Origin of the sequence: Fictibacillus fluitans (assembly GCF_030418125.1) — a bacterium.
In the GTDB taxonomy this organism is placed as follows: Bacteria; Bacillota; Bacilli; order Bacillales; family Fictibacillaceae; genus Fictibacillus_C; species Fictibacillus_C fluitans.
In genome coordinates this window covers 169,124-226,794 of record NZ_JAUHTR010000006.1, presented here as the reverse complement: position 1 = coordinate 226,794, position 57,671 = coordinate 169,124, and the positions used below count along the sequence as shown (strand labels likewise).

The following is a 57,671-nucleotide window of genomic DNA, read 5'->3' as shown; positions in this document are numbered from 1 at the left end:
CAAAGGGCTAATTTCTAAAAGAACACTATTACCTTGATAGTTGAAGAAAATAGAAGTTATTTGAAGATTGGAAGTTATTTATGCGCTTACATAACATGAGGCACTTTTATGGAATCCATGGTATAATCTTACGCGTTAACATCGGCCCCGACTTTCATGAGAGTTGAAAGTCACTATAAAAAAATTACAAACGAGGTGTTTTGCAGTTGAATATAGAGACAATTAAAAAGGAGTGGTTTGGCAATATCAGAGGGGACATCCTTTCAGGTATTGTTGTTGCGCTTGCGCTTATTCCAGAAGCGATTGCGTTTTCCATTATTGCAGGGGTAGATCCGATGGTCGGATTGTATGCCTCATTTTGTATTGCCGTTGTGATTTCCTTTGTTGGGGGACGTCCAGCCATGATTTCTGCCGCAACCGGTGCGATGGCACTCGTAATGGGATCGCTGGTGGCAGATCACGGATTAAAGTACTTGCTGTCGGCGACGATCCTTACAGGGATTTTTCAGATCATTATTGGAGCGCTTAAACTTGGGAGATACATGAAGTTTGTTCCGAGGCCGGTCATGATAGGGTTTGTAAATGCGCTGGCGGTTCTTATTTTCTCCGCGCAGCTGCCGCATTTTGTTGGTGAAGGCTGGCCCATGTATGCCATGGTGGCAGGGGCACTGGCAATCATTTATTTGTTCCCTCGAATCACTAAAGTGGTTCCTTCGCCTTTGGTTGCGATTATCGTCATTACGATTATTGCGGTTACGACCGGTTCAACGGTACGGACGGTAGGGGACATGGGACATTTAAGCCAATCGCTCCCAACGTTCCTTATTCCTGATGTTCCATTTAACCTGGAAACGTTAAAGATCATCTTTCCTTATTCCATCGCACTGGCGCTTGTTGGTCTGCTTGAATCGCTGATGACTGCGCAGATCATTGATGATTATACAGACACGGAAAGTGATAAAAACAAGGAGGCACGGGGACAGGGGATAGCTAACATTGTAGCCGGATTCTTTGGCGGAATGGCGGGCTGTGCGATGATCGGCCAATCCGGCATCAACGTCAGGTCAGGCGGAAGAGGAAGGCTCTCCACTTTTGTGGCTGGTGCGTTTCTCATGGTTCTGATTGCTGTGTTAAATGATATCCTGGTTTCCATCCCGATGGCAGCCCTTGTGGGTGTGATGATTATGGTGTCGATCAGCACGTTTGACTGGTCATCTTTAACCAAGCTTCATAAAATGCCGAAAACAGATGCTGCGGTTATGATTGTAACGGTGGTTACTGTGGTGATCACTCACGACCTATCCAAAGGTGTTGTGGCTGGTGTTATTTTAAGTGCATTGTTCTTTGCTTCGAAAATTTCCAAAGTGGAGGTTCGCTCCCAACTGGATGAGGCTTTGAATAAAAGATTGATCTCGGTAAAAGGCCAGTTGTTTTTTGCTTCTGTCACGGATTTTGTTTCGCAATTTGATTTTGCCGAAAAAGCAGATGAAGTCATTATTGATCTCACACAAGCCCACTTGTGGGATGACTCAGCTATTGGAGCCATAGATAAAGTGGTGTTAAAATATCGCCAGCATGGTGTTAAAGCCAAACTGGTTGGAGTAAATCATAGCAGTATGGAATTGATGAATAGACTTGCGGTTCATGACAAGGATAGCTCAAAAGCGCCTGCTCATTAATAAGACAATTTCTTCACGAATTACAGTCTTGTTCTCATTAACAGGAATTATCATGATTATTGTAAATAAATTAATAGCATAAAAAAACACCAAGCAGAGGCATAAGCCTTGCTTGGTGTTTTTAAAATTCGCCGCCGAATGTCTGATAAATGAGGAGGCCATTCAAAATAATAATGACCGCCGCCACCAAAATCAGCAGGATATTGGTCCAGCGCTTGTTGGCGTAGCTTCCCATGATCTTCTTATTTCGGGTAAACATAATCAATGGAATAATCGTAAACGGAAGCTGCATGCTCAGAATAACCTGGCTCACGACCAGCGCTTTCCACGTATTGATCCCCATTCCAATAATAATCAAAGCAGGAATCATGGTTACGACCCTTCGCACCCATATCGGAATCTTGATGTTAAGAAAGCCTTCCAGTATATACTGACCGGCCATGGTCCCTGTTACAGAGGATGAAAGGCCGGCAGAAAGCAGGGCGATGGCAAAAGCGAGACTCGCAAAACCGCCAAGGAGCGGTGTCAGGGTGGAATAGGCATCTTCAATGGATGTAACCTTCACCCCATTTTTGTAAAAGACAGCTGCCGCTACTACAATCATGGCCGAGTTAATGAACCATGCCACATTCAACGCAAGCAATGAATCCACTATTGCATACTTATATACCCGGTGATTATGCTTCGGCTGATTTTTTTTCAAGCGGTTCTTCACAACAGAAGAATGAAGAAAAATATTATGCGGCATAACGGTGGCACCGAGCATTCCGATGGCAACCAGAATGCTTGCCGAGTTGAGATGGGGGACGACCAGATGATAGCCGACCTGCCCAAGGTCCGGTTTGGCATAAAAAAGTTCAACAATATAAACAGCAGCCACTATGATGACGAAGCCAAGAATAATTTGTTCAATAAAGCGGAAGCCGTATTTATGGAGCATAAGGATGCCAAATGTAACTGCAGCTCCGATCAATGCAGCCGGGAACAAAGGAATGCCCAGCAAGAGATAGATCCCCAGGGCTGCTCCGAGAAATTCGGCGAGATCCGTTGCCATGGCAGCCAGCTCAGCTGTTATCCATAAAAAAACAGCGACCGGTTTTTTAAAATGCTGCCGGCAGTTTTCCGATAATGATTTTCCTGTGGCTACCCCGAGTTTTGCAGCGGTTGTTTGCAGCAAAATGGCCATGAGATTACTGAGCAATAGAACCCATAAAAGCGTGTAGCCAAATGCAGCACCGCCTTCGATATTTGTAGCCCAGTTGCCGGGATCGATATAGCCCACACTTACAAGAAATGCGGGGCCGAGAAAAGGAATGGCTCTGCGGAGTTTACCTTTTCTGGGCATTGCGGCTTCCAATGCTTTACTATTCAATGTTGCTCACCTTCTTTTGCAAAATACGTCACAGGGTGTCCCTTAGGTTAAAATGTTTCCTATATTCAACATTTTGAGAATTGACTATAATATATGCGACCATACAGGAAAATGCAACAATTTCGAATTAAAATGGAACAAGCTTTTTCTTTCCCTATTTCATAGTATTTTCGAAGAAGGCTGGAGGTATCACGAAGAGAGCAAAGAATAATGTAGATAAAGCTTAATACAGAATAATACCAATAATGGGATTGATCACTGTATTAAGGGGAATAGATGTAAAGAACAATACATAAGGGAGGCTCGGGCGCATGCAGGAAGTTTTGCTATTTGCCATAATGATCATTACCCTCGTATATTTCATGTATCTTTGCATCGCAGAATAGCTTCTTGCTCTCTTCCAGATTGAGGGAAGAGAGTTTTTATGTAAAATAAACTAAAGGGTCGATTTTTCAAAAAAATTTCACTATAATGGAAATAGATCGAATATTTCTTACATAAGGGGGATTTTAGATGCTATTGCAAGGATTGCGCGAAAGCTGGGATCTGGAATCAATATTTAAGGGCGGAAGCCGCTCGGAAGAATTGCTTGCTGCGATTGGACGCATTGAAACACAACTCGCGGACCTTAACCAGAAAGTCGAAGATTTCCAATTCTCCGAGGAATCACTTCAGGAGATTGTTGAAGGCGTTCAGGAGAATGCTGCGCTGATCAATGAATGTGTATCCTTTATCGGCTGTTTGACGGCACAGGATGTTAATGACAAGCAGGCCTTGAATCTTCGCGGTAAATTGGAATCGCTAAACGCTGTTTATTCTACAGTATTGGTCCTATTGGATAACAAGATGGCCGATATTCCAGATAAAGAGTGGAATTCTGTGATTCAAAAACCTTATTTTGCTGCTGTTGCGTTTCCTTTGTCTGAAAGGCGAAACTCGCTTCACAAAAGCTATCCTATGTACAGGAAGCGTTAATGAATGATTTGGCAGTGGACGGATATCACAGCTGGTCCACCCTGTATGACACGGTTGTAGGGAAAATTGGCATCGAAGTGGAACAGGACGGAAAGAAAGAGGTTCTTTCTGTTGGACAGGCAGAAAACCGCATGACAAGTCCGGACAGAGAAGAAAGAGAAAGTGTTTTTGCCAAATACACGGAAGCTTGGGATGAGCAGGCGGATTTTTGCGCAGAAGCCTTAAACCATATTGCGGGATTCCGGAACAGCGTGTATAAACATCGTAAGTGGGACAATGTCCTGAAAGAGCCTCTCGACATTAACCGAATGTCAGATGACACACTGCAGGCGATGTGGCAGGCGATCGAGGAAAACAAGGAGCTGTTCGTAACGTATCTGAACCGAAAAGCTTCACTGCTGGGCGTAGAGAAACTGAGTTGGGCCGATGTGGATGCTCCGCTTTCCAATGTGGACACCAAAATGAGCTATGATGAAGGTGCCAGCTTTATTGTTGAACAATTCCAATCCTTCAGCCCGAAGATGGCGGAGTTTTCAAAGCACGCATTTGAAAAGCAATGGATTGAAGCAGAGGACCGTGCGGGGAAACGGCCGGGCGGATTCTGCACAGGATTCCGGGTGAAGAATGAAACACGGATTTTCATGACTTACTCAGGCACTCCAAGTAATGTTTCAACATTGGCACATGAACTTGGCCATGCTTTCCATTCTTACGTGATGGATGATATGCCATTTTTGGCAACTGACTATGCGATGAATGTGGCTGAAACAGCTTCTACCTTTGCGGAGATGGTAGTATCTGACGCTGCCGTGAGAAACGCAAAAAGCAAGGAAGAAAAAATCGCCCTCCTCGAAGACAAAGCGCAGCGCTCAGTGGCGTTCTTTATGAACATTCATGCACGCTTTTTATTTGAAACAAGGTTTTATGAAGAGCGAAAACAAGGCCTTGTACCTGTTGAACGATTGAAGGAAATCATGGTCGAAGCACAAAAAGAAGCGTTTTGTGATTCGCTGGGAAGCTATCATCCGTATTTCTGGGCTTCAAAGCTTCATTTCTATATTACTGATGTTCCGTTTTATAACTTCCCGTATACGTTTGGCTATTTATTCAGTGCCAGCATTTATGCCATTGCCAAACAGGAAGGAACCAGATTTGAAGAGAAATACATTGCCCTTCTTAGAGACACAGCCAGCATGACGGTTGAAGAGCTTGCAATGAAGCATTTAAATGAAGATGTAACGAAGCCAGAGTTCTGGAAAAAAGGTATCGATGTGGCAATGGAAGACGTAAAGGAATTTTTGGAACTGACTCATGACTAATCAAATAAAAAACAAAAAACAGCTGCTGCTATAGCTGTTTTTTTGTTTTGTCCTATTTGGTTTATCTTTTTTGGATCGAAATGCTGCTGATCATCAAAAAAGAAAAAGCGATCAAAATAAAGATAAAGTAATATCCCGGAATAAAAGGAGTGAGAAGGTAGCACATGGCAATCAAACAGCCTGCCACCGTAATCGGAACTCCCACAAATGATCCTGTGAATTCAGTGATATTGAAACGGGCCAGACGTATGGCGCCGCAAACGATAAATAAGATCGTAAAAATAATGCCGGGAACACCATATTCAAAAAGTGAGGCCTGGTACAGCAAAAATACGGGCGCAATGCCAAATGAAATTAAGTCGCAAAGAGAATCTAGCTGTTTGCCAAACTCTGATTCTATGTTTAATTTCCGGGCAACCATACCATCAAACCGGTCAAAAAGACCTGCTAAAAAAATTAAAATAAAGCCGGTTTTCAAATCATCTTTAAAAATAAACATTAAAGCGAGAGCACCGAGCGAGAGGTTGACCAGTGTTAAAATATTGGCCGTCTGGCCTTTTACTTTTTTTACTGTGGAATCAACCCGTTCTCTTGCCGTCATGAACATAACATCACATCACTCTCCGTACCTTATGTCCGTAAGACAGGAAAGATACTTGTGTAATCAACTAGCCATTATTAATGAAATATATTAGATTCTTATCATTATATGTTAAATTTGTAAATATGGAAAGGGGATATTTTCCAGAACTCCCTTTCCAACTTTCATTAATAGTAATCCCTCTCGCTGTTCAACTCGTCCTGTATCGTTTTTTCAGATAAAGGAACGCCGCTTCGGTAGGCCGCTCTTGAAATCATGTGACCGCCCACAGGAGCTGTCAAAAGAACAAATACAATTCCAAGCAGAAGCTTTCCGCTGACCAAGTCCTGAGCATACAAAAAGAAAAGAAAGGAGCCAATCAAAATGCCGGAAACACCCAGTGTGGCACTCTTGGTTGCGGCATGAAGCCTGGAATACACATCTGGGAACCGGAGAACGCCCAGTGTCCCGGAAAACACAACAAAGGTGCCGAGGATAAGAAAAATACTAATTACGATCTCTGTCAATAAGAACACCCCTATCCAAAAATTTTGCAATGGCCACGGTAGCAATAAAGGTCAAGATTCCGATCAGTAAAATGACATCATGCAGGTCAATGGTATTCAGCCGAATGGAAACGAGGGCAGTGATAGCAATCAGGTTGACTCCAATCGTGTCAATGGCAACCGCTCTGTCTGCACTGGATGGGCCACGAACCACCCGATAAACGAGTAACAGAACAGAGAGGCAGTTCACAATAAGACAGACAGTAACGACATTTTCGAACCAACTGCTCATCTTGTCACCTCCATAATCGCTTTTTCAAAGGTTTCTTTGATTGAATGGATCGTTTCGTTTGTGTCCGGCAGATCAATAGCGTGAATGTAAATGAAGCGTTGATCCCTCGATACATCTACTGACAGCGTGCCCGGTGTGAGAGTAATCAGGTTCGCCAGCAAATTGATCTCCCAATTGGTTTTCAAATCGGTGGGCAGGGCAATGATCCCGGGGCGAAAATTCATTTTCGGTTTATAAATCCATTTTAGAACATCAAAATTTGCGAGGATCAGTTCTTTACTAAATAAAAAGATCAGTTTAATGATGGCCCAAATCTTATGAAAGTAAAATTCATCGGGGATGTAGCGGTTGAGCAAATAAATCAAGCCAATCCCCACGACAAAACCGCTGACATAGCTCGCAAACGAATAGTTTTCCGACAGGAACATCCAGATGATCCCGATAAAAATATTGATTAACAATTGAAAGGCCATTGAGCACTCACCTCGCTTTTAAAACTTCATTAATATATTGGGACGGATCGGCAAGACCGTCGGCAATCGATTGGATGTGCGGATAAACCCATTCTGCTCCGATTCCGAGAAAAACGGAAATGCCAAGAAGTGCAAGCGGAGGAATCACCATTCCCGGCTTCAGCCTCATTTCCTTACCTTCTTTTTGTTCTCCCCAAAACGCCATAATAAATATGCGCATGATGGACAACAGGATCAAGAGGCTGCAGCCAAGACCGATGGCAGCTACCATATAGTGTTGTTCTTCAAAAGCACTTTTAAGCAGCAGCAGTTTTCCAATAAATCCGCTGAAGGGAGGAATTCCGGCAAGAACAAGTGCTGCAATGAAAAACATCCACCCGACGAGCGGGTATTTTTTAATATATCCGCCCATTTGCCGCAAATCGCTTGTACCCGCAACATATACGAGAATCCCGGCCAGGAAGAAAAGGGCTGCTTTTATAATCATATCATGGACCAGGTAGTAGATAGTCCCGGCCAGTGATTCTGCAGAAAACGTCCCGATTCCCAAAATCATAAACCCAATGGCAGGGATAATGTTGTATGCAATAATCAATTTCACATTGTGGGTGGACAAGGCTCCTATGACACCGAAAACGAGGGTGAACCCTGCCAGGATGACAAAAAAGGTATGAGTTGTTTCCAGTTTGTAGACAAAAATCAAGGAAAAGACCCGTAAGATGGAGTAGATTCCCACCTTCGTCAACAGCGCGCCAAACAATGCAGAGATGACAGGAGGCGGCGCAGTGTAGGATTTTGGAAGCCAAAAGTAAAGCGGGAACAAAGCTCCTTTTGTGGCAAAAACCACAAACAGCAGAATCGCAATAGTCGTCAGGACGCCCTTTTGTTCTACAGCACCTACACGCTCGGCCAGCTGCGCCATATTCACCGTTCCTGTAACAGAATATAAAAAGGCTACGGTAGTCACAAATAACATGGAAGAGAAGAGGTTAAGCAGCACATATTTAATGGATTCTCTCAACTGGACCTTTGTGGCACCAAGAACAATCAGTCCATAGGAAGCCATCAGCAGTACTTCAAAAAAGACGAACAGGTTAAATAGGTCACCTGTCAAAAAAGCACCGCTTACTCCGGCGATCAGAATCAGAAACAGTGTGTAAAAATAGTGTTTTTCACGTGCTTCATCCAAAGTGGCTCCTGCATACCAGCAAGCTGCCAGCGCGATGATGTTGGTCGTTAAAATCAGCAGGGAAGACAATTTGTCGGCGATCAGAATGATGCCATAGGGAGCTTTCCATCCTCCGGTTTCAAGGATTAATGAACCTCTTGAAAACACCTCATAGATCATGAAGACCGCAACAGCTGTACTAAGCGCAAGAGCAATCATTGACATTAAGCGGACGACTGCTAATTTATTATGAAAAAAAATAAATAATGCACCAAAAAACAAAGGAATCAAAATAGGAAGGATGACCAGGTTACTCATCTTCTGTACCTCGCATCTGATCCATCATATCTGTTTTGTTTTTCTGGTAAGCACGATAGGCCAAAACGAGTAAAAAGCTGGTCACTCCAAAGCTGATAACAATGGAGGTCAATATCAGTGCCTGGGGCAATGGATCCGTATATTGCTCGATTCCTTCACTTAATACGGGAGGTGCTCCGCGGTTTAACTTTCCCATTGTTAATATTAAGAGATGAGCTCCATGGGAAACCAAAGCTGTCCCAAGGATGATGCGGAGCAATTGGCGCTGCAGCAGGAGATAGATGCCGGCCGCAAAAAGGGAGCCTCCCAGAATACACATTAAAATTTCCATTATTGCTCCATTCCTCCTTTTTTCCGCAATCGTATTTTAATCATTCCATAGATTCCTAATGCGGCGAGGCCGAGAACCGTAATCTCAAACATCGTATCAAGCCCCCTGAAATCTACAAGGATGACGTTCACAATGTTCTTTCCTCCGCCAAGCGAGTAGGAGGTTTTGACAAAGTAGTCAGAGATGGGCTGAAACCATTTGGAACTGTGAGATGAGATCGCGACTAATGTAACGAGTGCACCTGCTGCCAATGAAATCAGGACATCCGCCACCTTGGAACGCAGTGGTTTGGAGTTTGGTTTCATCACTGGCAGATGCGAGAAACAGAGCAGAAAGAGAACGACTGTAACTGTTTCAATAATGAGCTGCGTTAAGGCCAGATCAGGAGCACGGAATAATACAAACAAAAGCGCCAGTCCGTAACCAACCACGCCGATAACAATAACGGCAGCGATCCGGCGTTTCATAAAAATAGTGGCAATAGCAGCAATCAGCATGGCAATGCCTGTGATGACTTCCGGCCATTGAATGGGTGAAAGATCATCTGTACTAAAGGCAAATCCCCCGGTGGCAGCCATCATTCCTGCGGTCACACAAATGAGAAACAATACAATGATTGATAAATACAGGCTTAACGAACCTGTCATGTAGGATGCTGTCGTCTTTTTTGCTCCTTTAAGCAAGCCGTTAAGAAGTGCCTGATAGGCTTTATCGGCTGAAAGTTTTCCTGGGAGATACCGGTATATACGTTCCCAGTACCGCTTGAAAAGAAATAACAAGGCGCCTGTAGCAACAACAATCAAGGACATGATAAGCGGCAATTTAATGCCATGCCAAAACGCCAGATGCATATGAATTGACGTTCCGGCTACCGCACCTGCAGCGGGTGCCAAAAGATGTTCATTGATCAGGTTGGGAAGAAGTCCGATCACAACAATGAAACAAACAAGCAGAAACGGAGCGATCAGCATTCCATAAGGAGCCTCGTGCGGTTTTTTCTCAAGTTTGTCCAATTGGACTTTCCCCCTGAACGTTCCGAAGAACAAGTACATCGAATAGACAAATGTAAAAATGCTTCCCAAAACTGCGAGATAAGGAAAGAGGGGAGCTGCCTGTGCTGCAAGGCCGGATGGAGCAGCTGTTTGAAGCGAGGCATCAAAAAACATTTCTTTACTTAAAAACCCATTAAAGATAGGGAGCGGGAACCCTGCCATGGAAAAGGTACCAAAGAAGGCAAGGGTTGCAGTTATCGGCATAAAGGTCATCAGGCCGCCGAGCTTACGGATATCTCTCGTCCCTGTTTCATGGTCCACAATTCCCGCAACCATGAACAAGCTTCCCTTAAATGTGGCGTGATTAAAAATATGAAAAACCGCGGCAAAAATGGCAGCCTCCGAACCAAAGCCAAGCATAGCCATAATCATTCCAAGCTGGCTGATGGTCGAAAAAGCCAATATCCCTTTGAGATCCGTTTGCCGGACGGCCATGAATGAACCCCAGCACAGTGTGATCAGTCCAAAACCGGAAACACACAGGAAAAATACGTCACTGCCGCTGAACAATAATGATAATCTGGCAACAAGGTAGATTCCCGCTTTTACCATGGTGGCAGAGTGGAGATACGCACTAACTGGCGTGGGCGCTTCCATGGCATCGGGAAGCCATGTGTGAAAAGGAAATTGCGCAGATTTGGAAAAGGCTCCTATTAATACGAGCAGCAGGATGGCTGTAAAAAGAGGGCTTGCCATCACTTCTTCTTTTTGGCTGATAATTTCTCTGATGCTGGTTGTGTCCGATGCAACCCACAACAGCAGAAAGCCTCCCAGCATGGAGAGCCCGCCAAATACCGTAATCATCATGGATTTTAGTGCACCATATACGGATCGTGCGCGGTGCGACCAGAAACCGATCAGCAAAAAAGAAGATATGCTGGTAAATTCCCAGAATGTATACAGAACAAATAGATTATCCGACAACACAAGCCCTAGCATGGATCCCATGAAAAGGAGCAAGTAAATATAAAAATGGATCAAATTTTCTTTTTTGCTCAAATAAAAGACAGAATATAAAACAACCAAAAAGCCTATGCCTGTAATGAGCAATGTAAACAAAAGGCTGAGGCCATCCAGATAAAAGGAGAGCTGTATGCCCATCGATGGGATCCAGTTTGTCAATGATACCGCAGGCAGCCCTTCTGATATTCCGCTGCTGTGTGTCAAAAACAAAATAAACAAAACCAAAGGAACAAGTGCTACCAGCCATCCGTTATGGAACGTCTTTGAGAGCGGTCGGGAAAAAAGAGAAAGCAACAGGGCCGCGATAAATGGCAAAGCAATGTAATACAAAAACAAATCCGTTCCTCCTTCAAAAGTCATGATTATGTATGAGATTATTTAACCAGTGTCATTTCATTGTAAGCAGAAAAAACAGGCACAATCAACTTAAAACCGTTGAAAATACTGAATGTTTTTGTTTCTTCCTATTTAATATAAAAAACCTGAAAAGGCACATATTCCAAGGGTTGAAAATAAGTTTAGTTTTTCCTGCAAGGAAAGGTTCTATAATCAGCAAAATAAAAAAAGCCTCATCTAGTGATGGGCTTTCAGCAAAGAAACGTTCAATCTTTTCTCAAGTGATCTTCGTTCAATTTCTTTTTGAATTAATGAAATAAAATCAGAGCTGAGTCGCAGTTCTTTTGCTTTGAAGTAAGATTCAATCAAAAGTTCGTCCGATAAATTTTCCATAAGTGAGCTGCCATCGGGTGGCATGTTCACCTCCTGTTTTTTTAAATGCCTTAGGATGCATTTTTCCGGCTGAGGGGTTATCAAATGGTTGAAATCCGCATAAACTATAAGTTCTGATACTTTCTAAATTCAGCTTAACATGAAAAAGAAAACAGAACAATCGTTCGGTTATCCACAATGTTTGGTGGATAACCTGTGGGTAGTTTGTTTATAAGACAGAAAATTCTGCTCTTTTCGCGGTGTACAATGTTGATAAAGTTATCCACATTGTCGGATGCGAACAATTTGTCGAAAACTTTTTTGATAAAACTTATTAGTTTTTGAAACTGGCCGCTGTCAGAAAACAATAAAAAAGTTGTTACATGGCGAATAACTGGTACAATGTAAAAGTGTAAATGAATGAATAGTATAGAGGTGTCCAGCATGTTAAAAAATTTTTTGCCGGATGAACATGTCCAGAGCATTTTTGATATAACGCCTGAAATGTTGTTGAAACGGAATGTAAAAGGAATCATTACGGACCTGGATAATACCCTGGTTGAATGGGATCGTCCGGATGCTACTCCAGAACTGATAAAATGGTTTAGTTCATTTAAGGAAAAGGGAATTTTAATAACGATTGTCTCAAACAATACGCAGCAGCGTGTGAGCAGTTTTTCTGACCCTGTACAAATCCCATTTATTTATAGTGCAAGAAAACCGATGACCCGCGCGTTTAAGCGTGCGATCCGTGACATGAACCTGAAACGGGATGAGATCGTGGTAATTGGCGATCAGTTGCTGACGGATGTTCTGGGTGGAAACCGTCTTAAACTGCACACGATTATGGTTGTGCCTGTGGCCAGCACCGACGGGTTATGGACAAGAGTTAACAGGAAAATTGAACGGATGATATTGTCTTGGATGAAAAGGAAAGGCATGCTTAACTGGGAGGAATAAGATTGAAGGAACAGATTAAATGTATCGGATGCGGAGCGGTCATACAGACAGAAAATAAGGAAGAGCTTGGTTATGCGCCACCCTCCAGTTTAAAGAGGGATATTGTCATTTGCCAGCGCTGTTTTCGTTTAAAACATTATAACGAAATTCAGGATGTCAGCCTTACAGATGATGATTACCGCACGATTTTATCCGGCATTGGTGATACAGACGCGCTTGTTGTAAAAGTGGTCGATATTTTTGATTTTAACGGATCATGGCTGCCGGGAATACACCGCTATATCGGCAAAAACAAACTCATGCTGATAGGAAATAAGGTGGACTTGCTCCCTAAATCTGTTAACAAAAACAGACTGACACAATGGATGTCTTCCATGGCCAAAGAGCTCGGTGTAAAAGCAGAGGAAGTGCATTTGGTATCAGCGGCTAAGGGAACAGGTCTTTTGGATGTCGCCGAGCGAATCGATGAGCTGCGCGGCGGGAGAGATGTGTACGTTGTAGGCTGTACCAACGTAGGGAAATCCACGTTCATTAATGGACTGATCAAACAGTTGGGTACGGAGCAGGAGGACATTATCACAACTTCCCATTTTCCGGGAACCACTTTGAATTTGATTGATATTCCTTTGGATGAAGAGAGTGCTCTCTTTGATACGCCAGGGATAATCAATCATCACCAAATGGCGCACTTCGTCAGCAAGGAAGAGCTTAAGTTCATTATGCCGAAAAAAGAGATCAAGCCGATGGTTTACCAGCTAAATGAGGCTCAAACCTTATTTCTGGGAGGACTTGCGCGTTTTGATTACATCAGCGGCGGAAGAAGGTCATTTGTCTGCCATTTGTCCAATGAGCTGCACATTCACAGGACAAAGCTCGAGAATGCCGATGAGCTCTATAAAAATCAACTGGGTGACCTTTTGAACCCGCCTTCCGATCCGGGAAACCTGCCTCCGCTAAAAAGGCACGAGTTTACCATTAAAGAGAAGGATACAGATGTGGTCATATCGGGGCTCGGCTGGGTTACGGTTAAAGAACCGGGTGCCAGAATTGCTGCTCATGCACCAGAAGGCGTCGCGGTCACCCTGAGGCCTTCACTCATTTGATGAGGGGAGATCGAAGGATGGAAAAAAAAGTTGGTTTAATCGGATATCCTGTCAGCCACTCCATGTCACCTCAGATGCAGAATGGAGCTTTTGAAAAAGCAGGACTTTCCTATGTTTACGAAAAATATGAGGTGCATCCGGATCATCTGGAAGAGACTGTCCGGGACATGCGTCATCAGGGCTTCGCGGGATGGAACGTTACCATTCCCCATAAGCAGGCCATTATGCCGTACCTTGATGAAATCTCTGAAGATGCGTTGAAGATCGGTGCAGTTAATACCGTAGTCAATGAAAACGGAAAACTGAAGGGCTACAATACGGATGGTGCCGGTTTTATCAAAGGATTAATACGCCATGTGCGGTTTCCAATCGAAGAGGCGAAGGTCCTCATTATTGGTGCAGGGGGAGCTTCCCGTGCCATCAGCTATGCAATGAGCAAAGAAGGACCCTGTTCCATCGCCATCACGAACCGGACGAAGGAAAAGGCACAAGATATTTTTAACGAGTGTCTGAGAGAACAGGACCAAGTCATCTCTCTTCAGGAAGCAGAAGAAAGGCTTGCTGAATTCAGCATTATCATTAATACAACGTCGATCGGCATGAAAGAAGACCGTCTTCCTTTGCGTGTTGATCATCTAAAAGCGGGAACAGTGGTTTCGGATATTATTTATAATCCTTTTAAGACCGCTCTGTTAAAAGAAAGTGAAAAACGCGGGGCCATTACTGACAATGGCGTGGCCATGCTTGTTTTCCAGGGCGCACTGTCTTTTGAGAAATGGACAGGGATAACGCCTGATACATCATTGATGGAAAAGATTGTGATTCAAGAATTGGGAGGAAGTTATGTTAACAGGTAAACAAAAACGCTTTTTGCGTTCCAAAGCAAATCCGATTCAGCCTATTTTTCAGGTAGGAAAAGGCGGAGTCAACAGCAATATGATTAAGCAAATCCAGGAGGCACTGGAAGTAAGAGAACTCATCAAGATCAGCATTCTTCAAAACTGCGAAGAACCAAGGCATGCAGTAGCCGAAGATCTTGCCAAAGGAGCAAAGGCTGAACTTGTTCAAGTAATCGGAAACGTTATTGTTTTATATAAAGAGTCCAAAGAAAACAAAGAGATCAAACTTCCGTAAAGGAATGATACAATGGGTAAAATAGGGATTTTTGGAGGTTCTTTTCATCCTCCTCATAATGGGCACTTACTCATCGCACAGGAAGCGCTCACTGCTTTTTCACTTGATGAGGTGATATGGATGCCGGCCAATCATCCGCCGCATAAACAATTGGTATTGGGTGTCTCAAACGAGGACAGGATTGAACTGGTAAAAGCGGCAATCCAGGACAATGCTAAATTTTCCCTCTCTTTGATCGAGTTTGAAAGGGAAGGGCCTTCATATACTATAGATACGATCAGAGAACTGCAGCGGGAGAACCCTGATCATGAGTATTTTTTTATTATTGGCGGCGATATGCTTGATTCACTGGATACCTGGCATGAAATTGATGAATTAAGCCGTATGGTGACCTTTATTGCGATCAATCGAAGCGGTCATCCTCTTAACGCCGAAAAAAATCCTTATCAGGCAGCAATGCTTGAAGTGCCATTATTTGAGGTGTCCTCCAGCCTGATCAGGGAAAGATTGTCTGATGGAGGAAACACCACGTATCTAATTCCCGAGCGTGTCAGAAAACAAATCGAGGTGAAGGGACTTTATGAATCGCGAAAAAGCCCTTGAAATAGTTAAGGAACAATTAACCGAGCACCGCTATCAGCATACACTTGGCGTTGTGCAAACGGCTCTTGAGCTTGCGGACCGCTATGAAGAAGATTCACAGAAGGCGGAACTTGCCGCTATCTTTCATGACTACGCCAAGTTCAGGCCAAAGGATGAAATGAAGGAAATTGTTAGAAAACAAGCCATGCCGGAAAGTCTGCTGCATTATGGAGGAGAGCTTCTTCACGCGCCGGTCGGCGCCTACCTTGTAGAGAAGGAAGCAGGCATTGATGACCGCGATATATTGGCTGCGATTGCCTATCATACTACAGGACGTGTAGGGATGGGTAAGCTTGAGAAGATTATTTTCCTGGCCGATTATATTGAGCCAGGAAGAAAGTTTCCCGGTGTGGATGAGGTTCGTCAGCTTGCCAGGGAAGACCTGGACACGGCATGCCTCCAGGCGCTGAAAAATACGGTAACCTTTCTCATGAAGCAAAATCAACTGGTTTATCCGGAAACGATCAATGCGTATAACAGTCTATTGGCACAGCATAAAAATAAAGAACGAAACGGAGGAATATAATTTTGAATGAACAGGAACTGATTGAACTCGTAGTGAAAGCGGTGGATGACAAACGGGCAGAAGATATTATGATGCTTGATATGAAGGGGATTTCACTTGTTGCGGATTATTTTTTAATTTGCCATGGTAATTCGGAGAAACAGGTTCAGGCCATTGCCCGCGGAATTAAAGATGTAGCGATGGAAAAGGAAATCAATATCCGCAGGATGGAAGGTTTTGATCAGGCAAGATGGGTTCTTGTTGATATGGGGGATATGGTGGTTCATGTTTTTCACCGAGACGAAAGATCTTATTACAACCTGGAAAAACTTTGGGGAGATGCCCCGTCTGTTGACCTGAACCAAATGCTTTCCTAAATAAAAGGAGCAGGTATGAGCTATCAACATTTTGCGTATTATTATGATCAGTTAATGAAAGACGCTCCGTATGAGCATTGGATTTCTTTTTTTCAGCAGGCTGTAGCATCTGTTGAAGCTGAAGTATCGAGTGTTCTTGATGTTGGCTGTGGAACGGGATCGATTTCCATACCGCTGGCATTAAAGGGGTATGATGTTACCGGAATCGACCTGTCCGATGACATGCTGGCAGTTGCCCACGAAAAGTCAATGAACCAGCATGCTTCTGTTCAATATCTGCAGCAGGACATGACTGAAATTGAAGGTTTGCCTGAGTTTGATGCTGCAGTTATTTTTTGCGATTCACTGAACTATCTTTTGACAGAAGAAAAGGTCGCTGCAGCCTTTCAGTCAGTATACCGCCATCTGAAGGAGAACGGGATTTTTTTGTTTGATGTACACAGCCTTTATAAAATTCATAAAATCTTTTCTGGAAATACGTTCGCTGAAAATGCACAGGAGCTTTCCTACATCTGGCAGTGCTATGAAGGGGAATACCCTGACAGTGTTGAACATGAACTAAGCTTTTTTGTGCAGGATGAGGACGCCCGATATTCCCGATTTGACGAAGTACATATGCAAAGAACACTGTCTGTGAAGGCTTATGAACATCTTCTTGAAGAAGCCGGCTTTAGGGTTCTAAGAATTACCGGTGACTTTTCTGAGAAGGAATTGGAGCCCGAGGCCGAGAGAATATTTTTCGTTTGTCAAAAATTGAAATAAGCCATCATAACCGATGGCTTATTTTTTTCTTTTTAAGGAAGGATTTCGGGAATAATGAGAGAAATCTTATTTTAGTTCTTCTTTAACCACGAACTTCTCACTGATCTTTTCGCATTCCTCATAATATTTTTCATGTGTCCGCGCAATCACCCGGTCAAATACTTCTCCTGCATCTTCGTTCAATATTTTGATTCCTTCTCCAGTTATGCCGCCTTTTACACACACTTTTTCAATCAGCGATGGAAGAGAAAAAACCTCATTTTCCAACAATTTGCCCATCCCGATAATCATTTCACTTGCAAGAAGAGTAGCCTCATTTTTGGTAAGGTCCGTTTTTTTTACAGCGCTGTCAACAAAGCATTGCACCAGAAATCCGATGAAGGCCGGACCGCAGCTGGCGATGTCGGATGAAATGCGCGTGACATTTTCACCGATGATCACCGGCTTTGATATGGAAGACATGAGCGATAATAATTTTTCCTGATATTCAGTGTGGCATCTGGAGCCAAACGTGATAAGGGATGTTCCGGACAGTGCCCGGTTCGTAATACTTGGGATCGCCCGGGCCACGTTGCAGTCAAGTAAATTTTCTATTTGTTCACATGAAATCGGGCTTGTAATGGAAACAACAAGTTGATGTTTGGAGATGTGCTTTTTATTTTCACAAAGCAGGTCAAAAAATTGATGCGGTTTCACACAAATGAAAAGAATATCGGCAAAACGAATCACATCTTCTGCGGCTGCTGCCACCCGAAGTTTGGGATGGACAGCCTGCAGTGCTTCGGCTTTGGACAGTGTCCGGTTGGTCACCATTATTCGTGATGGCTGTACAGCAGCTGATTCAATAAAGGAAGACACCAGAATGCTTCCCATGTTTCCCGTTCCAATAAACCCTAGCTTCACTGTTTACTCCTCCTCTCCCTGATCCATCCTACCTTGATACATATGCATATGCCGCCTGTTTTATGAAAATACGAAAGGAGACACGTAATGCTGAAAAACTATGATGTCTGGATTCGCAAGCTGCGTTATATTCTTCCTGCTGCTCTTGCAGTGGGTATAATTGTGCTGTATTGGTATCAACAGCAAGCTCCCCAGAAGAAAACAGCTACAGAGGAACTGCCGCTGGAATTAAGAGCAGCAGACCCGAATGCTGCCCAGGACCGTCTGAAAGCAGGCCAAAATCAAAAGAATTTACAGCCTGCGAAAATCATGCTCGATATAAAAGGAGCTGTGGTCCGGCCGGGCGTCTATGAAATGAAGGAAGGAGACCGTGTGATTGATGCTGTAGAAAAAGCCGGAGGATTTACAAAAAATGCTGAACAGCGGAGTGTAAACCTTTCAGGCAAGGTCAAGGACGAGATGCTGCTGTATATTCTTGAAAAAGGGGAAGAAGCACCGGTACCGGCTGTGGCTCAAAACATGGGAAATGGAGCAGGACAGGATGGCGGCAGCGGACAGTCTGCAGTGAATATCAATACAGCGAATGATCAGGAACTGCAGACCATAACGGGCATCGGACCTTCAAAAGCGAAAGCAATAATCACATTCCGTGAAGAGAATGGCGGATTTAAAACAGTCGAGGATCTGCTGGATGTGCCTGGCATTGGAGAAAAATCACTGGAGAATATGAGGGGGCAAGTCACGGTGGAATAGGATTTTTCATTGACTATCCACTTGGAGAATGCCTACACTAAAGACAAGAATTGATTGGGGGAGAGAAAGTAATGGAGCGTATTTCCTGGGATGAATATTTTATGGCGCAAAGCCATTTGCTTGCCTACAGAAGCACATGCACAAGGCTCGCCGTGGGTGCGACCATTGTGCGGGATAAAAGAATAATAGCTGGGGGCTACAATGGTTCAATCTCCGGAGGTGTCCACTGTATTGATGAAGGATGCTACGTTATTGACGGACATTGCGTACGCACTATCCATGCAGAGATGAATGCCATCCTGCAATGTGCAAAATTTGGTGTTCCGGTTGAAGGAGCAGAAATGTATGTGACCCATTTTCCTTGTCTGCATTGTTGCCGGACCATTATCCAAAGCGGCATTAAAACCCTGTATTATGCACAGGATTACAAAAACCATCCATATGCCATTGAACAATTCAAGGAAGCTGGCCTTGTCGTAAAGCAGGTTCCGTTTAATGAGAACAAGATGAATACGCATTATTCGGATCAAATGGAGTTAACCTTTGAATTGTTGCAGGCCTTGGAAGAAGGAACTGCGGGCGGTCAGGATAAAATGGACAGGCTCAGGCAGAAGGTTGAGCAGCTTTATCCTGCTGCACTGAATTTGAAATAATGATGAAGGCTGGCTATCTATATGCACTATGTGCGATAGGAGCAATCTATTCATCGAATGGACAGTACACCTGGGCGATTCTCATAATCGCCCTTTTTTATTTTTTTCCGCGTGCCAATGGAATGACAGTCTCCCTTTGCCTGCTTACGTTTGTGTTTTTTTATGTTTATTATCAAGTGGCTGATGGACGAAACGTGACACTCTTGAGTGGGCAAGAAGAAATGTTCATCGGAAAAGTTGAGAGTGTTCCTGATATTAATGGCGACTTGCTGAGCTTCAGGCTCCAGATGGCTGGGGAGACGGTCATCATCCGGCAAAAAATTTCTTCACAGGAGCAACAGGAATCACTCCGCCACCGGCTAAAAGCGGGGATGACCTGCCGTATTCAAGGGAAATTGGACCACCCCCCGGGCCAGGAGAATTTTGCCGGAATGAATTATTCGGAGTATTTAAGGAAGCAGGGGATCCATTGGCTGGTCACCGGGAAGGCTTTGATGCCAAACGAGTGCACGCAGCCGTCTGCTTCGCTGTTTAACCGTCTCTCATTTATACGGTCGAAAGGAGTCCAATTTATTGAACATAGTTATCCAGTAGATATCTCCGGTTTATTGAATGCATTGGTCTTCGGCTATCGTGACCATATTCCGGACAAAATCGAAGAGGCTTACCAGCGCCTGGGCCTTTCCCATTTGCTTGCTGTATCGGGGTTGAACGTCGCCATCCTTTGCGGCATGCTTTTTGTTCTGCTTCTAAGGGCGGGCGTAACCCGTGAACAGGCTGCTGTATGTATTGCTGCTGTTCTCCCTTTCTATATTTTTTTGACGGGTGGCGGGGCTTCCATCGTTCGAGCGGGCATGATGGGGACGTGTCTTGTGCTGCTGCAGCGGTATAGGACGAAAATGCATCCTCTATCCATCATTTCCTGTGTTTGTCTGGTCATGCTTCTAATTAACCCCTATTATGCCTTTCAGTTGGGTTTCCAGCTTTCCTTTTTGAATGTGTTTGCCCTCATGGTTTCTTCCCGCTTTATTTTCAGCCGCTACTCTTCCTATTGGAGTCAAATCTTCATATCCAGCCTGATTTGCCAAATGATATCCTTCCCGCTGATCATCAACAGCTTTTATGAAGTCTCCCTTTGGTCCCTGCCATTAAATCTCCTCTTCATCCCGTTATTGTCCATAATTGCTCTTCCCAGTGCCAGCCTTGGCGTTTTCTTTTCGTTTTTTTCGGTTCCTTTGGCGAAACTTCTTTTCTATCCGGCAGTGCTTGTCCTGCAATTTACAAATCAAGTGCTTTTTGGTTTGGATCATGAAGCTTTTGCCGTTACATTTGGTAAACCGCCGTTGTTGCTGCTCCCTCTATACTATGCAGGAATTATCTATTTCCTTATCTGTTTCGAAAAAGGCGGTTTAACCAGGGCACTGCTTCCTCCGGTCCTGTGTTTGCTGTCTGTGGGAATCTTCCATTGGAACATTCATTTATTTGATAACAAAGGAAGGGTGACCTATTTAAACGTCGGCCAAGGGGACAGTACATTAATAGAGCTTCCTTTACGAAAGCAGGTTTATTTGATCGATACGGGAGGCACCATTCAGTTTCAAACCGAAGCGTGGAAGAAACGAAGAAAGGAATATAACGTTACGAAGGAGGTGGTACTTACGGCTTTAAAATCGAGAGGAATAAGGAAAATTGACAAGCTCATTCTTACACATGGTGATATGGATCATATTGGCGGGGCGCAAACCCTTTTGTCAGGCATTAAGGTTAAAGAGGTGTTATTTCCAAAGGGAATGATAAATGAGCCGCTGGAAAAACGGGTATTGCATGAGGCGGCAAAAAGACATCTGCCAATAACGGTTAAGCAGCGGGGGAGAAATTGGTCGGCTGGGGGTGGGGAGTTTCAAGTGCTGTCTCCCTATGGAGATGAAACGGAAAGCAATGCACGCTCCATCGTCATCTGGGCTCAAATGAGTTCTGTTTCCTTTTTGTTTACAGGAGATCTGGAGGAACCGGGAGAACAGCGTATTCTGAGCGAAGGACAGCCGCTCGGGGCCATCTTCCTTAAAGCCGGCCATCATGGCAGTAAAACGTCTTCATCGGCACCATTTATCGATCAAGTGAAGCCATCCTATGCCATTTTTTCAGCGGGAAAGAACAACCGGTATGGGCATCCTCATCCAGAAGTGGTGAGCCGGTTTATTGAACGGGGGGTTCGTATACTCCGTACAGATCAGCAGGGCGATGTGGAAATTATGGTATCAGAAGGGAGCTGGAAAGTCCGTAGCAGTGTAAACGCCTCCAAATAAAAAGAAGCCTCTCCTGGGGCCTCTTTTTATGTATTAAGTTGCAATCAATTTGATGATAACTCCCAGTGCAAAGATTAACGTGAAAAAACCAAAGGACCAAACAAAGCCCATGCCTGAATCGATTAAATCATTCCGTTTGCTTTGAACGTCTTTTTCGAACTGATTCATTTCCGCAACCCTCCTATTTCGATATAAGTATAAGCTATCCCCAAAAAAAAATCCATAAAGGATTCAGAATTGCCCAGCAAATCCTGTATTCTTTTCCTGTTTTGCTAACTGTTGTCACCAATATGGCTCTATTGCATAGGATATCATAACATTACAGAAGAAATCTCAGGGTTTACTCGCTGGCTGCCGGGAGTCCCGGGTTCCTGGTGACCGGCGTTTAATATAAATGAAGAAGCGGCGTCATGCTGCTTCTTCTTTTTGCACTTCTAACAATAGAGTCCACTATTGAAAAAAACCGCAATCCGTCATACGATAAGAATAGAGAAAGTTTGAGGTGAAGGGTTTGTCAATTACAGCATTACAAAAAAAATTAAAGCAGAATCAATTTTCTCCCTATTATATTTTGTACGGGATAGAATCCTATATTATAGAGCAAGCCATTTCATCTATTGTTAAGTATACACTGAACGATGAAGACAAGGACTTCAATTATTCAGTCTACGACTATCAGGAAACGCCGGTACAAGCGATAATGGAGGATGCTGAGACGCTTCCGTTCATGGGAGACCGGCGTGTGGTTGTCATTAAAAATGCTCTTTTTCTAACAGGAGCAAAAGATAAAAGCAAGGTGGAACACGATTTATCCACCGTTGAACGCTACATACAGGATCCTGCTGATTTTACGGTACTTGTTTTTGTGGTGCCTGCTGAGAAGCTGGATGAAAGGAAAAAGATCGTCAAAACATTAAAGAAAAACGGCGAGGTTCTTGCTGCCTCCCCGCTCAGCGGTGATTCAGCGATTGAATGGATCAAGGACCGTGCCATGCAACAGGACGTTTTTATTGATGCAGATGCCGCCCAATATTTGAGCGCAAGAGTGGGGAATGAACTGATGGCTCTTGTTCAGGAAATGGATAAGCTTGCAATGTTTGTAGGGGAAGGGAACACTATTTCCATTGAAACCATTGATCAGCTGGTTCCGCGTACACTTGAGGATAATATCTTTTCGCTAATCGATGATATTGTGAACAAGAAAATTGATGTGGCGCTCAGAACCTTTTATGATTTAATGAAACAAAATGAGGAACCGATTAAAATACTTTCATTAATGGCCCGTCAGTTCAGGATTATCATTGGTGTGAAAGAGCTGTTTGCAAAAGGTTACGGTGAAAAGCAGATTGCCGGCGCGCTTAAGCTGCATCCCTATGCGGTTAAACTTGCTTCCAGGCAAGCAAGGTTGTTTGAGGAACAAGAACTGTTTTCCCTTCTTGACCGGATGGCAGAGGCGGACTACGAAATGAAAACCGGAAAGATGGACAAGCAGCTGATTTTAGAGCTGATCATGTTAAAAATGGCACAATAAAAACGAGGAAGACCCGGATAAGCGGTCTTCCTCGTTTTTTAAGTTCTGCTCCAAAATAAAAACGACCCAAAAGGCCGTTTCATGTCGTTTCCGTATTACGCGTTAATTCCGTTCAACGCTTTAGCAAGACGAGACTTTTGACGTGATGCTGCGTTTTTATGGATAAGTCCTTTAGTTGCCGCTTTATCAACTTTTTTTGTAGCAACTACGAAAGCTTCTTTCGCACCTTCAGCATCGTTGTTAGCGACCTTCGTTTCGAAATTTTTCACAGCTGTACGCATAGCAGACTTTAAAGAAGCATTGTGAGCACGGTTCTTATCGTTCGTTTTTACACGTTTAATAGCAGATTTAATATTAGCCAATCCATTCACCTCCCTAACATTGCAACTTGGGTTGCAAAAAAATAGGACACAAAGTATTCTATCAGTTTCATTCTTCAATTGCAATACAAGAATGAAAAGGGTTGTTGCGGGCAAAAATAGAGACAATATATCCCATGACAGGACGGTGCCCAAATGAACAGCAAAGACCTTGATTTGAACAAGTATAATGTCCGGACCGATTTAGCGATTGAAGCTCATGAAATGCTGGTCAATAATGAAAAGATGAAAGAGAAAGAAAGCACGATTGAAGGAATTATCATTAAAGAACAGGATCATGACGGAATAAAATTGACCCGGGTGGAAATCGACCAACGCGGTGCGGAGGCTACAGGTAAAAAGCCGGGTACGTATTTAACGTTTGAAATGCAGGGCATTCGAGAAAAAGACTCTGCTCTCCAGGAGCGGGTTCAGGAAGTATTCGCCCGGGATTTTAAAAATTTTATGAATGAGCTTGGAATACAGGAGACAGACACGGCTTTGGTCGTGGGGCTTGGCAACTGGAACGTGACGCCAGATTCACTGGGCCCTAACGTATTGGAAAATCTTCTGATCACTAAACATTTATTTGATATTTCTCCTGAAAACGTAGAGGAGGGGTTTCGGCCCGTATGTGCAATTTCTCCAGGAGTAATGGGCATTACCGGCATAGAAACAAGCGATATCATTGAAGGTATCATCAAAAAAGTCGATCCTGATTTCGTCATTGCCATCGACGCCCTTGCCTCACGTTCACTAGAACGAGTCAATACCACGATACAGGTATCTGACAGCGGCATCCATCCAGGCTCAGGGGTAGGCAACAAACGAAAAGAACTCAGCAAGGAGACTCTTGGTATTCCAGTGATTGCAATTGGTGTTCCGACGGTTGTTGATGCGGTCACCATTGCCAGTGACACCATTGATTACATTTTAAAGCATTTTGGACGAGAAATAAAAGAAAAGGATAAGCCTTCGAAATCACTTGCTCCTTCGTGGATGACATTTGGCGAGAAAAAGGTGCTGAATGAGGATGATCTTCCGGCTCAAGAGCAGAGACAGTCATTTCTGGGAATGGTGGGGACACTGGAGGAAGATGAAAAGAGGGCATTGATAAGGGAAGTGCTGTCACCGCTCGGCCATAATTTAATGGTCACACCAAAGGAAGTGGATACGTTTGTGGAGGATATGGCGAACGTAATCGCCATAGGTTTGAATACCTCGCTTCACAAGCAAGTGGATCAATCAAACAGCTCCTCTTATACGCATTAACACATAAAAGGACAAGCTGCCTCATACGAATGTATTAAAATGATGGTGAACGGAGTGGGTCCTGTGACGAAATTTATGATGAAGTGTCTTTTAATCACTGCCGTCCTTTTTTTCGGTGTTCTTCTTGGAATGCAGCAGGCTTCCAATGGAATGGGTGCATTAAAAGGCAACAAGGAAAATGGTGAACCCATAGCAATTGAATCGGGAAAAGGGGTTAAAGAGGCTGAAGTGCTTGGCACCCCGGTAGGTGTTCAGGATTTGAAAACGAAGCAAAAGCAGCTGGAAGAAACCAAAGCCTTTAACTTTTTTTCATCTCTGGGAGGGAAAGTTTCGGGTCTGGTTTCGTACCTTTTCCAGGGAATATTGAGTCTGATTTCAGCCATTCTCACGCAAATTTTTGGTTCGTTGAGCTGACAGTTATTTTTCGGGCGGAAAATAACTGTTTTTTTTCTTTATAAGCGCTTTCGCAATTGAATGGGTTAAGCATTGAACAACAGTGCTTGTATTGCTATAATCTAAACTAGTGTACTTTGCGCAAAATTGTAGGAGTGAAATGAATGAACCGAGAACAAAAACTGGAGCGGCAATCGAGGATTCGAAATTTTTCCATCATTGCTCATATTGACCATGGAAAATCTACGCTGGCAGACCGGATTTTAGAGAAAACCAGCGCCCTGACCCAAAGGGAGATGAAAGAACAGCTTCTTGATTCCATGGACTTAGAACGTGAGCGTGGAATTACGATAAAGCTGAACGCTGTGCAATTGAATTACAAAGCAAAAGACGGGGAGACCTACATCTTTCATTTGATCGATACCCCGGGACATGTTGACTTTACCTATGAAGTATCCAGGAGCCTGGCTGCCTGTGAAGGAGCTCTTCTCATTGTGGATGCGGCTCAAGGCATTGAAGCACAAACACTTGCCAACGTTTATTTGGCGCTTGAAAACGACCTGGAAATTCTTCCGGTCATCAATAAAATTGATTTGCCCAGTGCAGAACCAGAGCGGGTAAGAAATGAGGTAGAAGAAGTTATCGGTCTTGATGCTTCTGAAGCCGTCCTCGCTTCTGCAAAGGCGGGAATTGGTATTGAAGAGATTCTTGAACAGGTTGTTGAGAAGGTTCCTGCACCAGCAGGTGATCCAGACGGCCCGCTGCAAGCTCTTATTTTTGACTCGCTTTACGATCCATACCGCGGGGTTGTGACATATATCCGAGTAACGGAAGGAACGGTAAAAGTCGGTGATATGATCCGGATGATGGCCACCAAAAAGGAATTTGAGGTGGTAGAGCTTGGAGTGTTTACCCCTAAAGCGGTGAACAAAGACTTTTTGACGGTAGGCGATGTTGGCTATTTGACGGCTGCCATTAAAAATGTAGGTGATACACAGGTGGGTGACACCATCACAAGCGCGGTCAATCCTGCAGCGGAGCCTCTACCGGGCTACCGGAAGATGAATCCAATGGTTTATTGCGGCCTGTACCCTGTGGACAATGCCAAATATAATGATTTGCGCGAAGCATTGGAACGACTTGTGCTGAATGATTCAGCGCTTCAATATGAACCTGAGACTTCCCAGGCACTTGGCTTTGGCTATCGCTGCGGTTTCCTTGGCCTCCTTCACATGGAGATTATTCAGGAGCGAATCGAGCGCGAATTTAACATTGATCTGATCGCGACTGCTCCAAGTGTTATTTACAACGTGACAACGACTGATGGTGAGCAAATGATCGTGGATAACCCGGCCAACATGCCGGAAGCCCAGCTGCTTCAGACGGTGGAGGAGCCATATGTCAAAGCGACGATTATGACACCAAATGATTATGTTGGAACCATCATGGAAATTTGCCAGAAAAAACGCGGGGTATTCCAGACCATGGACTATCTTGAAAACAATCGGGTCAATGTGCTTTACGAAATTCCGCTTTCTGAAATTGTTTATGATTTCTTTGACCAGTTGAAGTCCAGCACTAAGGGCTATGCTTCACTCGATTATGAATTGATCGGCTACAAGCCTTCTAAACTGGTCAAAATGGATATTTTGCTTAACGGGGAAAAAATCGACGCGCTTTCGGTCATCGTCCACAAGGATTTTGCGTATGAACGCGGCAAAGTCGTCGTAGAAAAATTAAAAGAGCTTATCCCGCGCCAGCAGTTCGAAGTTCCGATTCAAGCTTCGATCGGACAAAAGGTTATTGCCAGGTCGACCATCAAAGCCTTGCGCAAAAATGTACTTGCGAAATGTTACGGCGGGGACATTTCCCGTAAACGAAAACTTCTTGAAAAACAAAAAGAAGGTAAGAAGCGGATGAAAACGATTGGACGGGTTGAAGTCCCTCAGGAAGCATTTATGGCTGTCCTGCGCATGGACAATGACTGATCCATCTGAATAATATAGGCACGATGAGAAGACCGCAGATTTTTTGCGGTCTTCACAAATTTTAGAAACGAAAGCAGTGATTGTATGCCGGAATCGGCTTATTTTCATATTCCATTCTGTGTGAATATCTGTCATTACTGTGATTTTAATAAAGTGTTCCTGAAAGGCCAGCCTGTCAACGAATACCTGGACTCTATGGAAAAAGAAATGGAAAATACGCTGGAACTGTCACCGTTCTCCAGCATGAAGACACTTTTTGTCGGGGGAGGAACACCAACAGCTCTTAACGCTGAGCAATTTGAACGGTTTTTGGCGATGGTTAACAGGCATTTTTCGTCGCCTGACCGGTTGGAATTTACAGTGGAGTCAAACCCGGAACAGACGGATCTAAGAAAACTTGAAATTATGAGAGATGCCGGTGTCAACCGGTTGAGCATTGGGGTACAGGCGTTTCAGGAAAAGTTATTGAAAGAGCTCGGACGAACTCATAATCAGCAGGATGTCGTACGAACGGTTACAGACGCCAAAAGGCTGGGGCTTGATAACTTGTCACTCGATATCATGTTCAGCCTTCCGCGCCAGACAGTCGATATGCTGAAAGAAACGTTGGATATTGCATTTTCTCTTGATGTCCCTCATTTTTCCGCCTATTCCCTGCAGCTTGAGCGGAAAACGGTATTTTACAACCGTGCCGTTAAGGGAGAACTTCTGCTGCCTGAACAGGAGGAAGAGGCCCGGATGTATGAGGTGCTCATGGAAGAGATGGATAAGCATGGCTATGTTCAATACGAGATCTCGAACTTTGCGAAACCTGGTTATGAAAGCATGCATAATCTGCAATACTGGGATAATAACGAATACTATGGCATTGGTGCAGGGGCTCACAGCTATGTGAACGGGACGCGCAAGGCCAACGCCGGACCGCTGAAGAAGTACATGTCGCTTATTGAAGAGACAGGTTTTCCTTATATACATGAAGATGTGCTGTCAGCGTCTGAAAAGATGGAAGAAGAACTTTTTATGGGACTCAGGAAAATGAATGGAATTTCTGATCAGCGGTTTATTAAACGATACGGCCGGTCGATGTTTGATGTGTTCGGCAGTCAAATTGATAAACTGCTGGAGCGTGGCCTGGTCAAAGTATCGGGGGACAAGCTTGCATTAACCCGGAATGGAACGTTTTTGGGCAACGAAGTGTTTCAGGAATTTATCGGAGTAGTTTAATCGTTGACAATCTTTAGTGGCATTTGGTAATTTAATATTAGATTTAGCACTCACTCTTTTGGAGTGCTAACAGCCACGGAGGTGAAAAGGATGTTATCTGAAAGGCAGCTTTTTATACTTCAAGTGCTGATCGATGATTACATCCAGCACGTTGAACCTGTTGGATCCCGGACGATTTCCAAAAGGGAAGACGTTCATTTCAGTTCTGCCACCATTCGAAATGAATTGGCTGATCTGGAGGATATGGGTTTTCTTGAAAAAACGCACACCTCTTCCGGACGGGTGCCTTCTGAAAAAGGGTACCGTTTCTATGTGGACCATCTGTTGAGCCCGACGATTCTTTCAACACCTGACATTTTCAACATACAGGCATTATTCAATGAAAAACTGGCAGAAACGGAACGGATTTTTGAGCAGTCAGCTAAAATCTTATCCGAACTAACCAACTACACTTCCATTATACTCGGACCAGAGGCACTGGAAACGACATTGAAGCACATTCAGTTGATTCCGTTGGGAGGCCAGCAGGCCGTTGCGATTTTCGTAACGAGCACGGGCCATGTGGAGAACCGGCCGGTCACCTTGCCGAGTGGCATAGCACCTGAAGAAATTGAAACACTCGTCAATATTTTGAATGAAAAATTAACAGGGGTGCCGCTCGCGGAGCTCCACCAAAAAATACGGGAAGAGCTCCATCTTGTGTTCAGAAAGCATCTTAATAACCACCAGCAGGCGTCTTTGTTTATCGACGATATCTTCAAGTGGAGCAACAAAGATAAAATATTTTTTGGCGGGAAAACAAAGATGCTGTATCAGCCTGAATTCAGGGATGTGGAAAAAGTCCGTATTCTGCTGGATGCACTGGAGGAAAAGACGGTCATCGAACAGCTGTTATCAGCGAATAATGAAGGGATAACCGTAACGATCGGACAGGAAAACCAGGTGGAAGCGGTCCGGAACTGCAGTCTGATTAAGGCTTCCTATTCCTTTCATGGAAAGCACATTGGCACCATTTCATTGATTGGGCCAACCCGGATGGAATACAAACGGGTAATCGGATTGCTCGATACCATCAGTAGAGAATTTACGAATTTGTTTAACACGAGATATTAAAAGGTAATGGATACCCGATTAGGCTAGGGAGGTGACAACATGGAAAACAAACATAAAGATACTGCTGATTTGGAAGGAATGAATGATACTGTGCAAGAGGAAGCTGCTGAAAGAGAACATGAAGATTCAAATGCACTGGAAAATGAAGACCAAGCTGCTGAATCAAGTGAAGCTGCGGTTGAAGACAGCAGAATATCAGAATTGGAAGCAAGCCTCACTGATACTGAAAACCGATTGCTTCGCGTACAGGCTGATTTTGAAAACTTCAAGCGCCGTACAAGGGAAGATCAGGCAGCTCAGTTAAAATATAAATCTCAAAGTCTGATTACACAGCTGTTGCCTGCTCTTGATAACTTTGAAAGAGCCATGGATGTTAAGGTGGAAGATCCTCAAGCTTCTTCTGTTCTGCAAGGAGTGGAAATGGTGTACCGCCAGCTTCTTGAGGCATTGAAAAGTGAGGGATTGGAAGTTATTGATTCCGAGGGCGCAGTGTTTGACCCAAATCTTCACCAGGCTGTCATGCAGGTCCAGGATGAAGAATATGAGTCCAACGTAGTCGTTGAAACCTTGCAGAAGGGTTACAAATTAAAGGATCGAGTCATTCGACCGGCAATGGTAAAAGTAAATCAGTAATATTAAGGTGTCTTAATATTACATAAAAGTGGAGGGTATGTTACATGAGCAAAATTATTGGAATTGACTTAGGTACAACGAACTCTTGTGTTGCAGTTATGGAAGGCGGAGAAGCAACTGTTATTCCGAATCCGGAAGGCAACCGTACAACTCCTTCAGTTGTAGCCTTTAAAGATGGAGAGCGTTCGGTTGGAGAAGTGGCAAAACGCCAGGCAGTTACCAACCCGAATACAATCATTTCCATCAAACGCCATATGGGTTCTGACCATAAAGTAGAAGCAGAAGGAAAAGCGTATACGCCACAGGAAATCTCTGCAATCATTCTTCAAAAATTGAAAAGTGATGCTGAAAGCTATCTTGGAGAAAAAGTAGAACGTGCGGTAATTACCGTTCCTGCTTATTTCAACGATGCACAGCGCCAGGCGACTAAAGATGCCGGCCAAATTGCCGGACTGCAAGTAGAACGTATCATTAACGAGCCAACTGCTGCAGCACTTGCTTATGGACTTGAAGAAGAAAACGATCAAAAAATCCTTGTATTTGACCTTGGGGGCGGTACTTTTGACGTATCCATCCTTGAAATTGGTGACGGAAACTTTGATGTGCTCGCAACATCAGGTGACAACAAGCTTGGCGGGGACGATTTTGACCAGGTAATCATCGATTATCTTGTATCCGAGTTCAGAAAAGAAAACGGAATCGACCTTTCTCAAGATAAAATGGCTCTTCAGCGTTTGAAAGATGCCGCTGAAAAAGCGAAAAAAGAACTTTCCGGTGTAACTCAAACTCAAATTTCACTGCCGTTCATCACCGCTGATGCAACTGGTCCAAAGCACTTGGAAATTTCCATGACACGCGCGAAGTTTGAAGAGCTTTCTTCTGACCTTGTAGAGCGTACAATGGGGCCAACACGCCAGGCATTGAATGACGCTGGTTTCTCACCAAACGATATTGACAAAGTTATCCTTGTTGGGGGTTCTACTCGTATTCCTGCTGTTCAGGAAGCGATCAAGAAGTTCACAGGCAAAGATCCGTTTAAAGGCGTTAACCCTGATGAAGTAGTAGCACTTGGTGCAGCAATCCAGGGTGGAGTTATCACTGGTGACGTTAAAGACGTTGTTCTTGTTGACGTAACTCCTTTGTCTCTTGGTATTGAAACACTTGGTGGTGTGTTCACGAAGCTGATTGACCGCAACACTGCCATTCCGACAACTAAATCCCAAGTGTTCTCCACTGCTGCTGACAACCAGCCTTCTGTTGACATCCATGTCTTGCAGGGTGAGCGCGAAATGGCTGCACATAATAAAACACTTGGCCGTTTCCAATTGTCAGACATTCCTCCGGCTCCGCGCGGTGTTCCTCAAATCGAAGTATCCTTCGATATTGATGCGAACGGTATTGTAAACGTGCGTGCGAAGGACCTTGGAACAAACAAAGAACAATCCATCACGATCAAATCATCTTCAGGTCTTTCAGAGGATGAGATCGAAAAAATGGTGCGGGACGCAGAAGAGAATGCAGAAGCTGATAAGAAGAGACGTGAAGAGATCGATCTTCGCAATGAAGCTGATCAGTTAATATTCGCGACAGACAAGACGCTAAAGGATCTTGAAGGCAAGGTTGACGAAGCGGAAGTGACTAAAGCTAACGAAGCTAAAGAAGAGCTTAAAACAGCTCTTGAAGGCGAAGATATCGAAGCGATCAGAACCAAGAAAGATGCGTTGAGCGAAGTTGTTCAACAGCTGTCCGTTAAACTCTATGAACAAGCTGCACAAGCACAGCAGGCCGCTCAGGGACAGGAGCAAGGCGAAAAGAAAGCTGATGACAACGTGGTAGATGCTGAATATGAAGAAATGAACGACGACGAAAAGAAATAATAAAGTGATTTGTTAAGGAAAAAGTCAAAGTCAGGCGATCATCTTGGCTTTGACTTTTTTTCCGTTTTGATGCTTTTCACTTAAAGATGCTAAAAAACAATTCACATATTTAACGAACTTTGTTGAAAAAAGAAAAGCAACAATGGTAAGATAATTTTTATGTGAAGATTCGGGAGTGGGTTTCTATGAGTAAACGAGATTACTATGAAGTACTCGGATTGGATAAGAATGCATCCACCGATGAAATAAAAAAAGCTTACCGCAAAATGACGAAGCAGTACCATCCGGATGTAAACAAAGAACCGGATGCTGCCGAGAAATTTAAAGAGGTGCGGGAAGCGTATGATACGTTAAAAGATCCTCAAAAAAAAGCACAGTACGACCAATTTGGCCATACAGATCCTAATCAGGGTTTTGGGGGCTTTGGCGGCGCGGGAGCTGACTTTGGCGGATTTGGAGATATCTTTGACATGTTTTTCGGCGGCGGCGGGGGACGAAGAAACCCGAATGCCCCGAGACAGGGAGCAGATTTGCAGTACAATATGAACCTTAAGTTTGATGAAGCGGTTTTCGGCAAAGAAACCGAAATTGAGCTTCCTAAAGAAGAAACATGTGAAACATGCCACGGATCAGGCGCAAAGCCTGGCACTAAGCCGGAAACATGTTCTCACTGTAAAGGTTCAGGCCAGCTGAATGTTGAACAAAATACTCCTTTTGGACGCATTGTCAATAAACGGGTATGCCAATACTGCAGCGGAACAGGAAAGATTATTAAAGATAAATGCGGTACGTGCCACGGAAACGGAAAAGTCACTACTACTAAGAAAATTAATGTGAAGATTCCAGCGGGTGTGGATAACGGCCAGCAGATTCGCCTTTCCGGGCATGGAGAAGCCGGTGTAAATGGAGGTCCTCCGGGAGATCTGTATGTTGTGTTCAGAGTCCTTCCTCACGAATTTTTCGAGAGGGACGGAGACGACATTTATTGCGAAATGCCTATTACCTATGCCCAGGCGGCACTTGGAGATGAAATTGAAGTTCCTACGATGCACGGGCGAATCAAATTGAAAATACCTGCAGGAACACAAACCGGGACTCACTTCCGTCTGCGCGGAAAAGGGGTTCAAAATGTCAGGGGACGCGGCCAGGGAGACCAGCACATTCAAGTGAAGGTGCTGACACCAACCAAGCTTTCCGACAAGCAGAAGCAATTGCTCAGGGATTTTGCCGAAATCGGCGGAGATGTGCCGGATGAGCACGAGGAATCCTTTTTTGACAAAGTAAAAAGAGCCTTTAAAGGCGAGTAATGGATCATAGGAATGGAGTTGATAGAATTGAAATGGTCAGAAATTAGCATTCATACTACCCAGGAAGCGGTTGAACCAATCTCAAATATTCTACACGAAGCAGGCGCAAGCGGCGTGGTGATAGAAGATCCGGAAGAGCTGTCAAAAGAGAGAACATCCGTTTTTGGGGAAATCTATCAACTCGATCCCAATGATTATCCTGAAGAAGGCGTTTTAATAAAAGCGTATTTACCGGTAACAAGTTTTCTTGGTGAAACGGTGGATGAGATAAAGGATGCCGTTAATAATCTGATGACCTACGATATCGACCTGGGGCATAACCATGTCAGTATCAGTGAAGTAAATGAAGAAGAGTGGGCGACTGCCTGGAAGAAATACTACAAACCGGTCAAGATTTCTGAAAAAATAACCATTACCCCGACATGGGAAGATTATCAGCCTGTGAGTTCGGATGAGGTTATCATTGAACTGGATCCGGGAATGGCGTTCGGCACCGGGACACACCCAACCACTGTTATGTGCCTGCAAGCCATTGAAAAATATTTGAAGCCAGGTGATGAGGTCATAGATGTAGGAACCGGCTCAGGCGTTTTAAGTATCGCTGCGGCCCACCTGGGAGCAAATCAGGTCCAGGCATTTGATCTGGACGATGTAGCCGTTTCAAGTGCCAACATCAATGTGAAGCTGAATAAAGCGGCTGAAAAAATCACGGTAAAGCAGAATAACCTGTTAAACGGCGTTGAGGGCCCTGCCGATCTTATTGTCGGCAATCTGCTTGCTGATATCATCCTGCGTTTTGTTCCAGATGCCGCAAGGGTGCTTAAACCAGATGGTCTGTTTATTACTTCAGGCATTATTCAGGGGAAAAAGAACGAAGTAAAAGAAGAACTGAAGCAAAATGGTTTTACCATTGTAGAAGTGCTGGAGATGGAAGACTGGGTCGCCATTATTGCGCGTAATCTTTCACACCCGAAAGAGGTCTAGCATGCAAAGATACTTTGTTTCAGGTAACGACATGAGCGATACCACTGTAACCATCTCGGGCGATGACGCAAATCATATTGCAAAAGTAATGAGAATGGAAAACGGTGACCATATTATTTGTTCCGACAGCCAGGGCCGGACCGTGCTCTGTGAAATCACATCAGTCGACCGTGATGCCGTCCAGGCTTCTGTCATCGAAGAGATAAAGGAACAAAAGGAATCTCCTGTACAAGTTATCATTGCCCAGGGAATTCCAAAAGGGGATAAGCTCGAAACGATTGTACAAAAAGGAACGGAGCTTGGGGCAAAAGGGTTTTTGCCTTTTTCTTCATCACGGTGTATTGTAAAGTGGGATGAAAAAAAGGGCCAGAAGAAAATCCAGAGGCTCGAAAAAATTGCTAAAGAGGCAGCTGAGCAGTCTCACCGCAGCGTCATTCCTGACCTTCTTCCGCCGGCCTCCTTTCCATCTCTTCTGAAGCAAGCTGCAGATTTTGATTATAAAATTGTGGCTTATGAAGAAGAAGCGAAAGAGGGAGAGACGAAGCGTCTGGCTGAGGTCTTCCATTCAATGGCTCCGGGTTCGACGCTACTGTGTGCAATTGGGCCTGAAGGCGGCTTTAGCGAGCAGGAAGTGTCTGAATTAAAGGAAGCGGGTTTTGTTTCCTGCGGACTCGGGCCACGTATCCTGCGGACAGAAACAGCCAGTTCTTATCTCCTTAGTGCTGTTTCCTATCATTTTGAATTAATGAGGTGATTGAAATGCCATCAGTGGCTTTTCATACATTAGGCTGTAAAGTAAATCATTACGAAACAGAAGCGATTTGGCAGCTGTTTCAGAGTGAAGGCTATGAACGAAAAGAGTTCGAGCAAACAGCTGACGTTTATGTTATCAATACATGTACTGTTACCAATACAGGCGATAAAAAAAGCCGCCAGGTGATCCGCCGGGCCATCCGTAAAAACCCGGATGCGGTCATATGTGTGACAGGATGCTATGCACAGACTTCCCCTGCAGAAATCATGGCGATCCCCGGTGTCGATATTGTAGTGGGAACTCAGGACCGGGGAAAGATGCTCGGGTTTATCGAGCAGTTTAAAGAGGAACGGCTGCCTATTAATGGAGTCGGCAACATTATGAAGGCACGAGTGTATGAAGAACTCGATGTTCCTTCATTTACGGACCGTACGCGTGCTTCCCTGAAAATTCAGGAAGGATGCAACAACTTCTGTACGTTTTGTATCATTCCCTGGGCACGCGGACTGCTCCGATCACGGGATTCAAAAGAAGTAATCCATCAGGCGCAGCAGCTGGTCAATGCCGGGTATAAGGAAATTGTGCTTACCGGGATTCATACGGCGGGATATGGCGAGGATTTAAAGGATTATAACTTTGCCATGCTTCTTGCAGAATTGGACGAGAAAGTAGAAGGATTGAAACGGCTGCGCATCTCTTCCATCGAAGCCAGCCAGATTTCGGATGAAGTGATCGAGGTTATGAACCGTTCCGATAAGGTGGTTCCACACCTTCATATTCCGCTTCAGTCCGGTTCCAATACGGTTCTCCAAAGAATGCGCAGAAAGTATACCATGGAGCTTTTTGCAGAGCGTATAACCAAGCTAAAAAAAGCGCTGCCTGGTTTGGCGATTACATCTGATGTTATTGTTGGATTTCCCGGGGAGACGGAAGAAGAATTTATGGAAACTTATAATTTCATCCGTGACCACAAATTTTCCGAGCTTCATGTATTTCCGTATTCCAAGCGTACCGGCACACCTGCTGCGCGGATGGAAGATCAAGTGCCTGAAGAAGTGAAGAACGAACGGGTTCACCGTTTGATCGAGCTCTCGGACCAGCTTGCCAAAGAATATGCTTCGAATTATGAAGATGAAGTGGTAGAGGTGATTCCTGAAGAAGAATACAAGGAAGAAAAGGGTACAGGCCAGTTTATCGGATATACACCGAATTATCTCAAGGTCAGGTTCCCTGCAACCGAAGAGATGATCGGTAAACAAGTCCTTGTGAAAATTTCGAAAGCGGGTTACCCGTATAATGAAGGCCAGTTTGTAAAAGTGGTGGACGATCACCTTTCTAAAGAAATTGCAAACTTCTGATCCAGCTGAAAGTCCGGTAATCCGGGCTTTCTTTTTTTTTATCTAACCCGGATTTTGTATTTTAACGTCGGGTTTTGGTAAAATACAGAGGAAGAGAAGAAGTGTGGAAAGGGATGATAAAAATGGCTGCATCAGATCTTGCAAAACTCATTGACCATACCGCTTTAAAACCCGAAACAACAAAAGAGGATATTTTGAAACTCTGCAGGGAAGCTAAAGAATTCAATTTCTTTTCCGTTTGTGTTAATCCGGTCTGGGTCTACACTGCGTTTGAACAGTTAAAAGGCACAGACGTGGCCGTGTGTACGGTCATTGGCTTTCCGCTTGGAGCGAGCACCCCGGAAGTTAAAGCATTTGAAACGAAAAATGCGATAGAAAACGGGGCGACTGAAGTGGACATGGTAATCAATATCGGTGCTTTGAAGGGGAAAGAGTATGATCTGGTTGAACGCGATGTCCGGGCGGTTGTTGAAGCTGCAAAAGGTCGCGCACTGACCAAAGCCATTATTGAAACGTCTCTGCTTACCGATGAAGAAAAAGTAAAAGCCTGCGAAATTGCAGTTAAAGCCGGTATTCAGTTTGTGAAAACGTCTACCGGGTTTTCCACCGGAGGAGCTACAGTTGAAGACATCCGGCTTATGCGAAAGACGGTTGGCCCGAATATTGGCGTAAAAGCTTCAGGCGGAGTGCGTGACAGGGAGACCACACTTGCGATGGTGGAAGCAGGAGCAACGCGGATCGGTGCCAGCGCAGGAATTTCTATTGTCAAAGGCGAAAGCTCTGATTCCGATTATTAAAACAAAGCGGATTTTTGTTGACCATTAGCAATTGATATATTATAATGGCAAAAGATATGTGACGCATTTCTATCACTTATTGTGAAGGAAATGGTCTGGAGGGAGGGAAAGAAAATGGCAGAAACACGTGTTCGTAAGAACGAATCCATTGATGATGCTCTTCGTCGTTTTAAAAGATCCGTTTCCAAAGATGGAACTTTGGCAGAAGTGAAAAAGCGCAAGCATTATGAAAAGCCAAGCGTGAAACGTAAGAAGAAGGCTGAGGCAGCAAGAAAGCGCAAGTTCTAAGTGAGGTGTAAGTTTTATGAGTCTTCTTGATCGATTAAACCAGGATATGAAACAAGCGATGAAGGACAAAAACAAGCAAAAGCTTTCTGTGATTCGCATGGTGAAGGCATCCCTTCAAAACGAATCAATCAAGCTCGGGCACGACCTGAATGAAGAAGAAGAGCTCACTGTTCTTGCACGTGAAATGAAACAAAGAAAAGACTCCCTCCAAGAATTTGAAAAAGCCGGACGCAATGATTTGGCAGATTCTTTAAAAGAAGAAATTGCTATCATAACGGATTATATGCCACAGCAATTATCCGAGGATGAAGTGAAAGAAATTGTCCTGGCAGCCATCGAACAAGTTGGTGCTTCATCAAAAGGGGATATGGGCAAAGTAATGGGAGTGGTTATGCCTCAAGTTAAAGGCAAAGCCGATGGTTCTCTTGTCAACAAGCTCGTACAACAAAATTTATCTTAAATCGAACAGACGCCTTGAGGTTAATCCTCACAGGCGTCTTTTTGCGTTATTAAAGCATACTTGGTTGGTTTTTCGAAAATACATACTGTACAATGGAAAGGAGGCTTTCCAAATATTGAAACTTTTTGTTTGTTCAATCGTATGAATAATTGAGGATTAAAAGGGGGGGAGATTGTTGAGAATAATCCGGTTACTATTCTTTCTGGGACTGATGATCATCCCGCTGCTGACCATCATCAAGCCTGCCGCCGGTGAAGGAAATGGCAAGACGGTATACGTTATCCCCGTACAGCAGGAAATAGAAAGAGGCCTTGAAGCTTTCCTTGAGAGAACTATAGATGATGCAGAAAAAGCAGGTGCAGATCATATTATTTTTGAGATCAATACACCAGGAGGAAGAGTGGATTCGGCCAATAAGATCGCCCAGCTGATCAGAAATACGAAGATACCCACTACGGCATACATAATCAAAGATGCCTTTTCTGCGGGTGCATACATTGCATTGAATGCAAATGAAATCGTCATGAAACCCTCTACAATGATGGGCTCTGCCGCGGTTATCAATGCACAGGGCAATACGGCCGGGAAAAAAGCAGAATCTGCCTGGATCGCAGAAATGGAAGCGGCAGCGGAACTTAACAACCGTGATCCCAAATATGCCCGCGCCATGGCAGATGAAAACATTGAAATTAAGGAACTGGGGCTTGAGAAAGGGAAATTGTTAACGCTGACAGCCAACCAGGCGCTAAAGGTCGGTTATGCCGAAAATATTGTAGATGACCGGCAAGAACTGCTTTCATATTTGAAGCTGGATGATGCCAAAGTGACTGAAGTTAATTTAAGTCTGGCCGAAAAAGTAGCACGTGTGGTTACGAGCCCGATTGTAGTTGCCATCCTCTTTTCAATTGGATTCCTTGGTCTTGCAATTGAACTTTTCACACCGGGATTTGGTATCGCAGGCACCATAGGGCTGCTGTCATTGAGTCTTTATTTCTTTGGTCATATGATTGCGGGACTGGCCGGATGGGAATCCATCGCGCTCTTTGTGCTTGGACTAGTGTTCTTGTTTCTCGAAATCTTCGTTCCAGGAGGAATAATCGGATTGTTGGGGGTGATTGCAGTGATAGCTGGCTTGGTCATGGCCGCAGGATCCGTAACGACTGTAGCCATTTCTATAGGAATTGCTGTTGTTGTTACTGTAATAGGATCGTTTATTTTCCTTAAATATTTTGGCTATCGGGGGCCGTTGAGAAAACTGATTCTGTTTGACAGCACAAGTACGGAAAAAGGATACGTCTCTAATGATCAAAGAGCAGATCTTACAGGCAGGATTGCAGAATCCATCACGCCGCTCCGGCCGTCGGGTACAGCTGAACTTGATGGAGAGTATCTGGATGTTGTTACAGAAGGAAGCTTTATTCAAAAAGGGAAAAAGCTAAAAATTGTAAAAGTGCAGGGTTCAAGAATCGTGGTTAGAGAAGTAAAAGAAGATGTATTAGAAAAAGGAGGAGATTAAATGTTTTCAGGTTCAATTGCAACACTGGTTATGATAGGTGTCATTATTATCGTCCTTGCTGTTCTATTTACGTTTGTTCCGGTGGCATTATGGATTTCGGCACTTGCCGCAGGGGTTCGGGTTGGAATATTTACATTAATCGGGATGAGGCTAAGACGAGTAATTCCTTCCAGGGTTATTAATCCGCTGATCAAAGCACAAAAAGCAGGGTTAAATCTTACGACCAACCAGCTGGAAAGCCATTACCTGGCGGGAGGAAATGTAGACCGCGTTGTAAACGCCCTCATAGCCGCGCACAGGGCAAATATCGATTTGACGTTTGAACGGTCGGCTGCAATCGATTTGGCCGGAAGAGACGTCCTGGAAGCCGTTCAGATGAGTGTTAACCCCAAGGTGATTGAAACGCCGTTTATTGCCGGTGTGGCGCTGGACGGGATTGAGGTTAAGGCAAAAGCAAGAATCACGGTACGTGCGAATATTGAACGCCTCGTCGGGGGTGCCGGCGAGGAAACCATCATTGCCCGTGTAGGAGAAGGTATAGTCTCCACAATCGGTTCAAGCGAAAACCATAAGAAGGTCCTGGAAAACCCGGATACCATTTCCCAAACCGTTTTGTCCAAGGGCCTGGACTCCGGAACTGCATTTGAGATTCTGTCCATCGATATTGCAGATATTGATATCGGTAAAAATATTGGCGCAGCTCTGCAGACAGACCAGGCGATGGCAGATAAAAACATTGCTCAGGCGAAGGCGGAAGAACGCCGGGCCATGGCGGTAGCTAACGAACAGGAAATGATTGCGAGAGTTCAGGAAATGCGGGCAAAAGTTGTGGAAGCTGAAGCAGAGGTTCCGCTTGCGATGGCCGAGGCGCTCCGTTCAGGAAACATGGGTGTGCTTGATTATGCCAACCTGACCAACGTAATTGCTGATACGACCATGAGAGAATCGATTGGAAAACAAGCAAATCCTTCAACAGGAGAAGATGATTTGCCGGGCACTAAAGGGAAGAAATAATGGATACACTTCTCAATCATATTTTCGATGCCATCGGTGATTTGCTTCCATTTATCATTTTTGTGGTCGTGGGACTGTATGGGTTGATTAAAAGAGGTTTGTCGCAGCAAGGTGATCCACCGCAGCAGCGCCGCGTTCAAAGGAGAGCACCTCAAGCACCGGATACGGCAGCTGCCCAAAAAGCCAAAAGGGATAGGGCGATGAAAGAAAGTGCTGAAGACGTCACCTCCGTTCCAACAATTTTGGAAAGATATCAAAACGTCCAGGAGAAGCCAAGAAGATCTCCCCAGTCAGGTGTGTCCGTAACCAACAGGTACAGGGACCGCAGCGATGAAATAGTTTCTTTTAATGTCAAAAAAGAAAATATTGTTGAAGGAATCATCTGGTCGGAGATTCTGGGCAAACCCCGCGCCTACCAGCCGCTTCACAGAAAAAAATAATAAAATAAAATTTAAAAAAGGACTGCATTTCATGCGGTCCTTTTTTAAATTTATGGTGATAGTTTATCCCACCCTTTCATAAAAATGAGATGAGAGGGGTGTTGCAGATGGCAAAGTGGAGACAGCAAGTAACAAAATGGTTAGTGGAAAAACTTGATCTCCCAGCGGATGCCATGATGGATTTGCCCCGCATTACAATGATTGGCCAGTTACATATCTATATAGAAAATCACAGAGGGGTCATGGCCTTTTCAAGAGAAGAACTAAAGCTTCGTTTAAAGCAGGGACACCTTGTAATCAAAGGACAGGATTTTGTGATCAAAACCATCCTGCCGGAAGAAATTTTGCTTGAAGGAACGATAGAAGGGGTCTATTATGACAAATCCACTTAAAAACCAGTACGGGAGGCCGCTATGAAAAAGGACTGGCTGGAGCCGATAAACAGTTATGTGAAAATTGAGTTGAGAGGGGACGATCTGGAAGGCTTGATCAACGGTTGCCTGGCCGGAGGGATCGCCATCTGGAATATCGAACGGACAGGTGAAAGTTCCGTGTCCGCCTGTCTTTATACAAGGAACATAAAAGAGGTACGGCTGCTTCTAAAGGAAACAAAGTGCAAGTTCCGCCTTCTTGAGAAGAACGGTTTGCCGTTTTGGGCAGCCAGAATGTGGAAAAGAAATGGCCTCTTGCTGGGACTTGCAGGTTTTTTTGTTGTTTTATTTCTTCTATCCAATATGGTTTGGAATATTAATGTGACAGGAGCAAATCCTAAAACAGAGTACCAGCTTCTAAAGGCTGCAAAAGAATTGGGGATAAAAAAGGGGAAATTCATTTTCCTCCTCCCCAATGTCAGGCAGCTTCAGCAGCGGCTGACCAATGCCATGGACAACGTAACCTGGATTGGAGTAAGTCTGAATGGGACAACCTACAATTTTCAGGTTGTGGAAAAGGAAATACCTAAACGAAAAGAAGCGTCTTCACCAAAGCATTTAGTCGCAAAAAAGGACGCAGTGATCTATGATATGTTCGTTGAAAAAGGACAACCCGTTGTTTCCCCCCATCAGTTTGTCTATAAAGGCAGCCTCCTTGTTTCCGGATACATTGGAAAGGAAGGAAAAACAAAGCTTGTTCCGGCCAAGGGAGTTGTCTGGGGGGAGACATGGTATACAACAAGCGTTACAATTCCGCTTAAAACTGATTTTCAAACGTTTACTGGAAATATGATAACACAGCATAAAATAAATCTGTTTGGCCTCAAAATACCGATTTGGGGATGGAAAGACGGGGAATATAAAGCACAAGAGGTCAGCGAGAATGAAACCCCGCTGAGGTTTTGGAAATGGACGCTGCCCGTCTCGTATATAAAGAAAGAAATCCGGGAAACGGATGGCGTACAACGGGTGTATTCAGAATCCGAAGCCATCCGGGCAGGGAAGTCAATGGCCAAAAAAGAAGTTAGGAAATTGCTTTCCCACGATGCAAAAATTAAAGGAGAAAAAATTTTGCGCCAGTCCGTTTCAAATGGTAAAGTAAATTTATCGATGCACTACCAGGTAATAGAAAATATTGCATCTGAACAACCTATACTTATCCAACAAGGAGACTGAGTAGTTTGTCAGAAACCACCAAATTACAGCGATTACAATTAGAAGACCAGGGAGAGGCCCTGGCGCTTTTCGGACCGAATGACGCTTTTCTGAATATTATTGAAGATAAGCTTTCAGTCACCATTGTCACAAGAGGCGAAGACATCTCGGTCACCGGGGCGGATGATGCCGTTTTAAAGGTGGAAGATGTACTGATCGTGCTTCTGGGTCTGATCCGAAAAGGAATTCATATTTCTGAACGAGACATTGTTTATGCTGTTCAGCTGGCAGAACGGGGAATGCTCGATGAAATCACTGAATTGTATCAGCAGGAGATTACAACAAACGTAAAAGGCAAACCAATCAGAGTAAAAACACTTGGTCAGCGTCATTATGTAACAGCGATGAAAAAAGGGGATCTCGTTTTTGGGATCGGCCCTGCAGGTACTGGTAAAACGTATTTGGCTGTGGTCATGGCAGTAGCTGCCTTGAAAGAAGGAAGAATCAAGAAGATAGTATTGACAAGGCCGGCTGTTGAAGCTGGGGAAAGCCTTGGCTTCCTTCCAGGCGATCTGAAAGAAAAGGTCGACCCTTATTTGCGTCCGCTGTATGATGCTCTTCATGATTTGTTGGGTATGGAACATACAGAACGTTTGATTGAAAGAGGCACCATTGAAATTGCACCTCTCGCCTATATGAGGGGAAGAACGCTCGATGAATGCTTTGTTATTCTTGATGAAGCACAGAATACCTCTCCGGAACAAATGAAAATGTTTCTGACACGCCTTGGCTTTGGATCCAGAATGGTCATTACGGGTGACTTGACCCAGATTGACCTTCCACGGGGAAAAGAGTCAGGGTTGAAAGTGGCAGAACGCACTCTGAATGGTGTGCCGGGTATCCAATTTATTTTCTTGAAACAGCTTGATGTGGTTAGACATCCGCTGGTTCAGCGCATCATTTCAGCCTATGAAAAAAATGAAGATGGCAAGTAGAAGAAGCATCAGGTTTTACCTGATGCTTCTTCTTTTTTTGGAGAGAAATAAGTATACTGACAATTCTGCTATACCTTCTCTGTCCAGTTTTTGTTAATATGTAGATACAAAGCAGTGACAGTCGGGGGCTGAATGTGATGAGCAACAATGTGATAAAACGGTTAAAGTTTAAAAAGAAGAATTCACCTAAAAGTTGGTCAATCCTGCTTTTTGGACTATTGGCCTTGATTATTTATTCGACGTTAGTAAGTAATGTCACACCAGATACGGTTGATGCTGAGCCGTATTCCATCTCTCCTCGGGACATACAATCACCGATCTCCATAGAAATGAAGGAAGAAACGCTAAAAAAGCAAAAGGATGCAGCTGACAAGGTGGAAAATCTTTATTCCTATGATGAAGACAGCCCGCTAAAGCAAGCTGAGAAATCAAACGAAATTTTCAAGGCAATAGAGAAAATTAATGAAGCTGAGAAAAAGGACAAAGACAAAGAACCTCTGACACTTGATCAGAAAATTGATCAAATCAAGGGTATGGTCGGCAACAACCAAATTTCTCCGGAAGCTTATACGGCCCTGTTTAGTGCTTCCTCTTCCGAACTCAGTTCAGCAAGAGATTTGGCCAGTTCTGTCATCAATGACACGCTGAAAAATAAAATCAGAGTGGACCAGCTCGAATTTTTTCGTGAACGGGCAGAAGATAACATCCAGGAGAATTCCAACTTTAACTCTTCTTTAAAAAATGCAGTGATCGAACTGACGAGAAGCAATATAGTTTCCAATTACTTGCTTGACGTGGATAAAACCAAACTTGCCAAGCAACAAGCCATTGACGCAGCAGAGCCTGTGGAGATCAAAGAAGGGGAAATTATCGTCAGAGAGGGCGATGTCATAACGCCTGAAAAATTCCGACAGTTAAAGCTCGTAGGACTGCTCGATAAAGAAGTTACGGTGTATCCTTATGTTGGACTGCTCCTTTTTGTTCTTATCCTGGTTACAGGCTTGTATTATTTAATAAGGGATTCTTTTGCCGATAAAGAGAGCAGCAAAAGGAAACAGATCCTGCTCTACGTTATTCTCATGGCTTTTTCCCTCCTGGTCATGAAGCTGACCAGCTTCATTGACAAAATGGAGATTACGGGCATTTTCTTTATTGTCCCTATTGCAGCGGGAGCCATGATGATTAAAATGCTCATGAACGAATATACGGCCATTCTTTCAAGTGTTTTGTTTGCGCTCTGTGCAACATTGATGTTTAATGAAGGATCGACCGGTACATTTAACTTTCCACTAGGCATCTACGTGCTGCTTGGCTGCTTTGCTGGCGTCATTTATCTGGGCAAGCGTCATTTAAGATCAAGGATACTGAAAGCGGGGCTTCTCGTTTCCTTTATTAACATCGTTTCAATTTTGATCATTCTTCTGCTTCAAAACGGAAAATACTCCCCGGTGCAGATCGGGGTGGAGATTGGGTTTGGGTTTGTTTCCGGATGTTTAGCATCGGTTCTGGCATTGGGACTGATGCCTGTGTTTGAATCGTGGTTTGGGGTGCTCTCCACAACCCGTTTGATTGAATTGTCCAATCCGAATCACCCTCTTCTGCGCAAGCTTTTGCTTGAAGCTCCGGGAACGTACCATCATTCCGTAATGGTTGCCAATCTTTCGGAAGCCGGCTGTGAATCGATCGGTGCGAACGGTCTGCTTGCAAGAGTAGGCTCCTATTATCACGATCTGGGGAAAACAAAAAGACCGCACTTTTTTATCGAAAACCAGATGAACATGGAGAACCCGCATGATAAATTAACACCCCAGTTGAGCAAGACCATTATTATTGCTCATCCGTATGATGGGTCGGAGATGTTGAAAGAATATAACTTGCCGGCAGAAATTATTGATATTGCGGAACAGCACCATGGAACTACGCTGCTTCAATACTTTTACCATAAAGCAGCTGAACAGAGTGAAAAAGATATTCCGGAAGCTGATTTCAGATATCCCGGCCCAAAAGCGCAGTCGAAGGAATCTGCTGTTGTGGGGATTGCAGACAGTGTGGAGGCAGCCGTTCGCTCATTATCTAAACCCACGCCAGTTAAAATTGACTCCATTATCCGAAAAATCATCACAGACCGGCTGGAGGATGGACAATTTGATGAATGTGACCTGACCTTTAAAGAATTGGATACCGTCGCCAAAACGCTTAGCCAGACACTGAACGGTATCTTCCATTCAAGGATTGAATATCCCGAACAGCAAATTAAAAAGAAGGTGGATTTATAAATGAGTTTACACATTGACTATACTGATGAATCCGAACAGATGACACCGGATCTGATTGAGGAATTGACCAATCTTCTTAATTATGCGGCCTCCATGGAGGAAGTGCCGGATGAAACGGAGTTGTCTTTAACGTTCGTCACCGATGAGATGATTCATGAAATTAACAGACAATACAGGGACAAGGACCGGCCAACGGATGTGATTTCATTCGCCATGGAAGAAATGGGCGAGGGCGAGATTGAAATAACAGGAGCCGAATTGCCAAGGATTCTTGGAGATATTATCATTTCAGTGGATACGGCAAAGGTGCAGGCTGAAGAATACGGGCACTCCTTTATGAGGGAGATCGGATTTCTTGCAGTTCATGGATTGCTTCATCTTTTAGGCTATGATCATTTGAATGAGCAGGATGAAAAACAAATGTTTGGCAGGCAGGATGAAATTTTAACTGCCTACGGACTGACGAGATAACAGGTGATGGCTGCCCGCCGGTTTTTTCGAAGTTTCAAATTCGCATGGAATGGCATAAAAACAGCTCTAGCGGGGGAACAAAATATTAAAATTCACGTATTGATCAGCCTGGTGGTTTTGGGTGTTGCGTATGTGTTGGATTTTTCTGCTGTGCGGTTTGCAATTCTTTTCCTTGTCATTGGAGTTGTCATCTCATTAGAGATCGTCAATACGGCTCTTGAGCGGGTCGTCGATCTGGTTACGGAAGAATTCCACCCTTTGGCCAAGCAGGCGAAGGATATGGCAGCAGGTGCCGTTTTGGTTTTTTCCCTGTTTGCTGTTATAATCGGATTACTGCTATTTGTAAAACCTGCCTTGCATTATCTCTTTTAAACGTCAAAAACGTAAGCAAAAAATAGATGAAGCATTCTATCAATTCAGTAGGATAAAGGATTAATGTTGAAAGGTGGAACGAATATGGAAAAAGACAAACTGGTAAGGGAAGCGGTTACAGCCAGAGACAGGGCATACGTTCCTTATTCCAAATTTCAGGTGGGGGCAGCGCTGCTGACCAAAGAAGGAAAGGTTTATCATGGCTGCAATATTGAAAATGCTGCCTACAGTGTGACAAACTGTGCGGAGCGTACCGCGCTTTTTAAGGCGGTTTCAGAGGGGGATAAGGAATTTTCAGCACTGGCTGTTGTGGCAGACACAAAACGTCCGGTTCCGCCATGCGGAGCCTGCAGGCAGGTCATTTCAGAATTATGCCCTTCTGATATGAAAGTGTATTTAACGAATTTGCAAGGAGACATTTTGGAAACGACTGTGGAAGAACTTCTTCCAGGAGCGTTTTCACCGGGGGATTTGAATGAATAAAACAGGTTATAAATCAGGCTTTGTATCCATCATCGGACGGCCAAATGTAGGAAAATCAACGTTATTGAACCATGTCATCGGCCAGAAGATCGCCATCATGAGTGATAAGCCGCAAACTACAAGAAACAAAATCCAGGGAGTATATACAACCGATCAGGCACAGGTTATCTTTATCGACACTCCGGGTATTCATAAACCAAAACACCGGCTTGGTGATTTTATGACAAAGATTGCCCAGCAGACATTAAGAGAAGTGGATTTAATCCTATTTGTCATTAATGCGGAGGAAGGTTACGGGCGGGGTGATCAATTTATTATTGATAAGCTTCAGGGAATCAAACAGCCGATTTTTTTGGTAATCAATAAAATTGACACCATCCATCCAGATGAACTTCTGCCGCTTATTGAATTTTACCGTAAAAAAATTGAGTTCCAGGAAGTGATTCCTATTTCTGCTCTTCAGGGGAACAATGTGACAACACTGATGGAACAGATTACGGAATACCTTGAGGAAGGACCGCAGTTTTATCCTGAGGACCAGGTTACTGATCATCCCGAACGCTTTATTGTCGGAGAACTGATCCGGGAAAAAGTGCTTCATCTGACCCGTGAGGAAATTCCCCACTCCATTGCCGTAGTGATTGAACAAATGCAGCGCCGCGAAGACCGTGATGTCGTTTTTATCAACGCTACCATCGTTGTTGAACGAAAATCGCAAAAAGGAATTATTATCGGAAAGCAAGGTTCCATGCTTAAAGAAGTAGGCAAGAGGGCGCGCACGGATATTGAAAACCTTTTAGGATCAAAAGTCTTTCTTGAACTCTTTGTAAAAGTTCAGGCGGACTGGAGAAATAAGGCGAGCCAGCTGAAAGAATTCGGCTTTAACGAAGACGAGTATTAGAATTAAGCTTCCATATTTTCCTTCACATTTAATTTTTGTTTTAAGGCAACCCTAAGGACAAGAGAGTTTTAAATAACAACGTGAAAGGTGGAGCATTCCCATGAAAGAATTTACCTGGAAGGTATTTTGCGAAACGGGCAGTATCGATACCTATTTGTTGTTTAAAGAACTTGAAGTGGACATGTCAGCGAGTATGGTTCAAGAGGATCACCCTCAAACACCTATTGACTCTCCCATCCAATAAGGAGCCTTCATTAAAAGAACCTGGTGGTGGTAAACTTGCTGCAAAAGGTTGAAGGAATTGTTATCAGAAAAGTGGATTATGGTGAAACGAATGTCATCATGACTCTATTTACACGAGAAAAAGGTAAAATCGGTGTTATGGCAAGAGGGGCGAAGAAACCAAAAAGTCGCCTCTCTTCTGTTGCGCAGCTTTTTACATACGGTCATTTTGTATATCAGCAGGGCAGAGGCCTTGGCACCCTTAACCAGGGAGAAATTATTGACTCCTTCAGGGGAATAAAAGAGGATTTGTTCAGGACCGCCTATTGTGCGTACATGATAGAATTTTTGGATAAAGTGACTGAGGAGCAGAAGCCTCAGCCTTATTTATTTGAGCACCTGTGGCAATCGCTTCACCAGATGGACGAAGGAGCCGACCCGGAAGTCATTACCTTTATTTTTGAAATGAAAATGCTGCAGCAGGCCGGGATCGGTCCCCAGGTGGATCACTGCGCGAATTGCGGCCGCACGGAAGGGGATTTTTCCTTTTCCATCCGGGAAGGCGGTCTGCTTTGTGAGAGATGCAGCGCTCTGGATCCCAACCGTATTCCATTGTCACAGCCGGCAGCCAGGCTTCTGCGGCTTTTTTATCATTTTGATCTGAACCGTCTAGGTAATATATCGTTAAAGAAACAAACAAAAGACCAGATCCGTTTTATCCTTAGTACATACATCGATGAAAATTCCGGTATGGTTTTTAAATCAAAGAAATTCTTAAATCAATTGAATAAATTCGAATAACCTGTGTTTTGGTTTCGTTTGCTCCCTCAATTAGTATATAATGTTTAATTAAGAGTATAACACATTTAAAAGTTTGCTAAGGTGGTGCGAACAATCGAACTCAATAAAAGGCAAGAAAGAATATTGCAGATCGTAAAAGATAATGGGCCGATAACCGGGGAACACATTGCTGATCAGCTGAGCCTGACAAGGGCCACGCTGAGGCCTGACCTTGCCATACTCACAATGGCCGGCTATTTGGATGCCAGGCCGCGCGTAGGCTATTTTTACACTGGAAAAACCGGATCGCAGCTATTGACCGAGAAGATAAAAAAAATACAGGTACACGAATTTTCATCCATTCCGGTTGTGGTTTCAGAATCATCGACGGTTTATGAAGCAATCTGTACCATGTTTTTGGAAGATGTAGGAACACTGTTTATTGTAAATAAACAATCCCATCTTGTAGGTGTGGTTTCACGAAAGGATCTGCTGAGAGCCAGCATGGGCAAACAGGAACTGAATGCCATTCCAATTAACATTATAATGACCAGGATGCCTAATATCACGTTTTGTTTTAAGGAAGACCATTTGCTTGGTGTGGCACAAATTATGATTGATAAGCAAATTGACGGACTTCCGGTCGTAAAGCAAGCATCAAGCGGCGAAGGCTTTGAAGTCGTGGGCAGAATTACAAAAACGAACGTCACCAAGGCATTTGTTGAACTGGCCAGAGATGAAATGATCCTTTGATCTTAACTATCAGGAGGTAAGAATGACTGACAAAATAGATCGACCAATGATTTACATTGTATCTGATTCTGTTGGAGAAACAGCAGAGCTTGTGGTGAAAGCGGCGGCCAGCCAGTTTAATACCGCAGCCATTGAATTGAAACGAGTACCCTATGTTGAGGACCAGGGCACCATTAAAGAAGTAGTAGCTCTGGCAAAAGAGCACAAAGCCCTTATTGCGTTCACTCTGGTTATACCTGAAATGAAAGAGTTCTTGCTTCAACAGGCATTAGCATCAGGAGTGGTTGCAGTAGACATCATCGGGCCGATGATGAGCCAGATGCAGCAGCTGCTTCAGCAGGTTCCGCGTTATGAGCCAGGCATCGTTCATCAACTGGATGACGATTATTTCAGAAAAGTGGAAGCGATCGAATTTGCCGTCAAATACGATGACGGGAGAGATCCGCGCGGGATATTGAAGGCGGACATTGTTCTGGTGGGAGTTTCAAGAACCTCGAAAACTCCGTTATCACAGTATCTTGCCCACAAGCGTTTAAAAGTGGCAAATGTACCGCTGGTCCCGGAGGTTGAGCCGCCAGAGGAACTGTTTAAGGTTACAGCCAAAAAGTGCTTCGGTTTAAGCATTACACCTGAAAAGCTAAATAATATCCGGCGGGAAAGACTGATGGCTCTTGGATTAAACTCAGAAGCGAATTATGCCAATATGGACCGCATACGCCAGGAGCTTGATTATTTTAATAAAACAATAGACCGAATCGGCTGCAGAGTCATAGATGTTTCAAACAAAGCGGTCGAAGAATCGGCGAATATGATCTACAATATTTACACAGGTAAAAATTACAGATAAAACTGTGGCGTACGAAATCAAATAGATTTTGTGCGCTTTTTCCTGCTGATTATTTTTTCTGGCATTATGACAAATTTTTAGTTATAATATAAAATTGTGATTAAAAGTTAGCGATGCAACCAAGAATAGGACTGGAATGTTCTTTAGAAAGGGCATGCTTGCTGAATTCTATGAAACAACATTCTTCTACAGCAGTAAAACAAAAAAAGGTTTTCTTCGACAAAAAGGTTTTAACAGAAGGAATTCCATGAAGGATGTAGAATTTTAATTTATGCTAAATTCCAATGTGAAAGTATGGGTTGATGGAGATGCATGCCCGGCTCCGATAAAAAAGGCAATTATCGAACATTGTCGTGATATTGGAGTGCCGGTGTTTTTTGTAATCTCTTACGCTCACTACACGGACCCTGAGCCGGGTGTGGAATGGGTGCTTGTTGATTCCAACCGGGAAGAAGTAGATTTGTATGTTATGAATCATTCCAAGAAGGGAGATATTGCCGTTACACAGGACTTTGGCTTGGCGAGCATTCTCGTTCCAAAAGGTGTAATAACCTTTCATCCCCGTGGTTTTCTTTACCGCGAAGAAGAAATGGAAAAAATACTTTTTGAAAGATACATTTCCGGGAAACAAAGAAGAGCAGGCAATCGGACAAAAGGCCCATCCAAATTCCGTGACAGTGATCTGGAACGGTTCTCAGAACAATTTCAAAAATTATTGTCGAATATTGAAGGACTTCATTAATTTATAACGAATAAATATTACCTGTCTGAATTTTTTCTGAGGCAGGAAAGTAAATAAAGCGGTGTTTAATCATGGCAGAACGAATTCCGGACGAACTAATTGAAAAGGTTCGAACGTCTCAAGATATTGTTGAGCTTGTCAGTGAATACGTAAACTTAAAGAAACAAGGGCGCAACTATTTTGGGTTATGTCCTTTTCACGGTGAGAAATCTCCTTCTTTTTCCGTTTCACCGGACAAACAGATTTATCACTGTTTTGGCTGCGGGGCAGGCGGAAATGCTTTTTCTTTTCTAATGAATATCGAAGGGTTTTCCTTTCTGGAAGCCGTCAAGCATATTGCACAACGAACCGGAATAGATTTACCTCAGCTGGAACGCCAGCCTGGGAACTCCAAGGCGGCCGATAACAAGGCGGTGATGACAGAAGCCCATGAGCTATTGGCAAAGCTGTATCACCACTATCTGCTCAACACTGAGCAAGGGCTCAAGGCGCTTGAATATTTGAAAAACAGGGGATTTACAGATGAGGTTATCACCCGTTTTCAGATTGGCTTTGCTCCTGACTCATGGGATGCAGCGACCAATTTCTTAAAGAGAAGAAATTTCTCGCTCGACCTTTGTGAAAAAGCGGGCTTGCTCGGTAAACGCGATTTTGACGGAAAGCCCTTTGACCGTTTCCGAAGCCGTATCATGTTTCCGATATGGGACAGAAACGGTAAGGTCATTGCCTTTGGAGGAAGGATTCTTGGCAGCGGTGAACCCAAGTATTTAAACAGCCCTGAAACCATGCTGTTTAATAAAGGGAACAACCTGTATGCTCTCCATCTCTCCAGGCCGCAAATGAGGAAGAAAGAGCAGGCGGTACTGTTTGAAGGCTACGTTGATACGATTGCTGCCTGGCGGGCTGGTGTGGAGAACGGGGTGGCTACACTCGGTACCTCACTGACTGAGGAGCAGGCTAAGCTGCTGAAAAGGAATGTTCCTTCCGTTGTCATTTGCTATGATTCGGACAATGCAGGTGTTGAAGCAGCTTTCCGGGCTTCCGCCATCCTCCAAAAAGCAGGTGTCAATGTAAGAATTGCACAAATGCCCGATGGACTTGATCCCGATGACTACATTCAAAAATTTGGCACTGAGAAGTTTAATAGGGATGTAATAGGGGCAAGTTTAACCGTAATGGCATTCAAAATTCAATATTTCAGAAGAGGGAAAAATCTCAACGATGAAGGAGAACGCATGCTCTACATCGAAGAGGTTATTAAGGAAATCAGCAGGCTGTCTAATGCCGTCGAAAAAGACCATTATTTACGGCAGCTTTCCGATGAATTCAACCTTTCTCTGGAGGCACTTAAACAGCAGCAGTATCTTACAGCTAAGCAGCAGAAGCGAAAAAAGGATAATGTGGAACCAAACAGGAATAATAATTCTAGGTATAAAACATATTTTAACAAACCGCTTTTGCCTGCCTATCATAATGCTGAACGGATTCTTCTTGCACATATGCTGAAAAACACTGATGTGGCCATTAAAGTTCAGGAGTCAATTGGAGCGTCATTTAACATTGAAGAACACAATGCAGTTGCAGCATATTTATACGCCTTCTATGAAGAAGGAAATTTGCCCAATGTTGGTTTATTCCTGCAGCGCATTGAAGATGAAAGGTTAAAAAAGATCGCGTCCGAGCTGGCTATGCTGACGGTCATTGAACATCTTTCCGACAGGGAAATGAGTGATTATATAAGGCAGATCACCAACTATCCGAAATGGTTGGAGATACAGAGTAAAGAGAAACACAAAAAGGAAGCGGAGCGCGGGCAGGACTTTGCCAAAGCGGCCCAAATAGCAATGGAAATACTTCAGATGCAAAAAGAGTTAAAAGGTTCATAATTTTTTTGGTGAAGTGTGGAAGGAGGGGATCGAATGGCTGAAAAACCAAACCGTCAGGAGACGGAAGGCGAATTAACCATCGATCAAGTAAAAGAGCAACTAATTGAAGCAGGGAAAAAGAATGGGGTGCTGACGTATGCCGTCATCACTAATAAACTGGCTCCTTTTGAACAGGATTCAGAACAAATGGATGAGTTCTACAACTTCCTTGAAGAACAAGGAGTAGAAGTTGCTGATGAAACAGATAGCGACGAGGAAGAACCGAAGTTTGAAGCCGGTAAAGAAGAAGAGGAATTTGACCTCAACGACTTGAGTGTTCCTCCAGGCGTAAAAATAAATGACCCCGTTAGAATGTACCTTAAAGAAATCGGCCGTGTTGACCTTCTTTCCGCTGAAGAAGAGATTTCCCTTGCCAAGCGTATTGAAGAAGGTGACGAGGAAGCAAAACGCCGTTTGGCGGAAGCTAACCTCAGGCTCGTAGTCAGTATAGCAAAACGCTACGTGGGCCGCGGAATGCTTTTTCTTGACCTGATTCAGGAAGGCAACATGGGATTAATTAAAGCCGTTGAAAAGTTTGATTACCGTAAAGGATATAAGTTCAGTACTTATGCCACATGGTGGATCAGACAGGCAATTACCCGAGCGATTGCTGATCAGGCAAGAACCATCCGTATTCCAGTTCACATGGTTGAAACGATCAATAAATTGATTCGTGTACAACGGCAGCTTCTTCAGGATTTGGGACGTGAACCAACTCCGGAAGAAATTGGAGCAGAAATGGAACTTACACCTGACAAGGTGCGTGAGATTCTGAAAATTGCTCAAGAACCGGTATCTCTGGAAACACCAATCGGGGAAGAGGATGATTCCCATCTTGGAGATTTCATAGAAGACCAAGATGCTCTTGCACCTTCAGAGGCAGCAGCATACGAGCTCTTAAAGGAACAATTGGAAGATGTTCTTGATACCCTTACAGACAGGGAAGAGAACGTGCTTCGCTTACGATTTGGCCTTGATGACGGACGTACGAGAACGCTCGAAGAAGTCGGCAAAGTGTTCGGTGTAACACGTGAGCGGATTCGTCAGATCGAAGCTAAAGCTCTTCGGAAACTTCGCCATCCAAGCCGAAGCAAAAGACTCAAGGACTTTTTGGAATAGAATAGTATACGATCAAGTCTGCCTTAGGGCAGGCTTTTTTTTTCGGTTTGATTTCCAAATTTACCATTTATTAATGTATTTTACTGATTCTGCGTACGGAATGCAAATGCCTGTGAAAAATATCTCATTCCAAAATGAGGTAAAAAAATAAAAGAAATCAAAAATGTTAATGTTGTAAAAATTCTGCCTTTATATCTATAATAAACTTGAAAGCGATTACACACAATGGTGAAATTACACAAAAGGTGGGTCTGGCATGAATTACGCGTTAACAGATGAACAGTCAATGATTCAAAAAATGATGAAGGAATTTGCGGATGAAGAGGTGGCTCCGGGTGCCGAACAGCGCGACAAGGAAAAAAAGTTCCCTCTCGAAATTTTTCAAAAACTTGCAAAGCTTGGAATCATGGGACTTCCTTTTCCAGAAGAATATGGAGGCGGCGGAGCAGATACCATATCTTTTGCTATTGCCGTAGAAGAGCTCAGCCGGGCATGTGGTTCTGCTGGGATTACCTATTCTGCTCATGTATCTCTTGGAGGTGCTCCTCTTTATTTGTTTGGTACGGAAGAGCAAAAGCAAAAGTACCTTGTGCCGATCTGTACAGGTGAATCGATGGGTGCTTTTGGACTAACCGAACCGAACGCTGGCTCAGATGCAGGAGGAACGCAGACCACAGCGGCAGAGCAGGACGGCCAATGGATTATCAACGGAAGCAAGTGCTATATCACAAATGCCAGTTATGCCAAACACCTGGCGCTAACTGCGATTACAGGAAAGAGTGATGGCAAGAAAGAAATCAGTGCTATTATTGTTCCGACGAATGCTGAAGGCTTCAAGGTAATAGATAACTATGAAAAAATGGGACTTCATTCGTCTAATACCACAGAATTAATTCTCGACGGCGTCAAAGTTCCAGAGGAAAATCTCCTTGGAAAGCGCGGCGACGGCTTTAAGCAATTTTTGATTACCCTTGACGGAGGAAGAATTGGAATCGGAGCGATGGCTGTCGGAATTGCACAGGCTGCCTACGATAAAGCTCTTGCGTATTCCAAAGAAAGGAAGCAATTCGGTTCTTCTCTTTCCAAATTTCAGGTGATTCAGTTTAAACTCGCGGATATGGCCATGAAGATTGAACTGGCACGGAACATGGTTTATAAAGCAGGATGGCTGAAAGACCAGGGGAAAAAATTCTCAAAAGAAGCCGCTATGGCCAAACTTTATGCTTCCGAGATCTGCATGCAGATTTGCTCTGAGGCGGTTCAAATCCATGGGGGATACGGCTATATGAGAGACTACCATGTGGAGCGGTATTTCAGAGATGCCAAACTGACAGAAATCGGTGAAGGCACATCCGAGATTCAACGAATGGTTATTGCTAGAGAAATTGGCTGTTAAATTCAGTAAAAGGGGTGGACTATGGCTGTGAGTGGTTCTTTGACAATTGGCAAATACCTTGAAGGGCAGGCACATTCACTGGCGTCACATGAAGCTGTTGTTTACAGCAAGCTGGGAATCCGTTATTCATATAAAGAATTTTATGAGTTAACCGAAAAAGTGGCTAAAGGTTTGATGGCTTTAGGGATCAGTAAAGGGGACCACATTGCAGTCTGGGCAACCAATGTTCCTGAGTGGATACTGCTTCAATTTGGGTCAGCGCGAGCTGGCGCTGTGCTTGTAACGGTTAATACAAGTTATCAGCAAAACGAACTTGAGTACCTTCTCAAGCAGTCCGATGCCAAAGCCCTTTTTCTGATCGAAGGATTTAAAGATACATCCTATGTGAAGCTGGCTCAAACCGTTCAGGGGAAAAAGGGTGAATTTCCGTTTCTTGAAAAAATGATATTTATGGGCAATGAAAAACATGACGGTATGCTGTCATGGGAAGGTATGCTGACTGCCGGAGAAGATGTCACGGATGAAGAGCTTGCCCAAAGAGAACAAAGCCTTCATCCGGACGATGTCATCAATATGCAATATACTTCAGGAACAACCGGTTTTCCAAAAGGTGTCATGCTGACGCATAACAATATACTGGGCAACGCGCACCGGCTGGCAGCAGCTATGAAACTCACCTGTGACGACCGCCTGTGCATTCCTGTTCCATTTTTTCATTGTTTTGGATGTGTCATTGGGACGCTCACTGCCGTTTCAGCTGGAGCAACCATGGTGCCGGTTGTGCAGTTTAATCCAAAAGAAGTGCTGGAAACAGTTGAAAAAGAAAAATGCACGGCTCTTCACGGCGTTCCAACCATGTTTATCGCCGAGTTGAACCATGAGGAGTTTGAAAGTTATCACCTTGGCTCGCTTCGAACAGGTGTAATGGCTGGCTCCACTTGTCCAATTGAAGTAATGAAGAGTGTCATCGATAAAATGGGTATGTCAGAAATTACAATTGCTTATGGACAGACGGAAACTTCACCGGTATTTACACAGACTGTTCCAGACGACCCCATTGAAAAACGGGTGGAAACGGTAGGAAAGCCTCATCCCGGGGTTGATGTTAAAGTGATCGATCCTGTTACAGGAGAACGTTTGAAAGCGGGTATGCAAGGAGAGCTCTGTACCAGAGGGTATCATGTTATGAAAGGTTACTATAAAATGCCGGAAGCGACAGCAAGTGCCATTGATCCTGAAGGCTGGCTGCATACCGGTGATTTGGCGGTAATGGACAATGACGGCTACGTCGCTATTACAGGCCGTTTAAAAGATATGATTATCCGGGGTGGAGAAAATATATATCCTCGTGAGGTGGAAGAATTTTTATATTCCCATCCATCGATTCTTGATGTCCAGGTAATCGGAGTTCCTGATGAGAAATATGGTGAAAAAGTTGCGGCTTGTGTGCAGCTGAAGGAAGGGAAACTGCTGGCTAAGGAAGAATTGGTGGATTATTGCCAGGGTAAAATATCAAAATTTAAGATTCCGGAGCATATTTTCATTATGAATGAATACCCAATGACCGCTTCAGGAAAAATACAAAAGTATAAACTTCGTGAAGAGGCTCAGCGACTGATGAACGTAAAAGAAGGCATGGTTAGGTGAAAATCCGTCCGCCC

At 44.0% G+C, this 57,671-nt stretch carries 61 protein-coding genes; 49 read left to right on the top strand and 12 right to left on the bottom strand.

Features of this window, described 5'->3' with window-relative positions:
- Window positions 1–206: 206 nt before the first annotated feature.
- On the top strand, window positions 207–1,679 hold the full coding sequence (locus QYB97_RS13420) for a SulP family inorganic anion transporter (protein WP_301166508.1): 1,473 nt from the start codon (window positions 207–209) through the stop codon (window positions 1,677–1,679).
- A 121-nt stretch (window positions 1,680–1,800) separates the two neighbouring features.
- Here QYB97_RS13420 and QYB97_RS13415 read toward each other — a convergent pair whose 3' ends face one another.
- Window positions 1,801–3,024 carry an Nramp family divalent metal transporter gene (locus QYB97_RS13415; protein WP_425589803.1) on the bottom strand — a complete coding sequence of 408 codons (1,224 nt, stop codon included), beginning with the start codon at window positions 3,022–3,024 and terminating at the stop codon, window positions 1,801–1,803.
- 540 nt (window positions 3,025–3,564) lie between these two features.
- Here QYB97_RS13415 and QYB97_RS25215 point away from each other — a divergent pair.
- Together QYB97_RS25215 and QYB97_RS13410 are read left to right on the top strand one after the other, a co-directional pair.
- Window positions 3,565–4,026, top strand: a complete 462-nt coding sequence (locus QYB97_RS25215; RefSeq protein ID WP_356948182.1) for a hypothetical protein — start codon at window positions 3,565–3,567, stop codon at window positions 4,024–4,026.
- On the top strand, window positions 4,026–5,345 hold the full coding sequence (locus QYB97_RS13410; RefSeq protein WP_356948181.1) for a M3 family oligoendopeptidase: 1,320 nt from the start codon (window positions 4,026–4,028) through the stop codon (window positions 5,343–5,345). The genes QYB97_RS25215 and QYB97_RS13410 overlap by 1 nt, the downstream gene beginning before the upstream one ends.
- 61 nt (window positions 5,346–5,406) lie before the next feature.
- Here QYB97_RS13410 and pssA read toward each other — a convergent pair whose 3' ends face one another.
- The 8 genes from pssA to sda form a co-directional block, all read right to left on the bottom strand.
- A complete protein-coding gene (pssA, locus tag QYB97_RS13405; RefSeq protein ID WP_425589801.1) occupies window positions 5,407–5,946 on the bottom strand; it encodes a CDP-diacylglycerol--serine O-phosphatidyltransferase in 540 nt (179 codons plus the stop codon).
- 167 nt (window positions 5,947–6,113) lie between these two features.
- Complete coding sequence (mnhG, locus tag QYB97_RS13400; protein ID WP_301166505.1) at window positions 6,114–6,452, bottom strand: monovalent cation/H(+) antiporter subunit G; 339 nt, start codon at window positions 6,450–6,452, stop codon at window positions 6,114–6,116.
- A complete protein-coding gene (locus QYB97_RS13395) occupies window positions 6,433–6,723 on the bottom strand; it encodes a Na(+)/H(+) antiporter subunit F1 (RefSeq protein ID WP_301166504.1) in 291 nt (96 codons plus the stop codon). Before QYB97_RS13395 ends, mnhG begins: the two co-directional genes overlap by 20 nt.
- Window positions 6,720–7,196 (bottom strand): Na+/H+ antiporter subunit E, encoded by a 477-nt coding sequence (locus QYB97_RS13390; protein ID WP_301166503.1) that lies wholly within the window; start codon window positions 7,194–7,196, stop codon window positions 6,720–6,722. The genes QYB97_RS13395 and QYB97_RS13390 overlap by 4 nt, the downstream gene beginning before the upstream one ends.
- Before the next feature lie 7 nt (window positions 7,197–7,203).
- Window positions 7,204–8,682, bottom strand: coding sequence for a Na+/H+ antiporter subunit D (locus tag QYB97_RS13385; protein WP_301166502.1), 1,479 nt, complete (start codon window positions 8,680–8,682; stop codon window positions 7,204–7,206).
- Window positions 8,675–9,013, bottom strand: a complete 339-nt coding sequence (locus QYB97_RS13380; RefSeq protein WP_301166501.1) for a Na(+)/H(+) antiporter subunit C — start codon at window positions 9,011–9,013, stop codon at window positions 8,675–8,677. The genes QYB97_RS13385 and QYB97_RS13380 overlap by 8 nt, the downstream gene beginning before the upstream one ends.
- Complete coding sequence (locus QYB97_RS13375; RefSeq protein WP_301166500.1) at window positions 9,013–11,364, bottom strand: Na+/H+ antiporter subunit A; 2,352 nt, start codon at window positions 11,362–11,364, stop codon at window positions 9,013–9,015. The genes QYB97_RS13380 and QYB97_RS13375 overlap by 1 nt, the downstream gene beginning before the upstream one ends.
- Before the next feature lie 237 nt (window positions 11,365–11,601).
- Window positions 11,602–11,757: a sporulation histidine kinase inhibitor Sda gene (gene sda / locus QYB97_RS13370; RefSeq protein ID WP_301166550.1), complete on the bottom strand. Its 156-nt coding sequence runs from the start codon at window positions 11,755–11,757 to the stop codon at window positions 11,602–11,604.
- Window positions 11,758–12,180: 423 nt separating this feature from the next.
- Here sda and QYB97_RS13365 point away from each other — a divergent pair, with 423 nt between their 5' ends.
- From QYB97_RS13365 to QYB97_RS13330, 8 genes are read left to right on the top strand one after another with little or no spacing between them, the layout of a single operon-like run.
- Complete coding sequence (locus QYB97_RS13365; protein WP_301166499.1) at window positions 12,181–12,696, top strand: YqeG family HAD IIIA-type phosphatase; 516 nt, start codon at window positions 12,181–12,183, stop codon at window positions 12,694–12,696.
- 2 nt (window positions 12,697–12,698) lie between these two features.
- Window positions 12,699–13,799, top strand: a complete 1,101-nt coding sequence (gene yqeH / locus QYB97_RS13360; RefSeq protein ID WP_301166498.1) for a ribosome biogenesis GTPase YqeH — start codon at window positions 12,699–12,701, stop codon at window positions 13,797–13,799.
- Window positions 13,800–13,816: 17 nt separating this feature from the next.
- Window positions 13,817–14,656 (top strand): shikimate dehydrogenase, encoded by an 840-nt coding sequence (gene aroE / locus QYB97_RS13355; protein ID WP_301166497.1) that lies wholly within the window; start codon window positions 13,817–13,819, stop codon window positions 14,654–14,656.
- Window positions 14,643–14,933, top strand: coding sequence for a ribosome assembly RNA-binding protein YhbY (gene yhbY / locus QYB97_RS13350; protein WP_301166496.1), 291 nt, complete (start codon window positions 14,643–14,645; stop codon window positions 14,931–14,933). Before aroE ends, yhbY begins: the two co-directional genes overlap by 14 nt.
- 12 nt (window positions 14,934–14,945) lie before the next feature.
- Window positions 14,946–15,536 (top strand): nicotinate-nucleotide adenylyltransferase, encoded by a 591-nt coding sequence (locus QYB97_RS13345; protein ID WP_301166495.1) that lies wholly within the window; start codon window positions 14,946–14,948, stop codon window positions 15,534–15,536.
- The gene (gene yqeK, locus QYB97_RS13340) at window positions 15,514–16,101 is read left to right on the top strand and encodes a bis(5'-nucleosyl)-tetraphosphatase (symmetrical) YqeK (protein WP_301166494.1); all 588 of its coding nucleotides are present in this window, start codon (window positions 15,514–15,516) and stop codon (window positions 16,099–16,101) included. The genes QYB97_RS13345 and yqeK overlap by 23 nt, the downstream gene beginning before the upstream one ends.
- Window positions 16,102–16,103: 2 nt before the next feature.
- Complete coding sequence (rsfS, locus tag QYB97_RS13335; RefSeq protein ID WP_301166493.1) at window positions 16,104–16,457, top strand: ribosome silencing factor; 354 nt, start codon at window positions 16,104–16,106, stop codon at window positions 16,455–16,457.
- Between the two features lie 15 nt (window positions 16,458–16,472).
- Window positions 16,473–17,219, top strand: coding sequence for a class I SAM-dependent DNA methyltransferase (locus QYB97_RS13330; protein WP_301166492.1), 747 nt, complete (start codon window positions 16,473–16,475; stop codon window positions 17,217–17,219).
- A gap of 66 nt (window positions 17,220–17,285) precedes the next feature.
- On the opposite strand, the gene comER is transcribed toward QYB97_RS13330, so the two are convergent.
- Window positions 17,286–18,122: a late competence protein ComER gene (comER, locus tag QYB97_RS13325; protein WP_301166491.1), complete on the bottom strand. Its 837-nt coding sequence runs from the start codon at window positions 18,120–18,122 to the stop codon at window positions 17,286–17,288.
- 87 nt (window positions 18,123–18,209) lie between these two features.
- Here comER and QYB97_RS13320 point away from each other — a divergent pair, with 87 nt between their 5' ends.
- From QYB97_RS13320 to QYB97_RS13310, 3 genes are all read left to right on the top strand, one after another.
- Complete coding sequence (locus tag QYB97_RS13320) at window positions 18,210–18,875, top strand: helix-hairpin-helix domain-containing protein (protein WP_301166490.1); 666 nt, start codon at window positions 18,210–18,212, stop codon at window positions 18,873–18,875.
- A gap of 71 nt (window positions 18,876–18,946) precedes the next feature.
- Window positions 18,947–19,528, top strand: a complete 582-nt coding sequence (locus QYB97_RS13315) for a ComE operon protein 2 (protein ID WP_301166489.1) — start codon at window positions 18,947–18,949, stop codon at window positions 19,526–19,528.
- A complete protein-coding gene (locus QYB97_RS13310; protein WP_301166488.1) occupies window positions 19,528–21,834 on the top strand; it encodes a DNA internalization-related competence protein ComEC/Rec2 in 2,307 nt (768 codons plus the stop codon). The genes QYB97_RS13315 and QYB97_RS13310 overlap by 1 nt, the downstream gene beginning before the upstream one ends.
- A gap of 33 nt (window positions 21,835–21,867) precedes the next feature.
- Here QYB97_RS13310 and QYB97_RS13305 read toward each other — a convergent pair whose 3' ends face one another.
- Complete coding sequence (locus tag QYB97_RS13305; RefSeq protein ID WP_289486104.1) at window positions 21,868–22,002, bottom strand: YqzM family protein; 135 nt, start codon at window positions 22,000–22,002, stop codon at window positions 21,868–21,870.
- 343 nt (window positions 22,003–22,345) lie between these two features.
- Here QYB97_RS13305 and holA point away from each other — a divergent pair, with 343 nt between their 5' ends.
- Window positions 22,346–23,365 carry a DNA polymerase III subunit delta gene (gene holA, locus QYB97_RS13300; protein WP_301166487.1) on the top strand — a complete coding sequence of 340 codons (1,020 nt, stop codon included), beginning with the start codon at window positions 22,346–22,348 and terminating at the stop codon, window positions 23,363–23,365.
- Between the two features lie 95 nt (window positions 23,366–23,460).
- On the opposite strand, the gene rpsT is transcribed toward holA, so the two are convergent.
- Window positions 23,461–23,727 carry a 30S ribosomal protein S20 gene (gene rpsT, locus QYB97_RS13295; RefSeq protein ID WP_301166486.1) on the bottom strand — a complete coding sequence of 89 codons (267 nt, stop codon included), beginning with the start codon at window positions 23,725–23,727 and terminating at the stop codon, window positions 23,461–23,463.
- A 153-nt stretch (window positions 23,728–23,880) separates the two neighbouring features.
- Here rpsT and gpr point away from each other — a divergent pair, with 153 nt between their 5' ends.
- From gpr to QYB97_RS13125, 34 genes are all read left to right on the top strand, one after another.
- A complete protein-coding gene (gpr, locus tag QYB97_RS13290; RefSeq protein WP_301166485.1) occupies window positions 23,881–24,996 on the top strand; it encodes a GPR endopeptidase in 1,116 nt (371 codons plus the stop codon).
- 63 nt (window positions 24,997–25,059) lie between these two features.
- Window positions 25,060–25,410 carry a DUF3679 domain-containing protein gene (locus tag QYB97_RS13285; protein WP_301166484.1) on the top strand — a complete coding sequence of 117 codons (351 nt, stop codon included), beginning with the start codon at window positions 25,060–25,062 and terminating at the stop codon, window positions 25,408–25,410.
- Between the two features lie 143 nt (window positions 25,411–25,553).
- Window positions 25,554–27,377, top strand: coding sequence for a translation elongation factor 4 (gene lepA, locus QYB97_RS13280; protein WP_301166483.1), 1,824 nt, complete (start codon window positions 25,554–25,556; stop codon window positions 27,375–27,377).
- A gap of 84 nt (window positions 27,378–27,461) precedes the next feature.
- Window positions 27,462–28,601 carry a radical SAM family heme chaperone HemW gene (hemW, locus tag QYB97_RS13275; RefSeq protein WP_301166482.1) on the top strand — a complete coding sequence of 380 codons (1,140 nt, stop codon included), beginning with the start codon at window positions 27,462–27,464 and terminating at the stop codon, window positions 28,599–28,601.
- A gap of 90 nt (window positions 28,602–28,691) precedes the next feature.
- Window positions 28,692–29,714 (top strand): heat-inducible transcriptional repressor HrcA, encoded by a 1,023-nt coding sequence (gene hrcA / locus QYB97_RS13270; protein WP_301166481.1) that lies wholly within the window; start codon window positions 28,692–28,694, stop codon window positions 29,712–29,714.
- A gap of 69 nt (window positions 29,715–29,783) precedes the next feature.
- Window positions 29,784–30,347: a nucleotide exchange factor GrpE gene (gene grpE, locus QYB97_RS13265; protein WP_356948183.1), complete on the top strand. Its 564-nt coding sequence runs from the start codon at window positions 29,784–29,786 to the stop codon at window positions 30,345–30,347.
- Window positions 30,348–30,391: 44 nt separating this feature from the next.
- Complete coding sequence (dnaK, locus tag QYB97_RS13260; protein ID WP_301166479.1) at window positions 30,392–32,224, top strand: molecular chaperone DnaK; 1,833 nt, start codon at window positions 30,392–30,394, stop codon at window positions 32,222–32,224.
- A gap of 185 nt (window positions 32,225–32,409) precedes the next feature.
- A complete protein-coding gene (gene dnaJ / locus QYB97_RS13255) occupies window positions 32,410–33,531 on the top strand; it encodes a molecular chaperone DnaJ (RefSeq protein WP_301166478.1) in 1,122 nt (373 codons plus the stop codon).
- A 27-nt stretch (window positions 33,532–33,558) separates the two neighbouring features.
- Window positions 33,559–34,515, top strand: a complete 957-nt coding sequence (prmA, locus tag QYB97_RS13250) for a 50S ribosomal protein L11 methyltransferase (protein ID WP_301166477.1) — start codon at window positions 33,559–33,561, stop codon at window positions 34,513–34,515.
- Between the two features lies 1 nt (window position 34,516).
- Window positions 34,517–35,269, top strand: a complete 753-nt coding sequence (locus QYB97_RS13245) for a 16S rRNA (uracil(1498)-N(3))-methyltransferase (RefSeq protein ID WP_301166476.1) — start codon at window positions 34,517–34,519, stop codon at window positions 35,267–35,269.
- A 5-nt stretch (window positions 35,270–35,274) separates the two neighbouring features.
- On the top strand, window positions 35,275–36,627 hold the full coding sequence (mtaB, locus tag QYB97_RS13240) for a tRNA (N(6)-L-threonylcarbamoyladenosine(37)-C(2))-methylthiotransferase MtaB (RefSeq protein ID WP_301166475.1): 1,353 nt from the start codon (window positions 35,275–35,277) through the stop codon (window positions 36,625–36,627).
- Window positions 36,628–36,749: 122 nt separating this feature from the next.
- The gene (gene deoC, locus QYB97_RS13235) at window positions 36,750–37,424 is read left to right on the top strand and encodes a deoxyribose-phosphate aldolase (RefSeq protein WP_301166474.1); all 675 of its coding nucleotides are present in this window, start codon (window positions 36,750–36,752) and stop codon (window positions 37,422–37,424) included.
- 114 nt (window positions 37,425–37,538) lie between these two features.
- Window positions 37,539–37,712, top strand: a complete 174-nt coding sequence (rpsU, locus tag QYB97_RS13230) for a 30S ribosomal protein S21 (protein ID WP_007202240.1) — start codon at window positions 37,539–37,541, stop codon at window positions 37,710–37,712.
- A 16-nt stretch (window positions 37,713–37,728) separates the two neighbouring features.
- The gene (locus QYB97_RS13225; RefSeq protein ID WP_301166473.1) at window positions 37,729–38,172 is read left to right on the top strand and encodes a GatB/YqeY domain-containing protein; all 444 of its coding nucleotides are present in this window, start codon (window positions 37,729–37,731) and stop codon (window positions 38,170–38,172) included.
- Between the two features lie 172 nt (window positions 38,173–38,344).
- Window positions 38,345–39,688, top strand: a complete 1,344-nt coding sequence (locus QYB97_RS13220; RefSeq protein ID WP_425589800.1) for an NfeD family protein — start codon at window positions 38,345–38,347, stop codon at window positions 39,686–39,688.
- On the top strand, window positions 39,689–40,702 hold the full coding sequence (gene floA / locus QYB97_RS13215) for a flotillin-like protein FloA (RefSeq protein WP_301166471.1): 1,014 nt from the start codon (window positions 39,689–39,691) through the stop codon (window positions 40,700–40,702).
- Entirely contained in the window at window positions 40,702–41,142 is a 441-nt protein-coding gene (locus QYB97_RS13210; protein WP_301166470.1) for a hypothetical protein, read from the top strand. The genes floA and QYB97_RS13210 overlap by 1 nt, the downstream gene beginning before the upstream one ends.
- A 107-nt stretch (window positions 41,143–41,249) precedes the next feature.
- On the top strand, window positions 41,250–41,534 hold the full coding sequence (gene yqfC / locus QYB97_RS13205; RefSeq protein WP_301166469.1) for a sporulation protein YqfC: 285 nt from the start codon (window positions 41,250–41,252) through the stop codon (window positions 41,532–41,534).
- A gap of 21 nt (window positions 41,535–41,555) precedes the next feature.
- A complete protein-coding gene (gene yqfD / locus QYB97_RS13200; RefSeq protein WP_301166468.1) occupies window positions 41,556–42,749 on the top strand; it encodes a sporulation protein YqfD in 1,194 nt (397 codons plus the stop codon).
- A gap of 5 nt (window positions 42,750–42,754) precedes the next feature.
- On the top strand, window positions 42,755–43,723 hold the full coding sequence (locus tag QYB97_RS13195) for a PhoH family protein (RefSeq protein WP_301166467.1): 969 nt from the start codon (window positions 42,755–42,757) through the stop codon (window positions 43,721–43,723).
- Window positions 43,724–43,860: 137 nt separating this feature from the next.
- Window positions 43,861–45,999 carry an HD family phosphohydrolase gene (locus QYB97_RS13190; RefSeq protein ID WP_301166466.1) on the top strand — a complete coding sequence of 713 codons (2,139 nt, stop codon included), beginning with the start codon at window positions 43,861–43,863 and terminating at the stop codon, window positions 45,997–45,999.
- Window positions 46,000–46,470 carry an rRNA maturation RNase YbeY gene (ybeY, locus tag QYB97_RS13185; protein WP_301166465.1) on the top strand — a complete coding sequence of 157 codons (471 nt, stop codon included), beginning with the start codon at window positions 46,000–46,002 and terminating at the stop codon, window positions 46,468–46,470.
- 6 nt (window positions 46,471–46,476) lie between these two features.
- Window positions 46,477–46,842, top strand: a complete 366-nt coding sequence (locus QYB97_RS13180; protein WP_301166464.1) for a diacylglycerol kinase family protein — start codon at window positions 46,477–46,479, stop codon at window positions 46,840–46,842.
- Between the two features lie 84 nt (window positions 46,843–46,926).
- Window positions 46,927–47,325: a cytidine deaminase gene (locus QYB97_RS13175; RefSeq protein ID WP_301166463.1), complete on the top strand. Its 399-nt coding sequence runs from the start codon at window positions 46,927–46,929 to the stop codon at window positions 47,323–47,325.
- Entirely contained in the window at window positions 47,318–48,226 is a 909-nt protein-coding gene (gene era / locus QYB97_RS13170; RefSeq protein WP_301166462.1) for a GTPase Era, read from the top strand. The genes QYB97_RS13175 and era overlap by 8 nt, the downstream gene beginning before the upstream one ends.
- A 100-nt stretch (window positions 48,227–48,326) precedes the next feature.
- A complete protein-coding gene (locus tag QYB97_RS13165) occupies window positions 48,327–48,470 on the top strand; it encodes a YqzL family protein (RefSeq protein ID WP_301166461.1) in 144 nt (47 codons plus the stop codon).
- Between the two features lie 35 nt (window positions 48,471–48,505).
- Window positions 48,506–49,249, top strand: a complete 744-nt coding sequence (gene recO / locus QYB97_RS13160; protein WP_301166460.1) for a DNA repair protein RecO — start codon at window positions 48,506–48,508, stop codon at window positions 49,247–49,249.
- 84 nt (window positions 49,250–49,333) lie between these two features.
- Window positions 49,334–49,981: a transcriptional regulator CcpN gene (gene ccpN / locus QYB97_RS13155; protein ID WP_301166549.1), complete on the top strand. Its 648-nt coding sequence runs from the start codon at window positions 49,334–49,336 to the stop codon at window positions 49,979–49,981.
- A 22-nt stretch (window positions 49,982–50,003) separates the two neighbouring features.
- A complete protein-coding gene (locus QYB97_RS13150; RefSeq protein ID WP_301166459.1) occupies window positions 50,004–50,828 on the top strand; it encodes a pyruvate, water dikinase regulatory protein in 825 nt (274 codons plus the stop codon).
- 271 nt (window positions 50,829–51,099) lie between these two features.
- Window positions 51,100–51,570: a YaiI/YqxD family protein gene (locus QYB97_RS13145; RefSeq protein WP_301166458.1), complete on the top strand. Its 471-nt coding sequence runs from the start codon at window positions 51,100–51,102 to the stop codon at window positions 51,568–51,570.
- A gap of 71 nt (window positions 51,571–51,641) precedes the next feature.
- Entirely contained in the window at window positions 51,642–53,456 is a 1,815-nt protein-coding gene (gene dnaG / locus QYB97_RS13140; RefSeq protein WP_301166457.1) for a DNA primase, read from the top strand.
- 33 nt (window positions 53,457–53,489) lie between these two features.
- Entirely contained in the window at window positions 53,490–54,614 is a 1,125-nt protein-coding gene (gene rpoD / locus QYB97_RS13135; RefSeq protein WP_301166456.1) for an RNA polymerase sigma factor RpoD, read from the top strand.
- Between the two features lie 256 nt (window positions 54,615–54,870).
- Entirely contained in the window at window positions 54,871–56,010 is a 1,140-nt protein-coding gene (locus QYB97_RS13130; RefSeq protein WP_301166455.1) for an acyl-CoA dehydrogenase family protein, read from the top strand.
- 21 nt (window positions 56,011–56,031) lie between these two features.
- Complete coding sequence (locus QYB97_RS13125; protein ID WP_301166454.1) at window positions 56,032–57,657, top strand: AMP-binding protein; 1,626 nt, start codon at window positions 56,032–56,034, stop codon at window positions 57,655–57,657.
- Window positions 57,658–57,671 lie beyond the last annotated feature (14 nt).

Bases quoted from the DNA above. Each gene is read 5' to 3' on its own strand.
- QYB97_RS13415 (WP_425589803.1), bottom strand. From the start codon at position 3,024: ATGCCCAGAAAAGGTAAACTCCGCAGAGCCATTCCTTTTCTCGGCCCC.
- QYB97_RS25215 (WP_356948182.1), top strand. From the start codon at position 3,565: ATGCTATTGCAAGGATTGCGCGAAAGCTGGGATCTGGAATCAATATTT.
- QYB97_RS13410 (WP_356948181.1), top strand. From the start codon at position 4,026: ATGAATGATTTGGCAGTGGACGGATATCACAGCTGGTCCACCCTGTAT.
- pssA (WP_425589801.1), bottom strand. From the start codon at position 5,946: ATGACGGCAAGAGAACGGGTTGATTCCACAGTAAAAAAAGTAAAAGGC.
- QYB97_RS13395 (WP_301166504.1), bottom strand. From the start codon at position 6,723: ATGAGCAGTTGGTTCGAAAATGTCGTTACTGTCTGTCTTATTGTGAAC.
- QYB97_RS13390 (WP_301166503.1), bottom strand. From the start codon at position 7,196: ATGGCCTTTCAATTGTTAATCAATATTTTTATCGGGATCATCTGGATG.
- QYB97_RS13385 (WP_301166502.1), bottom strand. From the start codon at position 8,682: ATGAGTAACCTGGTCATCCTTCCTATTTTGATTCCTTTGTTTTTTGGT.
- QYB97_RS13380 (WP_301166501.1), bottom strand. From the start codon at position 9,013: ATGGAAATTTTAATGTGTATTCTGGGAGGCTCCCTTTTTGCGGCCGGC.
- sda (WP_301166550.1), bottom strand. From the start codon at position 11,757: ATGGAAAATTTATCGGACGAACTTTTGATTGAATCTTACTTCAAAGCA.
- QYB97_RS13365 (WP_301166499.1), top strand. From the start codon at position 12,181: ATGTTAAAAAATTTTTTGCCGGATGAACATGTCCAGAGCATTTTTGAT.
- aroE (WP_301166497.1), top strand. From the start codon at position 13,817: ATGGAAAAAAAAGTTGGTTTAATCGGATATCCTGTCAGCCACTCCATG.
- yhbY (WP_301166496.1), top strand. From the start codon at position 14,643: ATGTTAACAGGTAAACAAAAACGCTTTTTGCGTTCCAAAGCAAATCCG.
- QYB97_RS13345 (WP_301166495.1), top strand. From the start codon at position 14,946: ATGGGTAAAATAGGGATTTTTGGAGGTTCTTTTCATCCTCCTCATAAT.
- yqeK (WP_301166494.1), top strand. From the start codon at position 15,514: ATGAATCGCGAAAAAGCCCTTGAAATAGTTAAGGAACAATTAACCGAG.
- QYB97_RS13330 (WP_301166492.1), top strand. From the start codon at position 16,473: ATGAGCTATCAACATTTTGCGTATTATTATGATCAGTTAATGAAAGAC.
- QYB97_RS13320 (WP_301166490.1), top strand. From the start codon at position 18,210: ATGCTGAAAAACTATGATGTCTGGATTCGCAAGCTGCGTTATATTCTT.
- QYB97_RS13315 (WP_301166489.1), top strand. From the start codon at position 18,947: ATGGAGCGTATTTCCTGGGATGAATATTTTATGGCGCAAAGCCATTTG.
- QYB97_RS13310 (WP_301166488.1), top strand. From the start codon at position 19,528: ATGATGAAGGCTGGCTATCTATATGCACTATGTGCGATAGGAGCAATC.
- QYB97_RS13305 (WP_289486104.1), bottom strand. From the start codon at position 22,002: ATGAATCAGTTCGAAAAAGACGTTCAAAGCAAACGGAATGATTTAATC.
- gpr (WP_301166485.1), top strand. From the start codon at position 23,881: ATGAACAGCAAAGACCTTGATTTGAACAAGTATAATGTCCGGACCGAT.
- lepA (WP_301166483.1), top strand. From the start codon at position 25,554: ATGAACCGAGAACAAAAACTGGAGCGGCAATCGAGGATTCGAAATTTT.
- hemW (WP_301166482.1), top strand. From the start codon at position 27,462: ATGCCGGAATCGGCTTATTTTCATATTCCATTCTGTGTGAATATCTGT.
- hrcA (WP_301166481.1), top strand. From the start codon at position 28,692: ATGTTATCTGAAAGGCAGCTTTTTATACTTCAAGTGCTGATCGATGAT.
- dnaK (WP_301166479.1), top strand. From the start codon at position 30,392: ATGAGCAAAATTATTGGAATTGACTTAGGTACAACGAACTCTTGTGTT.
- dnaJ (WP_301166478.1), top strand. From the start codon at position 32,410: ATGAGTAAACGAGATTACTATGAAGTACTCGGATTGGATAAGAATGCA.
- QYB97_RS13245 (WP_301166476.1), top strand. From the start codon at position 34,517: ATGCAAAGATACTTTGTTTCAGGTAACGACATGAGCGATACCACTGTA.
- mtaB (WP_301166475.1), top strand. From the start codon at position 35,275: ATGCCATCAGTGGCTTTTCATACATTAGGCTGTAAAGTAAATCATTAC.
- deoC (WP_301166474.1), top strand. From the start codon at position 36,750: ATGGCTGCATCAGATCTTGCAAAACTCATTGACCATACCGCTTTAAAA.
- rpsU (WP_007202240.1), top strand. From the start codon at position 37,539: ATGGCAGAAACACGTGTTCGTAAGAACGAATCCATTGATGATGCTCTT.
- QYB97_RS13225 (WP_301166473.1), top strand. From the start codon at position 37,729: ATGAGTCTTCTTGATCGATTAAACCAGGATATGAAACAAGCGATGAAG.
- floA (WP_301166471.1), top strand. From the start codon at position 39,689: ATGTTTTCAGGTTCAATTGCAACACTGGTTATGATAGGTGTCATTATT.
- QYB97_RS13210 (WP_301166470.1), top strand. From the start codon at position 40,702: ATGGATACACTTCTCAATCATATTTTCGATGCCATCGGTGATTTGCTT.
- yqfC (WP_301166469.1), top strand. From the start codon at position 41,250: ATGGCAAAGTGGAGACAGCAAGTAACAAAATGGTTAGTGGAAAAACTT.
- yqfD (WP_301166468.1), top strand. From the start codon at position 41,556: ATGAAAAAGGACTGGCTGGAGCCGATAAACAGTTATGTGAAAATTGAG.
- QYB97_RS13190 (WP_301166466.1), top strand. From the start codon at position 43,861: ATGAGCAACAATGTGATAAAACGGTTAAAGTTTAAAAAGAAGAATTCA.
- ybeY (WP_301166465.1), top strand. From the start codon at position 46,000: ATGAGTTTACACATTGACTATACTGATGAATCCGAACAGATGACACCG.
- QYB97_RS13180 (WP_301166464.1), top strand. From the start codon at position 46,477: ATGGCTGCCCGCCGGTTTTTTCGAAGTTTCAAATTCGCATGGAATGGC.
- QYB97_RS13175 (WP_301166463.1), top strand. From the start codon at position 46,927: ATGGAAAAAGACAAACTGGTAAGGGAAGCGGTTACAGCCAGAGACAGG.
- era (WP_301166462.1), top strand. From the start codon at position 47,318: ATGAATAAAACAGGTTATAAATCAGGCTTTGTATCCATCATCGGACGG.
- QYB97_RS13165 (WP_301166461.1), top strand. From the start codon at position 48,327: ATGAAAGAATTTACCTGGAAGGTATTTTGCGAAACGGGCAGTATCGAT.
- QYB97_RS13150 (WP_301166459.1), top strand. From the start codon at position 50,004: ATGACTGACAAAATAGATCGACCAATGATTTACATTGTATCTGATTCT.
- QYB97_RS13145 (WP_301166458.1), top strand. From the start codon at position 51,100: ATGCTAAATTCCAATGTGAAAGTATGGGTTGATGGAGATGCATGCCCG.
- dnaG (WP_301166457.1), top strand. From the start codon at position 51,642: ATGGCAGAACGAATTCCGGACGAACTAATTGAAAAGGTTCGAACGTCT.
- rpoD (WP_301166456.1), top strand. From the start codon at position 53,490: ATGGCTGAAAAACCAAACCGTCAGGAGACGGAAGGCGAATTAACCATC.
- QYB97_RS13130 (WP_301166455.1), top strand. From the start codon at position 54,871: ATGAATTACGCGTTAACAGATGAACAGTCAATGATTCAAAAAATGATG.
- QYB97_RS13125 (WP_301166454.1), top strand. From the start codon at position 56,032: ATGGCTGTGAGTGGTTCTTTGACAATTGGCAAATACCTTGAAGGGCAG.